General features: G+C 69.6%; 43 protein-coding genes and 2 pseudogenes (2 of these 45 only partly in view). 35 read left to right on the top strand and 10 right to left on the bottom strand.

Annotated elements, in window-relative coordinates; genetic code table 11:
- A protein-coding gene (locus Sri02f_RS01245) for an NUDIX domain-containing protein (protein WP_245970272.1) crosses the window boundary here: on the bottom strand, positions 1–147 show its 5' portion. It extends 246 nt beyond the left edge of the window; 147 of the gene's 393 nt are visible here — the first part of the coding sequence; it begins with the start codon at positions 145–147; its stop codon lies off the left edge, out of view.
- 512 nt (positions 148–659) lie between these two features.
- On the opposite strand from Sri02f_RS01245, the gene Sri02f_RS01240 reads away from it, so the two are divergent.
- The 10 genes from Sri02f_RS01240 (at position 660) to ileS (ending at position 13,586) form a co-directional block, all read left to right on the top strand.
- Entirely contained in the window at positions 660–1,451 is a 792-nt protein-coding gene (locus tag Sri02f_RS01240; RefSeq protein ID WP_159106637.1) for a TauD/TfdA family dioxygenase, read from the top strand.
- 196 nt (positions 1,452–1,647) lie between these two features.
- Positions 1,648–3,258, top strand: a complete 1,611-nt coding sequence (locus Sri02f_RS01235; RefSeq protein WP_108999178.1) for a pyridoxal phosphate-dependent aminotransferase — start codon at positions 1,648–1,650, stop codon at positions 3,256–3,258.
- The gene (locus Sri02f_RS01230; RefSeq protein WP_108999177.1) at positions 3,255–4,058 is read left to right on the top strand and encodes a BtpA/SgcQ family protein; all 804 of its coding nucleotides are present in this window, start codon (positions 3,255–3,257) and stop codon (positions 4,056–4,058) included. Before Sri02f_RS01235 ends, Sri02f_RS01230 begins: the two co-directional genes overlap by 4 nt.
- A 53-nt stretch (positions 4,059–4,111) precedes the next feature.
- Positions 4,112–5,200 carry an SIS domain-containing protein gene (locus tag Sri02f_RS01225; RefSeq protein ID WP_108999176.1) on the top strand — a complete coding sequence of 363 codons (1,089 nt, stop codon included), beginning with the start codon at positions 4,112–4,114 and terminating at the stop codon, positions 5,198–5,200.
- A 55-nt stretch (positions 5,201–5,255) separates the two neighbouring features.
- On the top strand, positions 5,256–5,966 hold the full coding sequence (locus Sri02f_RS01220; protein ID WP_108999175.1) for a cupin domain-containing protein: 711 nt from the start codon (positions 5,256–5,258) through the stop codon (positions 5,964–5,966).
- Between the two features lie 190 nt (positions 5,967–6,156).
- Positions 6,157–7,521: an aldehyde dehydrogenase family protein gene (locus Sri02f_RS01215; protein ID WP_108999174.1), complete on the top strand. Its 1,365-nt coding sequence runs from the start codon at positions 6,157–6,159 to the stop codon at positions 7,519–7,521.
- Positions 7,522–7,578: 57 nt separating this feature from the next.
- Positions 7,579–7,932, top strand: a complete 354-nt coding sequence (locus Sri02f_RS01210; protein WP_108999173.1) for a phosphopantetheine-binding protein — start codon at positions 7,579–7,581, stop codon at positions 7,930–7,932.
- Complete coding sequence (locus Sri02f_RS01205) at positions 7,919–8,866, top strand: LLM class flavin-dependent oxidoreductase (RefSeq protein WP_108999172.1); 948 nt, start codon at positions 7,919–7,921, stop codon at positions 8,864–8,866. Before Sri02f_RS01210 ends, Sri02f_RS01205 begins: the two co-directional genes overlap by 14 nt.
- A gap of 134 nt (positions 8,867–9,000) precedes the next feature.
- Positions 9,001–10,224 (top strand): MFS transporter, encoded by a 1,224-nt coding sequence (locus Sri02f_RS01200; RefSeq protein ID WP_159106636.1) that lies wholly within the window; start codon positions 9,001–9,003, stop codon positions 10,222–10,224.
- Between the two features lie 233 nt (positions 10,225–10,457).
- Complete coding sequence (gene ileS, locus Sri02f_RS01195; protein ID WP_108999170.1) at positions 10,458–13,586, top strand: isoleucine--tRNA ligase; 3,129 nt, start codon at positions 10,458–10,460, stop codon at positions 13,584–13,586.
- A gap of 356 nt (positions 13,587–13,942) precedes the next feature.
- Here the strand turns inward: ileS and Sri02f_RS01190 are convergent, their stop codons facing one another.
- A complete protein-coding gene (locus Sri02f_RS01190) occupies positions 13,943–15,577 on the bottom strand; it encodes a serine hydrolase domain-containing protein (RefSeq protein ID WP_218029821.1) in 1,635 nt (544 codons plus the stop codon).
- Complete coding sequence (locus Sri02f_RS01185; protein ID WP_108999169.1) at positions 15,570–17,438, bottom strand: alpha/beta fold hydrolase; 1,869 nt, start codon at positions 17,436–17,438, stop codon at positions 15,570–15,572. Before Sri02f_RS01185 ends, Sri02f_RS01190 begins: the two co-directional genes overlap by 8 nt.
- 156 nt (positions 17,439–17,594) lie before the next feature.
- Between Sri02f_RS01185 and Sri02f_RS01180 the strand changes: the two genes are divergently transcribed.
- The 6 genes from Sri02f_RS01180 (at position 17,595) to Sri02f_RS01150 (ending at position 22,185) form a co-directional block, all read left to right on the top strand.
- The gene (locus tag Sri02f_RS01180) at positions 17,595–17,771 is read left to right on the top strand and encodes a hypothetical protein (protein WP_373865056.1); all 177 of its coding nucleotides are present in this window, start codon (positions 17,595–17,597) and stop codon (positions 17,769–17,771) included.
- 3 nt (positions 17,772–17,774) lie between these two features.
- A complete protein-coding gene (locus tag Sri02f_RS01175; RefSeq protein WP_108999168.1) occupies positions 17,775–18,116 on the top strand; it encodes a PadR family transcriptional regulator in 342 nt (113 codons plus the stop codon).
- Positions 18,113–19,069 carry a hypothetical protein gene (locus Sri02f_RS01170; RefSeq protein ID WP_108999167.1) on the top strand — a complete coding sequence of 319 codons (957 nt, stop codon included), beginning with the start codon at positions 18,113–18,115 and terminating at the stop codon, positions 19,067–19,069. Before Sri02f_RS01175 ends, Sri02f_RS01170 begins: the two co-directional genes overlap by 4 nt.
- Before the next feature lie 94 nt (positions 19,070–19,163).
- The gene (locus Sri02f_RS01165; RefSeq protein ID WP_108999166.1) at positions 19,164–20,087 is read left to right on the top strand and encodes a phosphatase PAP2 family protein; all 924 of its coding nucleotides are present in this window, start codon (positions 19,164–19,166) and stop codon (positions 20,085–20,087) included.
- A gap of 622 nt (positions 20,088–20,709) precedes the next feature.
- On the top strand, positions 20,710–21,177 hold the full coding sequence (locus Sri02f_RS01155; RefSeq protein ID WP_159106635.1) for a hypothetical protein: 468 nt from the start codon (positions 20,710–20,712) through the stop codon (positions 21,175–21,177).
- Positions 21,178–21,462: 285 nt separating this feature from the next.
- Positions 21,463–22,185 (top strand): oxidoreductase, encoded by a 723-nt coding sequence (locus tag Sri02f_RS01150; protein ID WP_307721017.1) that lies wholly within the window; start codon positions 21,463–21,465, stop codon positions 22,183–22,185.
- Positions 22,186–22,571: 386 nt separating this feature from the next.
- On the opposite strand, the gene Sri02f_RS01145 is transcribed toward Sri02f_RS01150, so the two are convergent.
- Positions 22,572–24,215 (bottom strand): flavin monoamine oxidase family protein, encoded by a 1,644-nt coding sequence (locus Sri02f_RS01145; protein ID WP_108999163.1) that lies wholly within the window; start codon positions 24,213–24,215, stop codon positions 22,572–22,574.
- Between the two features lie 500 nt (positions 24,216–24,715).
- Between Sri02f_RS01145 and Sri02f_RS01140 the strand changes: the two genes are divergently transcribed.
- The 3 genes from Sri02f_RS01140 (at position 24,716) to Sri02f_RS01130 (ending at position 27,852) form a co-directional block, all read left to right on the top strand.
- Positions 24,716–25,765 (top strand): lytic polysaccharide monooxygenase auxiliary activity family 9 protein, encoded by a 1,050-nt coding sequence (locus tag Sri02f_RS01140; protein WP_108999162.1) that lies wholly within the window; start codon positions 24,716–24,718, stop codon positions 25,763–25,765.
- 277 nt (positions 25,766–26,042) lie between these two features.
- A complete protein-coding gene (locus Sri02f_RS43990; RefSeq protein WP_218029820.1) occupies positions 26,043–26,396 on the top strand; it encodes a helix-turn-helix domain-containing protein in 354 nt (117 codons plus the stop codon).
- A 568-nt stretch (positions 26,397–26,964) separates the two neighbouring features.
- Positions 26,965–27,852, top strand: coding sequence for a YceI family protein (locus Sri02f_RS01130; RefSeq protein ID WP_108999161.1), 888 nt, complete (start codon positions 26,965–26,967; stop codon positions 27,850–27,852).
- A 7-nt stretch (positions 27,853–27,859) separates the two neighbouring features.
- Here the strand turns inward: Sri02f_RS01130 and Sri02f_RS01125 are convergent.
- Both Sri02f_RS01125 and Sri02f_RS01120 read right to left on the bottom strand, forming a co-directional pair.
- Positions 27,860–28,050 (bottom strand): annotated as a pseudogene (locus tag Sri02f_RS01125) (deferrochelatase/peroxidase EfeB); the annotation flags it as partial.
- 136 nt (positions 28,051–28,186) lie between these two features.
- The gene (locus Sri02f_RS01120; RefSeq protein WP_108999160.1) at positions 28,187–28,714 is read right to left on the bottom strand and encodes a Pycsar system effector family protein; all 528 of its coding nucleotides are present in this window, start codon (positions 28,712–28,714) and stop codon (positions 28,187–28,189) included.
- 204 nt (positions 28,715–28,918) lie between these two features.
- Between Sri02f_RS01120 and Sri02f_RS01115 the strand changes: the two genes are divergently transcribed.
- Entirely contained in the window at positions 28,919–32,122 is a 3,204-nt protein-coding gene (locus tag Sri02f_RS01115; RefSeq protein ID WP_108999159.1) for a CHAT domain-containing protein, read from the top strand.
- Positions 32,123–32,137: 15 nt separating this feature from the next.
- Positions 32,138–34,942 (top strand): CHAT domain-containing tetratricopeptide repeat protein, encoded by a 2,805-nt coding sequence (locus tag Sri02f_RS01110; protein WP_108999158.1) that lies wholly within the window; start codon positions 32,138–32,140, stop codon positions 34,940–34,942.
- 353 nt (positions 34,943–35,295) lie between these two features.
- Here the strand turns inward: Sri02f_RS01110 and Sri02f_RS01100 are convergent, their stop codons facing one another.
- Both Sri02f_RS01100 and Sri02f_RS01095 read right to left on the bottom strand, forming a co-directional pair.
- Complete coding sequence (locus Sri02f_RS01100; RefSeq protein ID WP_108999157.1) at positions 35,296–37,071, bottom strand: CATRA conflict system CASPASE/TPR repeat-associated protein; 1,776 nt, start codon at positions 37,069–37,071, stop codon at positions 35,296–35,298.
- Positions 37,040–37,402 carry a CATRA system-associated protein gene (locus tag Sri02f_RS01095; RefSeq protein WP_108999156.1) on the bottom strand — a complete coding sequence of 121 codons (363 nt, stop codon included), beginning with the start codon at positions 37,400–37,402 and terminating at the stop codon, positions 37,040–37,042. The genes Sri02f_RS01100 and Sri02f_RS01095 overlap by 32 nt, the downstream gene beginning before the upstream one ends.
- A 176-nt stretch (positions 37,403–37,578) precedes the next feature.
- Here Sri02f_RS01095 and Sri02f_RS01090 point away from each other — a divergent pair, with 176 nt between their 5' ends.
- The 4 genes from Sri02f_RS01090 to Sri02f_RS41015 all read left to right on the top strand — a co-directional run bounded on the left by Sri02f_RS01090 (position 37,579) and on the right by Sri02f_RS41015 (position 42,935).
- Positions 37,579–37,875, top strand: a complete 297-nt coding sequence (locus tag Sri02f_RS01090) for an NUDIX hydrolase (protein WP_108999155.1) — start codon at positions 37,579–37,581, stop codon at positions 37,873–37,875.
- 114 nt (positions 37,876–37,989) lie between these two features.
- Positions 37,990–39,516, top strand: a complete 1,527-nt coding sequence (locus tag Sri02f_RS01085) for a carboxylesterase/lipase family protein (RefSeq protein ID WP_108999154.1) — start codon at positions 37,990–37,992, stop codon at positions 39,514–39,516.
- Positions 39,517–40,359: 843 nt separating this feature from the next.
- Positions 40,360–42,009 (top strand): hypothetical protein, encoded by a 1,650-nt coding sequence (locus Sri02f_RS01080; protein WP_159106634.1) that lies wholly within the window; start codon positions 40,360–40,362, stop codon positions 42,007–42,009.
- On the top strand, positions 42,006–42,935 hold the full coding sequence (locus Sri02f_RS41015) for a hypothetical protein (protein WP_159106633.1): 930 nt from the start codon (positions 42,006–42,008) through the stop codon (positions 42,933–42,935). The genes Sri02f_RS01080 and Sri02f_RS41015 overlap by 4 nt, the downstream gene beginning before the upstream one ends.
- Positions 42,936–43,415: 480 nt before the next feature.
- Here the strand turns inward: Sri02f_RS41015 and Sri02f_RS01070 are convergent.
- Both Sri02f_RS01070 and Sri02f_RS01065 read right to left on the bottom strand, forming a co-directional pair.
- Positions 43,416–44,260 (bottom strand): IS5 family transposase gene (locus Sri02f_RS01070; protein ID WP_373865055.1). Its coding sequence is split into 2 segments (ribosomal slippage): positions 43,416–43,918 and positions 43,918–44,260, totalling 846 coding nucleotides; the frame shifts between segments, so codons are not numbered across the junction.
- Positions 44,261–44,332: 72 nt separating this feature from the next.
- Positions 44,333–45,184: an NAD(P)H-binding protein gene (locus tag Sri02f_RS01065; RefSeq protein ID WP_174855561.1), complete on the bottom strand. Its 852-nt coding sequence runs from the start codon at positions 45,182–45,184 to the stop codon at positions 44,333–44,335.
- 455 nt (positions 45,185–45,639) lie between these two features.
- Between Sri02f_RS01065 and Sri02f_RS43985 the strand changes: the two are divergent.
- The 10 genes and pseudogenes from Sri02f_RS43985 to Sri02f_RS01010 form a co-directional block, all read left to right on the top strand.
- Positions 45,640–45,807 (top strand): annotated as a pseudogene (locus Sri02f_RS43985) (transposase domain-containing protein); the annotation flags it as partial.
- Positions 45,808–45,826: 19 nt separating this feature from the next.
- Positions 45,827–46,231 (top strand): hypothetical protein, encoded by a 405-nt coding sequence (locus tag Sri02f_RS42455; RefSeq protein WP_245970270.1) that lies wholly within the window; start codon positions 45,827–45,829, stop codon positions 46,229–46,231.
- A 421-nt stretch (positions 46,232–46,652) separates the two neighbouring features.
- The gene (locus Sri02f_RS01050; RefSeq protein WP_108999151.1) at positions 46,653–47,936 is read left to right on the top strand and encodes a glycosyltransferase; all 1,284 of its coding nucleotides are present in this window, start codon (positions 46,653–46,655) and stop codon (positions 47,934–47,936) included.
- Positions 47,937–47,974: 38 nt separating this feature from the next.
- Entirely contained in the window at positions 47,975–48,928 is a 954-nt protein-coding gene (locus tag Sri02f_RS01045) for a UDP-glucuronic acid decarboxylase family protein (protein ID WP_218029834.1), read from the top strand.
- Between the two features lie 10 nt (positions 48,929–48,938).
- Positions 48,939–49,127, top strand: coding sequence for a hypothetical protein (locus Sri02f_RS01040; RefSeq protein WP_108999149.1), 189 nt, complete (start codon positions 48,939–48,941; stop codon positions 49,125–49,127).
- 86 nt (positions 49,128–49,213) lie between these two features.
- Positions 49,214–50,962 carry an ABC transporter ATP-binding protein gene (locus tag Sri02f_RS01035; RefSeq protein ID WP_108999148.1) on the top strand — a complete coding sequence of 583 codons (1,749 nt, stop codon included), beginning with the start codon at positions 49,214–49,216 and terminating at the stop codon, positions 50,960–50,962.
- Positions 50,963–51,118: 156 nt separating this feature from the next.
- A complete protein-coding gene (locus Sri02f_RS01030) occupies positions 51,119–53,359 on the top strand; it encodes an MMPL family transporter (protein WP_108999147.1) in 2,241 nt (746 codons plus the stop codon).
- Between the two features lie 59 nt (positions 53,360–53,418).
- On the top strand, positions 53,419–54,714 hold the full coding sequence (locus tag Sri02f_RS43980) for an acyltransferase domain-containing protein (RefSeq protein ID WP_373865054.1): 1,296 nt from the start codon (positions 53,419–53,421) through the stop codon (positions 54,712–54,714).
- Positions 54,715–55,055: 341 nt separating this feature from the next.
- Positions 55,056–56,177 carry an SDR family oxidoreductase gene (locus tag Sri02f_RS01015; protein WP_108999146.1) on the top strand — a complete coding sequence of 374 codons (1,122 nt, stop codon included), beginning with the start codon at positions 55,056–55,058 and terminating at the stop codon, positions 56,175–56,177.
- Positions 56,178–56,351: 174 nt separating this feature from the next.
- Positions 56,352–57,671 carry the start of a type I polyketide synthase gene (locus Sri02f_RS01010; protein WP_108999145.1) on the top strand. Its footprint extends 6,201 nt past the window's final position, so only the first 1,320 of its 7,521 coding nucleotides appear in the window; it begins with the start codon at positions 56,352–56,354; its stop codon lies off the right edge, out of view.

Below are 57,671 nucleotides of genomic sequence, written 5' to 3'. Positions count from 1 at the left end.
GAATTCACGCACGGCCGCTTCCCGCCAGTTCTCCCCGGCCTCCAGATATCCGCCGGGCAGCGCCAGCCGGCCGCGTCCCGGGGGAAGGGAGCGGCGGATCACGACGATTCCGCGCGACCCGTCCTCCCGCGTCACCGGCTGCAGCACGACCGCAACGGGCAACGGGTTGCGCCATTGCGTCTCACCGCACGCACGGCACTCCAACGGCCACCTCGTGCTGTCCGGGTAGGCGGAGCCGCAGTACGGGCAGTGCGTGACACGGCGTCCGTGCGTGAATCCCATGAACGCCTCGTCTCCAGCGACGGTTCGGAAAGGGGGGCCCAGCCTAACGATCACCGGAGAACTCACGGATAACCGGCCGGCTATCGACCGTGGCCCACCACGGCTGTGCGCAATTCCCGGGATGTTCCGGACCCCTCCCTACAGTGTTCCGCGTGCTGAGCCGAAGCCGCAGGAGCAGAGGTCCGGGGGAGAGGATTCCTCGGCGGCGTGCACCGTCGGATTCTCCTGGCAGCTGATGCGTCCGAGCAAAGGAACCGAGCATGAGACAGCCCGCCGCCGCACCCTTCGAAACCCCACGCACGTCAGAACACGGCGCCACGTACGGATGTTTCCGGGCCTCGCCGTCCGATCCCCACATCGCTGCGAGAGAAGCGCTGTTGGGCAACGCGACGCGTCTGCACACCCCGACCGCGCGCGTCGTGGAGGGCGGGCAGACCGGTAGGGGCGCCCTGCAGCAGGAGATCACCGAACAACTGTGGAACCAGGGACTGGCCGTCGTACAGCTCGACGAGCCACTGCCGCACCACCGCTTCATCGAGCTCGGCGAGTTCCTGGGCACGGCGACACCGGAGACGGACCCCGCGGTACAACCGTTCGTACAGGAGCGCGTCATCCTCAACCTCCGCAGCCGGCACGCGCCCACCCTGGACGTGTCGCTGCAGCCCTTCGCCCGTAACTCCCTCAGTCTGCACTCCGAGAGCAGCGGCGCCGGTGTGGCGAAACAGCCCCGGTACATCGTGCTCATGTGCGTCACCCCCGGCGAAGACACGGGGCACGCCCGGACCGTGCTGGTGCCCATGCGGGAGGTGGCACGCCGGCTGTCGCCCAGCACGCTGGAACTGCTCTCCCGCACCCGCTACCGGGACAGCCCGGAGGCGCCGGCCATCGCGCGTCGCGTCGACGATCGCTGGGTGTTCTCCTACCGGGACTTCCTCGACCAGGAACTGCGGTGGACGCACAGCCGGCCGGACACCGACCCCGGGACGGTCGACGCGGCACTGCGCGAACTGCTGGCCGCCATGTACGCGCCCCAGGAGACGATCGGTGTGCGCTGGCGTCGGGGACTGCTCGTGGTGATCGACAACACGTACCACTTCCACGGCCGGACCGCCGGTGCCGCGGCACCGCCGCGACAGGAACGTCACCTGCAGCGCCTGCGCATCCGATAGGGGCCGACCGGGTCGTCCCGCCGGACCCGGCACACCCGCACCACCTGCGCCGGACGCCGGCCCCATCTCCGCCGTCCCCGGTGCCACGGCGTCCCCACGCCCCCGTGACGGGCGGCGCCACGCGCCACCGCCTGGCCCGACGCACCCGCCCGGACCAGCCCGGTCCCCTCCCTCCAGCCCCTCCTGCGAGAAGCCGATGACACTTTTCGACTCCCTTCCGACCCCGCGCCCCGCGCACGCCTCACCGGACGCCCTGGTGCTCTCCCAGCGCGCACCGCGGCCCGCTGGACTGTCCGACACGTTCACCACCCGTGTCGACGAGCGAATGCTCGACGTCTTCGCCCGAGCCCGTCGGCCCGACGACCCGCTCGAACTGCGCGACCTGTGGCTGGGCCGCGTGGAGCACGAACTGGGAACCCACGCACACCACCCCGCGCTCGCCGAGCTCTGGCGGGACAGCCGCCGCCTGCGCCTGGTCGAACCGGAACAGGTGCTGAGGTCCCGGGCGACCGTCCGGTTCGTCAAGGAACTGTTCAACTGGTACTTCCGCGACGACCTGTACGGCGGCCTCCGGGACGACGCGCGGTACATCCTCTCCGGGGGAGCGGTGGACGAGGAACGGTGGGGACTGCCGCAGAGCCTGAAGGAGTGCATCCGCTACGCCCTGGACCGCGACTGGTACGGCTACTCCGACTCGCGCGGGCGCTACCCGGCACGCGAGGCGATCGCCGCCTACGAGAGCGCCCGGCTCGACGGCGTGCACTACGGGCCCGAACACGTCGCCATGACCATGGGCGGGACCTTCGCCGTGAGCACGCTCGCGGACTTCGTGCTGCACGACATCTCCCCGTCCGCCGCACCGGCGCTGTGCGCGATACCCAACTACCCGCCTCTGGTCGAGACGATCGCCCGCCGCCACGACGTCCAGCTGGTCCCCCTGGACAGCGGGCACGGACAGACGTCGATCGAGCCGCTCATTGCGGCGCTCACCCCCGACACCCCCCTCGTGCTGCTGCAGACCGTGGGCAACCCCACCGGGGCGGCCGTCACGGAGGAAGGCCTCGCCCGGCTCGTCGAAGCGGCCTCCCCCTCCACCGTGATCGTCCTGGACGAGTGCCACGAGTGGCTGGGGGAGTACGAGAAGCGCTCGGCCGCGCGCGGCGCGCCCAACGTCGTCCGCGTCTCGAGCCTCTCCAAGACCTGGTCGGCTCCCGGCCTGAAGGCGGGCTGGTTCCTCGCCGACCCCGCCTTCATCGCCGAGTACTACGAGTACGCCTCCTCCTCCTTCGGAGGGCCGCCCTCGTTCTTCTACACGGTCGTCGAGGTCCTGGCCCGTATGGAGCGCTGGCTGATCACCGGCGTCGAGGAACCCGGACCGGACGAGCTCAAGGAGTTCGAGACGTCCTACGGACTCGACCTGGAGCGGCTGCGCCACGCCTACCGCACCTACCGGACGGACCGGCGGCGACGGGTCGAGGAACTGACCGTGCTGCGCGACGCGGCGACCGTTCGTCTGGCGCAGACCCCCGCACAGGTGCTGGCACCGCGCTTCTCCATCAACACAGCCGTGGAACTCCCCGGCTGGGACGACTCCTACCGGTGCTTCCGCGACGTCCTGCGGGAGACGGGCGTCTCCCTCTTCCCCGGCATCCTCACCTTCTGCTTCTCCGGCGCCGTCATGCGGATCACCACCGCCCGTCCCTGGGAGCAGCTCGCGCCCGCCCTGGACCGGCTGGGCGCCCATCTCGTGGCCGGGACGGCCCCGGCGGAGGTCTCCCTGCGCGGCGGACAGCGAGGCGTCGCATGAGTGCCTGGGCCGAACCGGGCGGCGGCCACAAGCTGATTCTCGGCATGGTGCACCTGGCGCCCCTGCCCGGCACCCCCTTCCACCGGCCCGACACCTTCCCCGAGATCCTCGACACGGCGGTGGCGTCCGCGCGGGCCCTGTACGAGGGCGGCGCGGACGGCTGCCTCATCCAGACGGTCGACCGTGTCTACAGCGTCGCCGACGAGTCCGATCCGGCCCGCACCACCGCGATGGGCCTGATCGTGCGCGCGGTCGTCGAGGCGACCGGCGAGGACTTCCGCGTCGGCGTCCAGCTGATGCGCAACGCCATCAAGTCGTCCCTGGCCGTGGCGAAGGTGGCCGGCGGCGACTACGTCCGTGCCGGCGCCCTGGTGGGACAGACCCTCACCGCCCACGGCATGGTGCGGGCCGACCCCCTGGAGGTGATGAGCTACCGCCGGTCGATCGACGCGGAGGCCGTCGGCATAGTGGCGGAGATCGACTCCATGCACTTCAAGTGGTTCGGGGGAGAGGCGACCACCGCGCAGGTGGCCCGCGCGGCCCGTACCGTCGGCGCGGACGCGGTGTCGCTGTCGCATCCCGACGAGCGCACGGCGCTGGACATGATCGCCGCCGTCCGCGACGCCGTTCCCCAGCTGCCCATCGTCCTGGCCGGACACACCGACCACGACAACGCGGCCCGCATGCTGGCCGCCGCGGACGGTGCGTTCGTGGGGACGTGCCTGGAGAGCGGCGGCTGGGGCGGCAGGGTCGACCTCGACCGCGTGCGCCGCTACGTCGACATCGTCAGGGGGGCCTGACGGTGTCGCCCACCCGCGGCGAACCGGCTTCCGCGCCGGCGGAACAGCCCACGATGCGACCGGAAGTGATGCTGCGTCAGGTGTCGCGTCTGGCCGACGACCTGCGGGCCCACACCGGTTCCTTCGACGAACAGGTGCGGGCGCTGCCGGGCACCGTAGGCCTGGCGGACATCGAGTCCGTGGTCGTCGTCGGCGACGGCGACAGCGACCACGCCGCCAGGGCGGTCGAGATGGCGTTCCGGTCCGTCGCCGGTGTGGACTGCCGGCCGGTGAGCGCGCTGCCCTTCACCCACTACCGGCAGCCGTCCGCCCTCCCCCCGCCCGCCCGCGTGCTCACCATCGCGGTCTCCGCCTCGGGCCGCACCCCGCTCGTCATCCGCGCGGCGGAACAGACACGAGCGGCCGGAGGCGTGACCGTCGCCCTCACCGGAGGAGCACGGAGCCCGCTCGCCCGGACCGCGGACGCCACCGTCCTGCTCGCGCTGCCCGACCAGGAACCGTCTCCGGGCGTCCGCACCTACCAGGCGAGTCTCCTGGGAGCCCTGCTGCTCGCGACAGCGCTGGGGCAGGCACGCGGACATCTGGACCGTACGGACGCCGACGCCGTGCGGGGCGAACTCGGCGCGCTGGCCGACGCGGTCGAAGCCACCGTGGACGACCTCGTCGTGCGGACCCGGCGGATCGCCGACCGCATCGCCGACGCGCCGGCGCTGGCCGTGCTCGGCAGCGGACCGTCCCACGGCACCGCCCTGTACAGCGCGGCCAAAGTGATCGAGACCTCCGCCGTCCTCGCCATCGGCCAGGACCTGGAGGAATGGTGCCACGTCGAACGGTTCGCCGGCCCTGCCGACCTGCCGACCTTCGTCCTCGCCCCGCCAGGCCGGTGCTCCGACCACGCCCGCGGCGTCGCGCGGCGCGCCACCGAGCTGGGACGGCGGGTCGTCACCGTCGCTCCTGTGGACCGCCTCGACGGTTCCGGGACCTGGGCCGCACTCCCTGTCCACGGGCAGGTGCGCGAGGAGTTCTCCCCGCTGCTCTACCACCTGTTCGCCGCCCCCCTCGCCTGCCACCTCGCCCAGCTCCTGGACCGGATCCCGTTCGCCGCCGGCCGGCCGGACACGACCCGCGGCACCGCTTTCTGACCTCCCTCCCCGAGCCCTTACCGAATACCCCCACGAGCACGAAGGAAGAAGAACCATGACCGAGACAACACACGCCCTGCCCGTCGACGAGACCCTCGAAGTCCTGAGCCGGGAGCTGCACAGCCTCGATCCGGCCGAACGCGAGGCCAAGGCGGTGCAGCTGCTGTCGGTCCTCGGCCGCGCGAAGGCCACGGAGACCGCCGCCCTGCGGCCGCGCGAAGAGCCCGGCGACACCCGCAGGGCGCCCCTGCTGATCTGCGACTGGGCCACCGATCTCGGCCTGGACGGTACGACCCAGCAGCTCGGCATCAACCTCGCCCCCGGCCCCACCCGGGTGTCGAAGACCGCCGACGCCACGGGGCACTCGCTGCTCTCCAGCGGCCACGTCGGCGCCGACATCCTGCACGTGCCCGCCGGCAGCGGCTTCGCCCCGCACACCCACCCAGGGGACCACCTGCTGTTCGTCCTGGCGGGCACCGGCACCATCTCCGTCGCCGGAGAGATCGTGCCGACGCGTCCCGGACAGGTCTACATGGTGGAAGGCGCCGTCACCCACGCGGTGGGTGCGGTGACCGATCACATGATCCTCTCCGTGGGCGCCCCGCACCGTCACCTGGACAGCCCCGAACGGCAGGAACTCACCGCCTACAGCGCGCTTCTGGGCGATCTCGGCCAGATCACCTGCCGTCTCTGCGACATCCAGGGCTCCAGTGGCGAGGAGCTCACGGCGAAGGGCTGCCCGCACTCCCCGCACCGGTTCGGGTGACCGCCACGTCCCGCTGACGGCCGGCCGGCAACACCACCGGGAGCCGTGGCACCCGACCGGCACCGTCGGGTGCCACGGCCCCGCCGGCCCCGCACACCCCTCGTGACGACCTCCCACGACTCAAGCTGCGCAGCGCGACAGTCGCCTGCCGTTTTCCTCCCGACCGCAACGACCAGAATCAGGGCCAACGATGTCGCAGAACGCACTCACCCAGCACCTGACCGACCCGCGCACCGGCCAGGAGCGGTTGTCTGTAACCGTCGGCCGCGCGGCCGACACCCGCGCGGCCGTGGCCGCCGCCCGCGGCGCCCAGCCCACCTGGGCCCGCCTCACCCCGCGGGAGCGGGCACGACGCCTCCTGAGGTTCGCCGACCTCATCGAGGAGCAATCCGCCTCGTACGTCCTGGCCGAGCAGGCCGGTACGGGGAAACCCACCGCCGAAGCACAGGGCGAGGTCGAGAACTGCGCCGACCTGCTCCGGTTCTACGCCGGCGCCCAGCGCGCCGACACCGCACCCGCGGCCGGCCGGCGCATCAGCGACCGGGAGAGCTGGGTGCGGTGGGAACCCATCGGCGTCGTCGCGGCGATCGTGCCCTGGAACTACCCGCTCATGATGGCCGCCTGGCGCATCGCCCCGGCACTGGCCGCCGGCAACACCGTCGTCCTCAAACCCGCCCTGACCACTCCGGACACCGCTCTGCTGCTCGCCCGGGACGCGGCCAGGACCCTCGGCCCCGACGTGCTGGTGACCGTGCCGGGTGACCGCGACACCGGGCGGCTGCTGGTCGCCGAGGACGTCGACGCGGTGGCCTTCACCGGCAGCGAGGCGGGCGGTCAGGACGTCGTCACCCGGGCGGCACTGCGCCGGGTCAGTCTGGAACTGGGCGGCAACTGCCCCGTCCTGGTCCTCCCGGACGCGCCCGCGGACACCTACGAGGCGCTGGTGCGGGCCGTCACGTACAACGCCGGTCAGAGCTGTGCCGCCCCGGCGCGGGTGATCACGCTGCGGGAGAACTACGACCGCGTCGTCGACGGCCTGGCCAAGGCGATGGGCGACCGCCGTGCCGGAGTGGACTTCGGACCGCTCAACAACGCCGACCAGGCGGCACGTCACGACCGCATCATCGCCAGCAGCGGGGCGGGCGTCGAGCACGTCGCCGGCATCGCGCCGCCGCCGGGCCAGGAGAACGGCTACTGGCGGCCCGGCCGCGTCCTCGCGGATCTGGCGCCCGACGACCCGGCCGTGCTGGAGGAGGTGTTCGGCCCCGTGCTGACGGTCCAGGCGGCGGACGACGTGGAGGAGGCGGTGGCACTGGCCAACTCCGTACGGCAGGCACTCGCCGCGAGCGTCTGGGGATCCGACACGGCCACCGTGCTGACCGTGGCCGACGGGCTGAACGCCGGCGAGGTCTGGGTCAACTGCCACCTGGACCAGAGTCCCGAACTGCCCCACGGCGGCCGGGGCAGCTCGGGGCACGGCACGGACATGAGCGTCCTCGCCCTCACCGAGTACCAGCGCCCCAAGACCGTCACCGTGCGTCTCGACACGCACTGACCGACCGACGGCACGCCGCCTCTCGCGGCGCCCGCGCCGACGAAGGAGAAGAGGAACATGAGCACTGCGCCGGCCGGCCGAACCGGTGACACCCTGAGCGCGACCGTACGTGATCTCGTCGCCCGGCAGCTGCCCGGCGCCGCCGGCGACGGGCTGAGTCCGGACCTCCCGCTGCGCGATGCCGGGCTCGACTCGCTGCGCACGGTCGCGACGCTGGTGGCGATCGAGGACGAGTTCGGGCTCCAGCTCCCGGACGAGCTGATCACCCCTGAGACCTTTCACAGCCTGCGGACCCTGACCGCCGCTCTCGCGTCGGTGACGGACACGGAGCCGGTGGCGGGCACGAAGTCGGTGACAGGCACGGAAGAGGGCACGGCACACGGTGCGGGGGCAGCCGATGCCGCCGCCTGAGCCGGCACTGAGGTTCGGCGTCCACTCCGGGCAGCAGTACGAGAGCTACGGCGAGATACTGGCGTTGTGGCGCCGCGCCGAGGAACTCGGCTACGACTGGTGCTCGGTCTTCGACCACCTGCGCCCGCCCATGGGCGGACCGGACGGACCGTGTTTCGAGGGCACCACCCTGCTCTCCGCGCTCGCCGCGCACACCACTCGGATCCGCAGCGCGCTGATGGTCGCGCCGGTGGCGTGGCGTCATCCGGCGATGTTGGCCGCGCTCGCCGCGACCATCGACCACGTCAGCGGCGGACGGGTGGAACTGGGCATCGGGGTCGGCGGCGCGGATCTGGCGCACGAGCAGTATGGCTTCGGGCTGCCTCCCCGCACCGAGCGACTGGACATGCTGGAGGAGACCGCCGCCGTCCTGCGGGGCCTGTGGTCGGGCGAGCGGTTCTCCTACACCGGCAAACACGTCCGGATCACGGACGGCTACCTCCGGCCCGCGCCGGTGCAGTCCCGGCTGCCGCTGGTCGTCGGCGGTGCCGGCGACCCCGTGCTGCGCGTGGCCGCACGGCACGGCGACGTGTGGAACAGCCTGCTCGCGGACCCGGTCCCGTACCGCGAGCGCATGGACCGACTGGACCGGGAGTGCGAACGGGCCGGGCGTGACCCGGCGGAGGTCCGCCGTTCGATGACCTTCCGTGCCCTGCTCGTCGACGACCCGGCGGACCTGCCCGGCAAACTCGACCGTCTGCGCGCCGTCTTTCCGCCCGACTCACCCGTCTGGCCGGAGTACCTCGTCTTCGGCACCCCGCAGCAGTGTGTCGAAGCGCTGCTGCCCTACCGTGAACTGGGTGTCACCGACTTCGTGCTGGGTGTGCGGCCCCCTGTGGACTGGGACAGTGTCACGCTCTTCGCCGAGTCGGTCGTCCCGCACCTGCGGCCATGAAGCTGGAGGAAGACCGCGTCGGGTCGCGGTTGATCGCTGAACCGGCCCTTTGTACCCGACCGGTTACTGCTATGCCTTCTCGGCATGCGCACCGATTCCTGGGCAGTTCCGCCACCTGCTCTACGGTGCCCCGTGTGCTGAAACAAATGATCCCCGAACCGGGACCGGGGCGCGTACTGGCCCTGGCGACAATGCTGTTGACGATGGGTCAGGGCGCGTTCATGACGTGCTCGGCCCTGTACTTCACCACGGTCGCGGGGCTGTCGGTCACCGAGTGGGGAACCGGCCTGACCATCGCCGCGGGAGTCGGTCTGTTCGCCGGAGTGCCCCTGGGACACCTGGCGGACCGCAAGGGAGCACGCGGTACGACCGCTCTCCTTCTCGCCCTCAACGGCGTTGCCGCCGCAGGCTACCTCCTGGTGGACTCCTTCACGCAGTTCGTTCTGGTCGCCAGCGCTTTCATCGTCATGGAACGGGGGAGCAGGTCAGCCCTCCAGGCGGCCGTGGCAGGGACGTTGGACGGTGACGAACTCGTGGCCACGCGGGCGTATCTGCGGTCCATCACGAACGCGGGAGTGGCCGTCGGCGCCGCACTCGCCAGTGTGTCCTTGCACTCGGGGTCCGCGCCGGCCCTGCGCGCCGTGGTGGTGCTGGACGCCTTGTCCTTCCTGGCGTCGGCGATGGTGCTGACCGCGCTGCCTCCCGTGCCGCCGACGCCTCCGGCCGGCGGCGGGCACAGACTCTCGGTGCTGAGAGACCGCCCCTTCGCGGTGGTGACCGCGCTCAGCGCGGTGCTGTCCGTCCACGCGGTGTTGCTGGAAGTGGTGCTCCCTTTGTGGATCGCACGTCATACGAGTGCGCCGCGCTGGATGGTGACCGTCCTGTTCCTGATCAACACCGCGTGCGTGGTGGTGTTCCAGGTGCGCATCGCCAAAGGCGTACCGGACGTGCCTCGCGCGGTGCGCGTCGTGAAACTGGCCGGATGGGCACTGGCTGCCTCGTGCCTCCTCTTCGCTGCGTCCTCCGCGCACGCCGTGCAGCTCTCGGTGATGTTCCTCGTGGGGGCCGCAGCGCTGCACGTCTATGGGGAGATGGTCTTCTCCGCCGCGGCGTGGACGATCGGCTTCAGCCTCGCCCCGCCTCATCGCCAGGGTCAGTACCAGGGATTCTTCTTCACCGGCTATGCACTGGCCGTCATGGTCGCGCCCGCCCTCCTGACCACCACCGTGATCGAGGGCGGTGTGATCGGCTGGCTGGTGCCGGCGGTCCTCTTCGCCGCGGCCGGCCTGGCCCTCGGGCCGGTGACCGCATGGGCCGCACGCAACCGTCCCGCAGACCTCCTGACCGTCCGCGGCTGACGCGTCCGGAGCGCAGGAGCGGGCACGGTCCCGCACGCCCCGAAGCGGTCACCACCGACCCGATCCACGAGCCGTGGTCGGACAAGGCGGCTGGGCGGTAACCGCAAGGCAATCGTCGGCTCGTGCAACGCCGTGGCGGGAGGGCCCCAAGCAATTACCAGGCACAAGCCGGGTGCTGCATAGAGTCCGGGACAGTCCGTGATGTTGACTGATATCTGCGAGGTTGACGACTGATGTCCTTTCCGATGGATGGAGCCGACGGCATACCTGCCAGGCCTCACTTCCCCGACATCGAGGCCGAAGTTCTCCGGTACTGGGAAGAGAACGGCATCTTCCACGAGGTGATGCAGTCGCGGGCGGACTCGGGCGAGGAGTTCGTCTTCTACGACGGGCCGCCGTTCGCCAACGGCCTGCCGCATTACGGACACCTGCTCGCCGGTTACGCCAAGGATGTCGTTCCCCGCTACCGCACCATGCGGGGGCAGCATGTCAAGCGGCGTTTCGGCTGGACCTCCCATGGCCTGCCCGCAGAACTCGACGCGGAGAAGAAACTCGGCATCACCACGAAGTCGGACATCGAAAGCATCGGCGTCGCCGAGTTCAACGAGGTGTGCCGCACGACAGTGATGCGGTACACGCAGGAATGGCGGAACTACGTCAACCGTCAGGCCCGATGGGTGGATTTCGACGACGCGGTGAAGACCCATGACGTGAACTACATGGAGAGCGTCCTTTGGGCGTTCAAGTCGTTGTGGGAGAAGGGGCTGATCTACCAGGGACATGCGGTGTCCTGGTACTGCACTCACTGTGAGACACCTCTGGCGCACACGGAAAGCACCGGCCGTCTGGACGGCACCGACACACACCGGAAGGTGCCGGGCACGTTGGCGCTGGTGAGCGTGCCGCTCAGCGACGGCGCCGTTCTGCTGCTGGAAACCGAGACACCGTGGGCGCTGCCCGCAGCGACTGCGGTAGCGGTACATCCGGACGCGGAATACGTGGTCGTCGCCGGCGCACCGGACATCCCCGGACTGGCCGGACGGCGTGTGGTGCTCGCGGCCGACCGGCTGGCCGCCTACGCGGACCTGACGGAGGCCCCCGTTGTCTCCACCCGCCGGGGCGCCGACCTGGCCGGCCTTGCCTACGCACCGCTGTTCGACGGTGTCGACGCCGCAGCACGAGGGACACGGCACGTCGTGCTGGCCGAACGGCATGTGCCGTGCGACACGGGCACCGGGGTCGTGGCCGTCACTCCTTGTTTCAACGAGCAGGACCATGCCGTCGCCGAGGCCGCGGGGATCGCCCGGCTGTACCCGGTCGACGCCCGCGGACGGTACACCGAAGAGGCGCCGGTGTGCGCGGGAACACCGGTCCTCGAGTCGACCGGTGCCGTTCTCGAGGTGCTGAGGGAGAGCGGCAGGCTGCTGCGCGAGGACTCACACGAGCTGCCGAGGCCGCACTGCTGGCGATGCGAGACCCCGCTGCTGGAGCATGCGATCCCGTCGTGGTTCGTCGCCGTGACACGTCTGCGTGAGCGGATGCTGGAGCTCAACGAGGACATCGCCTGGACCCCCGAGCACATACGTGACGGTCAGTTCGGCAACTGGCTTCGCAACGCGAAGGACTGGAACGTCTCACGCAACCGCTACTGGGGCGCCCCGATACCGGTCTGGATGTCCGACGACCCTGCCTTCCCCCGGATCGACGTGTACGGCTCACTCGACGAACTGGAACGGGACTTCGGTATCCGGCCGGACGACCTGCACCGCCCTCACATCGACGCGCTGACTCGCCCCAACCCCGACGATCCGTCCGGGCGGTCGCGGATGCGACGGGTGCCCGAAGTGCTGGACTGCTGGTTCGAAACCGGCTCCATGCCGTTCGCTCAATTGCACTACCCCTTTGAGAACGTCGACTGGTTCGACCAGAACTCTCCGGGCGACTTCGTGGTGGAGTACTACGCCCAGACCCGGGGCTGGTTCTACAACATGCACGTGCTCTCGACGGCACTGTTCGACCGTCCGGCGTTCACGCACGCCACCGTGCTGGGCGTCGTACTCGGCCTCGACGGGCAGGCGATGTCGAAAGCCAGCGGCAACTACCTGGACGTGAACGACGTCTTCGCCCGTGAGGGCTCGGACGCCATGCGGTGGTTCCTCATGAGTTCGCCCCTGTTGCGTGGCCGTGACCTCGAGATAAGCGATGACGGCAGCCGGGAGGCGCTGCGCAACGTGCTCCTGCCGCTGTGGAACGCCTGGCACTTCCTGGACCTGCACACGGCCGGTGTCGCGGAGCCGGGCGACACGCGAGCGTCGCACTTCCTCGACCGTTATCTGCTGGCACGCACGCGATCCCTGGTGAGCGCCGTGACCGAGGCCATGGACACCCACAACCTCTCGGATGCCTGCTCACTGCTGCGGGAACACCTGGACGCGCTGACCAACTGGTACATCCGGTGCTCCCGGACACGGTTCGCCCACGGTGACAAGGGGGCCGTCGGCACGCTGCGCCACGTCCTGGAGGTGCTGTGCCGGCTCCTGGCGCCGTTGCTGCCGCTGGTCACCGAGTACGTGTGGTGTGCCCTGACCGGTGGACGGTCGGTGCATCTGACCGACTGGCCGACACCCGACGAGCTCCCCGACGCCCCCGAGCTGGTGGCGAGGATCGACCGATTGCGGCAGATCACTTCTGCTGCCCTCAGCCATCGCCGGAGCAACGGCATACGGCTGCGTCAACCGCTGGCCCGCCTGGTGGTGGCCACTCCCGACGCACCGGACCTTTCACCTTTCGTGAGCGTGTTGCGTGACCAGGTCAATGTCAAGGACGTGGTCTTCACCACGGACGTCGCCGAACACGGGCAGATCCGCGTCACCGTGAACGCGCGCGCGGCCGGTCCCCGGCTCGGACGTGAAGTCCAGGAAGTGATCAAAGCGGCGAGCCGCGGGGAGTGGACCCGCACCGAGCGCGGAGAGATGGTGATCGCGGGCAAGCGGCTGGAACCGGGCGAGTACGAGGAACGGTTCGTGGCCGACGGCTCCGGTGCCGTCGCGCTGCCCGAGAATTCCGGCCTCATCGTGCTGGACACGCGCCTGGACGACGAACTGCTGGCCGAAGGGGCGGTCCGCGATGCAGCGCGTGTGGTGCAGCAAGCCCGCCAGGCGGCTGACCTGCTGGTCGGTGAGCGCATCGTCCTGACGATCGACGCCTCGGAGAAGCTGACGCCACGGCTGCGCCGGCATCTCGCACTACTGGCCGAGGAGACGCTGGCCGAAGAGGTGGTGTTCGGCGCCGTCGCGGAGGGTGGTTTCGTCGGTTCCGTGGGGGACGGCTCCACGGTCCGGGTCCAGGTATCCAGGACCTGACAGGCGATCAGGACATGTCGGTGCGACCGGACCCGCGCCGGCTGACGGCGAGGGCGGACGCCGCCCACGCAGCACGGCAGCAACGACCTCAGGAGCTGGTCAGAGGTGGTATACCGGTAGGGGGTACCTGTGCCCTCAGTCCTCGAACGCGGCCGTCCACTACTCCTCACCGGCCCCGTGATCGACTACCAGCACGCGGCGGTCCTGCGCGAGATGCGCATCGCGCACCTCCTGGCATGCCCGTCGTTCGCGCTCCCTCGTCCGTCCTGGGTTGCGGCCGCCATGCTCGCCTGCTCCGACGCGGCGGCACGCCCCCCGACGTCCCTGGAGGTCCCCCGGAGCCTCGTCCGCGCGTGTCACTGTGCCTGGTGGCGGTGCAGCCGTCCGTGGTTGCGCCACCACGCTACTTTCCCGTCGGGGCCGCGCACGAAGTCGGATCGGGTGCCGACCGGTCTGCCGTCGGGGGTGAGGTCCAGCGCGAAGTCCTTTCGGTAGAAGGCGACTCCGACCTCGCTGGTCTGGTCCTGGACCGCGTCCTCTTCGTCGGAGGGGACTCCGGCCTTGCCGGCCGGGCCCTGGACCGTTTGGGTACCGTGCAGCCGTCCGTCGTGCCGGGTCAGTTCGATGACGGCGTCCTCCACGGCGCCCTCGTCGTTGATCCGCTGGGCGATGTAACGGCCCTCGTGGGGTGCCAGCTCCTGACCGCTCATGGCGGTGGGCCTGGCCGGCAGGTTGGTCACCCCGGCGAACCGGCTGAGGGCCCAGTCGTCGGTGAACAGCTCGTCCCGGAGCCGCGTCCCGCCTTCCGAGTTGGTCAGCAAGGTCAGTGCGAAGCCTCGGCCGGGAACCATCAGGAAGCCCGAGATCTGACCGGGCCAGCTCCCGCCGTGCTGCACGATCCTTGGTCCCTGTGCGGTCGGACGCAGCATCCAGGTGACTCCCATGCCGTCGAGTTCCACCACCAGCGTGCCGCCGGGGCCGGGTCGGGAGCGCATCTGTTCCAGCGATGCCCTGCTCAGCAACCGTGTGCCGTCGGGAGCCGTACCGCCCCCGAGGTGGAAGCGGGCCCAGCTCAGCTGGTCGCGCACGCTCGAGATCAGGCCGCCGGTCGGCGCGAGGCTACGTGGTTGGGGCCAGAAGGACGGATCCAGCACGGCCTTTCCGTCGACGACGTCGTGTGACGCCGCGACGTTGAAGCCCACGATGTCATCACTGGAGAAGCGGGTGTGGTCGAGGCCGAGCGGATCGATGACCAGTTCGCGCACCGCCGCCTCGTAGGCCGTGCCGGTCACCACCTCGATGATCCGGCCGGCCACGCACAGCGCCGCGTTGTTGTAAGCGAACATCTCGCCGGGGGCGGTGAGTTGCGGCAATCTGGCCATGGACGCCACGAAGCGGGCCAGCGCGTCGTCGCCGGGGCCGAAGTCCTGGTAGTCGTCGCCCAGCCACCCGGCGCTGTGGTTGAGCAGCTGCCTCACGGTGACCTGCGCCGACGCGTACGGGTCGGCGACCGCGAATGCGGTGAGGTAGCGGCGCACCGGGGCATCCAGCTCGACGTCGCCCCGCTCGACCAGCCGCATCATCGTCGTGCCGGTGAAGGTCTTGGTGGTCGAGCCGATCCGGAAGACGGTGTCTCCGTCGACCGGGACGGGATGGTCGACGTTGGTGACCCCGTACCCCTTGACGTACTCCTGGCCGTCCAGGAGCACGCCCACCGCCGCTCCGGGGATCGAGTAGGCCCACATGGCCTCCTCGATCTTGGAGTCCAGGGCGCTGAACGGTGAGTGCCCCGTGTCGCCGGTGCCACCGTCGTGGACAGTGGATCTCGGGGCGGCGGCCGCCGTCGCTGCCGTCCCCAGCGAGACGCTCGCGCAGCCCACCGCTGCCGCAGCACTCAGAAGGCCGCGGCGAGACCACCGCGCGAGGCCGGGAGGTCCGGACGGCGTGGAGCGCACGGTGTCGGAGCCGGCCGGCAGCAGATCGTCATTCACGGGTTCCGGCTCCCTCGCCGTCGGTGACGAACGGCGCCGGCTTCACGGAGCTCACGCACCGGGTGTCCGGGCTCTCGGGGTCGTCGAAGAAGGAGGTGATCACCTTTGCCCCGCACGGCGTGTCGAACGTCCCGTGGGCGACACCGGCCAGGGTGACCACCGTGGAGCGGGAAAGCGTCCGGGCCACGTAGAGCCCCCACTGAGCCCCCGTCTGGGCGTCGAAACTTCCGGAGATGGCAAGGGTGGGGATGCTGCTCCGAGTGACGGCGCGAACGGAGTCGGGTGCCTTCGGGACGTCCCAGGCCCGGCATGCCTGACGGAGGAACGGCAGCTGCGGCGCCTGGGCCAGGACCGAGCGGGGGAGTTCGGGGAAGGCTCGCCGCCCCTTGGCGAGTTGTTCGGCGGGGGTCTCGAACGGAACCCATTCGCTGCACCACACGCTCAGCGAGAACCCGTGGGCGAACATCCCCTGCGAGCCGGGGAGCCAGGCGGCCGCCCACTGCTCGGCGATGCGCTCGGGGCGGCCGTGGGCCAACTCGTCCACGCCCACCGGGAAGGTGTCGGGGGCGTGACTGGCGCGAACCAGCCAGTTCAGCAGCGCCCCGCCGTCGAGGACCACCTTCACCGTCCCGACCTGCGGCACCGTCACGTGTGTGGTGACCGGATGAGCCTCCAGTTGACGCACCATGCGCAGGAAGGTGGCACCGATGTCCGGGTGGCGCTGCCGGCACGCGCGCTGGGTCGCGCAGGCTCTCACGATGTTGTCGAACGACTCCCTCATGCTGCTCCACGTCCAGCCGGGCGTCGCCACGGACGGCGGTACGACGCCGTCGACGGTCACGGAACGGACCCCTTCGGGGAACATGCGCATATAGGTCAGCGCCAGCTGCGTCCCGTAGGAGTGCGACAGGACGTTCCACTGGCGGATTCCCAGGGCCCTGCGCAGGTCCGCCACGTCGGCGGCGTTCTCGCTGGTGTCGTAGGCGGCCGGATCGACTCCCTGGGCTGTCAGGCGCTCGCGGCACCGGGCCGCCGCCTGAACGTATCGGTCTCCGGTGGAGGGCGCGTCGTAGAGGAGGCTGACGCGCTCCCCGTAGAACCGGTCGATCTCGGGACAGGTCAGCGGCCGCTGGGACGAGTACGTTCCGCGCTGGGACAGGACGACCAGATCACGGTCGCGGTTCAGCCCGGCCTCGGTGAGTTCCGATATGTTCCCGAGGGCGTCCGCGCCGGGCCCGCCGGTGAAGAACACGATCGGATCGGGGCGCGGCCTCGGTGATGCCGAGCGGACGAGCGCAACGGCCAGGCGAAGGGTCCGCGCAGAGGGATGAGCCCGGTTCTCCGGTACGACGAGGAAGCCGCAGCGGGTGTCCTTCAGCTCTCCGTAAGTGGTGGGGCAGGGGGCGGGCTCGAAGCGCGACGACGGCTGCGTCCGTGCCGCCGGTGTCTGAGGCAGGGCGAGCACGGTGCCCGGAAAGATCCAGTGGCCCCGGTCACTGGAGGCGAACCCGTGCCGACGGGCCTCGTCCTCGATGCTCTGCTGATTGAGGGAGTAGACGCTGTCCCATCGCAGTGCGTTGCCGAGGGCTTGCCGGGCGATGTCTGACAACGTGTCCCCGGAGGCGACGGTGTGCGTGCCGGCCGTCGAGCGTGCAGGCAGCGACTCACCGGCCGTCCGTCCTGGCGACAGGCCGGACTGTGGGCGGCTGATGAACGAGGGGCGGCCCGCCCTCGCCGGGGCCTTGTGGCGGGTGGCGGCCACGCCGGACATGCCGTGGGCCGCCGGAGGCGCGCTCAGCACCGTCAGGCCGGCCAGGAACATGGCGGCTGCGGCAGCCGTGCCGCGGTTGCGTATGGGCATGTCGTCCTTCCGTATCGGTGCCGATGACAGCCCACCGGCGCCCACCGAACTCGTCACCGTCCGGCTGGGGATCCTCAGACGCCATGCTGCGAAGACCACCCGCGCCCCGCACTCCGGCAGACCCAATGGGGTCACACACGCGCCCACCGGCAGCGCATGGAAGCTTTCGACGGCGCTGCGGAGATCGCTGAGGCCCGTGACCTGGCCAGATCGTTCCTGACAGATGTCCAGGCGGTGCACGGGCTTCCGGTGTCGGCCCGCGCGATGGCCATGGAGGCGCTGTCGATGATCACCAGACTGGCAGATATATATCGTCGCTCGATATATGCTTGATCCATGACCAGACGGAACCCGCCCTTGACGGAACCGCAGTACTTCATCCTTGCCGCGCTCATGGATGGCCCGTTGCACGGTTACGGCATCATCAAGGCTGCCGAGCGGGCCACCGACGGGCGGCTCCGGATCGCTGTCGCCACGCTCTACGGCGCGCTGGAGCGGATGGAGCGGGCCGGGCTGGTGGCCGCCGGCCATGAGGAGATCGTGGACGGGCGGGCGCGGCGCTACTACCGGCTCACCGAGGACGGCACCGAGGCGCTCGGCCGGGAGGCGCTGCGGATGCAGCAGGCGGCGGCCGTCGTCATCGGACGCGCGCGGGATGCCGGAGCGGCCCCGGCATGAACCGTCTGCTGCTTGCGGCCTATCCCAAGTCCTACCGTTCCCGGCAGGGCAAGGAGTTGCTGACCTGCCTGACCGAGGCATATCCCGGCCGCTCCTGGCCCCCGCCGCGGGAAGTCGCCGCCTTGGTGCGCGGCGGCGTGCAGGCCCGCGCCCGTGCCACCGTCGACGACACCACTCGGCCGTGGTGGCTGGACGGCATCCACCTGGCCGCCCTGGCCCTCGCTGCGCTGGCGCTGGTTCCGTACTTGCAGGACGTGTGGCACTGGGCGCTGCACATCGACCCCCGACAGCACGCCATCGCCTTCCACTTCTCCGGCTGGTATCCGTGGGCCGGAGGTCCCACGCGGATACGGCTGCTGCCCTACGGGCTGCTCCCGCTGGGCTGCCTGATCGCTCTGCTGCGTGGCAGAGCGTGGATCGCGCTGCCGGCCGCGGCGGCCATGATCTGGGCCGGCGCCACGACCCAGGGCCGCACCCTCTTCGGCAGCGAGGGCAAGGCGGGCTTGAGCTACTACGGTCTTGGAGCCCCGATAACGGCCCGTGACCTGGTGCTCTCGGGGGCGCTGTGCGTCGGGTGCGCCGTGCTGGCGCTCTGCCGACCCAGCCGCCTGCGACGCCGCTCCTACCGTTGGCTGGCCCCCGTCGTGCTTGCCATGTTCATGGCCGGTGGCCTGCACATCATCTCCGTCAGTCCGGCCTTCCAGCGTGGCTTGTTCGTCCTCGAAGTCACCGCGCTGCTCGGCGCGTGGGCGGCGACGGCAGCCACCGGCGACCACCGGTGGCTCATCCCCGTCGCGGCGGTCGCGATCGTTCGCACGCAGGCGATCGTCGTCCAGCCGGACGCGTTCATGCAGTCCCTGCCGGACCTGGTCGTTCTCCTTCTCCTGATCGCACCCCTCCCCGCCCTGGCGATCACCGCCCAGCGCCGACAGGGACAGGAACTCCCCGAATAGGAGCGGACCCGCGGTGGGCCGACCGAGCCCGGCGGCCCACGTCGTGCCCACAAGACGTGTGTGGCCTAACCCCCTCAACGGAAGAAACAGAGCGATGACCCAGCACGATTCTCCGACCCTGCCCGAGCACCCTCCGGGGGCCTCAAGGCAGGCCCCCGAGGCCCCCGACGTCCCCAGCCTGTCGCGTATGACACGGCCGTGGATGCCGGCTCTGCTCTACACCCTGGGGTTCCTGACGGTCTACCTGCTCGCCATCTGCACCCCGTGGGGGCAACGAGCTGAGAACGCCCTGTTCGGTCTCGGTAAACAGGGCGGCGAAGAAGCATGGATCTACCCCCTGTCAGGATCGGCCTACGGCTCGACACCCCTGCCGCCGTTGGAATTGAGCGCCAAGCCCACCGTGATGGTGGGCCTGGCCGTCATCGTGATCCTCACTCTGGTGCGGCGGTGCTGGCGGCAGGGGTGCGCGGCGCTCGGGGTCGTCATTCTCACGACCGTAGGCAAGGAGGTGCTCAAATCGACCATCCTCCCCCGCCCCGATCTGGTGGGCGCGCCGGAGAATCTCCTGGATCAGGGTTTCCCCAGCGGGCACACGGCCATCCCCGCCGCGCTGACCCTCGCCGCCGTCCTCGTGGTTTCCCCTCGCATCCGCCCCTACCTCGCCACGGTTGGTGTGCTGTGGCTCGCCTGCATCGCCGCCGCCAGCGCGACCATGGGCGGCCACCGGCCCAGCGAAGTGCTGGGAGCCACACTGTTGGCCTGTGCCTTTTACGGCCTCGCAACCTGGCTGCTGCCGCCGACCGCCGCGCCAGGGACCACGCGGAGCCCCCGTGCGCTGCCCGTCATCACCCTGACGCTGGCGCTGGCCGTCGCCCTCGTTTCCGGCGCACGGAACGACACCCTCACCAGGTCACTGGTCTCCGCGGCGACGGCCTTCATATGCGCGGCCCTGGTCTGGCACGCCGCAGCCGGGCGGCCCGCACACACCGCGCGCCGCACAGGCCCCGCACTGGACTGACCACCCGGCCGACTCCGGGAACCGGCGCATCTTGGCAAAGCGGCGGCCCGCACTGCACCCCACGCAGCTGGAGCAGCCGTTCCTCGGCGCTCTCGATTGCCCGGGTGATCGGTGTGCGCTGTTCGGCGGGCGCCACCGCCCGCCACATCCTCCTTGAGCCGGGCGCTGTCCTCTCCTTGCCCAGCACCTTCAGCTGCCCGGCGACGGTCGCGCTCTGGTGCTCCTGACGCAGCCACCAGGAACCGTCGTCGTGCTCAGGGGTCCGCCTGCGCCGCGGCGCAGGCGGATGCTGCCCCTCCACGAGGTCAGCGGGCCGCCGTAGTCGGTCGCGGCCAGCGGCCCCAGCCACGGCCGGCCGACCCGCTCGCCGAGCCTGCGGCGGAACATCCCGTCGGCGGGCAGCGCCCGCAGGCTGTCCGGTGCCGCTGTCGGCCCACGCCGGCTCGGCCATGGCGGGGTCCAGCAGCGCGTCGGCCGCCACTTCGGGAGGGCGGCCGCGTTCCGGTCCAGGATCCGTCATCGCTGCGGCTCTGTCCCGGTGTTGCCGGCGGCGGCCTGGTGCGGGCGGCGCGGCCAGATGACTTCGCGTTCCCGGGCGACGGTCTGCTCCTGCCGTCGGGCCATGACCGCGTGTGCCGGCGTGAACACTGTCTCCGGTTCTGCTCCGGCCCGTGCTGCCCGCCGCGCCACCCCCGCACCGTTGCTGCGCCACCGCGACCTGCTCGGCCGGGTGCACGCCCACGCGACCTGGCCGCCCCCGGTCCCCCGCGGCCGGGGGCCGGCCGTCAGCCTGGCCTCGCTGCAGGCCGACCTGCCGTCGGCCGACGCCCGCACGGCCCGCTTCGCCGCCCGCGTCCGCCGCCTCGAAGCCCGCCTCAGCGAGGTCCTCGGCGAGCAGGTCTGGCGCGAGGCGGGCATCGGCGGCCCCGACGACACCGAACAGCTCCAGGCCCGGATCACCACCCTCGAACAACTGGTCGTCAACCTGGAGCTCAAGCTCCAGGACCAAGCCGACCACCCGGCCGCCGCGCGCGCGGCCAACCGAGAGCTCATGTCCCAGCTCAACCGCGATCCGACCCGCCGGGACTGAGAGCGCAGGTCAGATGCCTCCTCGGGCACTCCTTGATGCCGGCGAACTCTGGGGGGCAGGGAGGTATGGGCGTGAAGCCGCAGGCTCCCGGCCGGCCGGTCGTCGCCGGGGCATCCTTGCTATTCGCTCCGCCCGCAATGGCATGATGAACGTAAGTCATGCGATCGTCATTCAATGGGACGGAGTCTGTGATGGCGACTCATCGGCCGGTAGCACTCGTGACGGGGGGCGTCATCGGGGATCGGCGACACCACCGCTCGCGCCTTCGCCGCAGCCGGGTTCGAGGTGGTCGGAACCGGACGGAACACCTCGAAACTCACTCCGCCCGCCGACGTGACCTTCCTCGACCTCGACGTGACCAGTGACGAATCCGTCACCGCCGCCGTCCAGGAAGTGATCGAACGGTTCGGACGGATCGACGTCCTCGTCAACAACGCCGGTCTGGGCTCGGCCGGCGCCGTCGAGGAGAACTCCGTCACCCAGGCCCAGAACCTGTTCAACCTCAACTTCTTCGGTATCGTCCGCATGACGAAGGCCGTCCTGCCGCACATGCGCGCCCAGGGTCGTGGACGCATCGTCAACCTCTCGTCAGTCCTCGGCGTCATCCCGCAGCCCTACATGGCCCTCTACGTCGCCGCGAAGCACGCCGTCGAGGGCTACTCCGAGTCCCTCGACCACGAGGTACGCGAGCACGGCATCCGCGTCCTGCTCATCGAGCCCGGCTACACCCGCACCGCCTTCGATGCCAAGGCCGTACAGCCCGACACCCCGCTGCCGCTGTACGCGGAGCGGCGGCGTGTCTTCGACGAGGTGGTCGCTGCGGCTATGAAGGCCGGCGACGACCCTGCCGTCGTCGCCAAGGAGATCGTCAAGGCGGCCACCGCCCCGAGGCCGAAGCTGCGCTACACCGCCGGACCGCTCGCCTCACGCATCACCACCGCGCGACGCCTCGTCCCCGCCGGGATCTTCGACAAGCAGATCCGCAGGTTCAACCGGATGCCCGGCTGACGACGCACCCGTCCCGTCGACCCGCAGCGCGCGCGAGAGGCGCGTTCAGCTCTGACGCGTAAATTGACGGCGAGCGTGGCAAGTTGGATCAGACGGCGTCAGGTAACCCCGAAGGAGCGAAGGCCCGGCGAGTACGCCACCCTTCAGGTCCGCAACGGCCAAGCAAACAGGGCTTGCCGCCGAAGCGCGATAGTGTGCTGACCGCCCGGCAGCGGACACCCGACCCCCTTGGTGAGTAGATCAGCGAGGTGCTGCCCGGGATGGTGCACGTCTCTGGGCGGCCCGCTGGTCGTCCGAACGGGGACCTCGGGTCGGACTCCACGGAAATGACCTGGCTGTCAGGGGGCGGCGGGGCCCGGCTGCTGTGGACCGGGCCCCGACCGTGTTCAGAGTCCTTGCGTCAGGAAGACGGCGTCCGGGACCTGGACGGTCTCGGGGGCGGTGCGGGGGAGGAGGCCGAGGATCTGAGCGACGACGTACTGTGCCGACATCATGGCTCCCTCCTGCCAACCGGGCAGCGGTGATGCCTGGTCGCCGACGACGTAGAAGCGGCCGCCGCCCTCAGGCTGCAGAAGCTGCTTGTAGGCCACCTGGTGGTCGGGGTCGGCCGGGTCCCAGTCGGCCCAGCCTCCGAGCTGGTGGGGCACCTTGTGCCAGGCGATGGTCACTCCCAGGTCCTGAGGCACGGTGGTCTTCTCCTGGAACTCGCGGTGCATCTGTGCGGCGCCGTCCCGGGCCAGGCGCAGTCGGTCGGCCGGCGCGAGTTTGCCCATGTCCTGGGCGTGGTCGCCGAAGTTGTACGCCCCGGTGAGGGTGCCCGCCTTGGAGAAGTAGTCGTTGGACGGGTACCAGAACTGGGTGATGGGGTGGTCGGTCCAGCTGATGCCTCCGTAGATCTGGTGGTGGTCGTCCTCCCAGAACCGCCGGTTGGCCTGCCAGCCGACCTTGCATGTCGGCGCGAAACCCACCGCTGTCATGGCGTTGCGGAACCCCGTGGAGAAGCCGGTCAGCGTGAGCTGCTTCAGAACCGGCAGCGGGATGTTGCTCACGCAGTAGTCGGCCGCCGTCGTCAGTTCCTGTCCGCCTGCGCGGTAGGTGACGCCGACCTTGTCGCCTGTCAGGTCGACCGAGGTGACCTCGGCCTCGAGTTCGACGCTCACGTCGTACTCGGAGGTGATCCGCTCGGTGAGGGCGTGGACGATCTTGTCCATGCCGCCGACGGGCTGGAACATCGTGGCCTGCCACAAGTAGTCCACCGGCTGGTAGAACCTGTACTTCCAGAACTCCGACTGAATCAGTTCGGCGAGGGGCAGCGGGGGCGCGGGCCGGGGGAATTCGTGGACGTCGAGGGGCTCGTCGTAGCCGGAGCGGGTGGAGCCGTGGTACTCGCCTTCCTCGTCCAGGTCGCCGAACTTGCGCAGCAGGTCTCGCAGCAGTCCGGTGAACTCGTCGCTCTCGGTCAGGGTGGCGGACAGGAGCGCGGCGAGGTGGCCGCGAGTGTCGTTGGCGATCCGCCGGTTGCGCCAGGGCTGGCCGGGCGGGTTGTGTCCCGCGCTGTGCAGGACGTTCGCCGTCGTCTCCATGATGTACGGCTCCAGAGACACTCCGAGGTCGGTGCAGTAGTTGAGGACTCGGCGGTGGTGGTACGGGATGCGGCCGGGGCCGAGGTTGAGGTACAGGCCCTTGTCGAACGAGCAGGTGTGGGTCAGCACCGGGCTGTTGCCCTCGCCGTCGAGTTCGTACAGCTTGTCGCCCTTGCGGGCGGTGCGGTTGCGGCCGCCGGTGCGGGGCTGGGGCTCCAGGACCGTGCACCGGTAACCCAGCTTGCCCAGTTCGTAGGCAGTGGTGAGTCCGCCGACGCCTGCGCCGAGGATGAGTACCGACGGCTCCTCGCCGGCCGCCGCGCGTGGTGCGGCGGCGAAGTCCGGCGCGGCGCCTTCGCCGGAGCTCAGCGGGCCGGCGAGGCCGGACATGGCGCGGTAGAGCGACTGCGCGGCGTCGGAGGGGGTGGCGGACGTGCGTGTACTCATGGCTCACCTCTCGGGTCGGACGGGAAGGTGCCGCTCCCGGTTCGTCTGGCTCCTGTGGGATGTGCGGTGAAGAAGCCCGTGGGACCGGCCGCGGGATGGCTCCGAAGGAGACGAGACCTGGCCATGAAGTGCCACGCGAAGTACGAGTTCGGCCTGCGCAAGGGTCCTTCCCGGTCCGTCGCAGGCGGACGCCCACCGTCCGGGTGAGCACACGGAACGGAAGTCGGCGCACGCCGGCGTGCGCCCGCGACTGCCGGCGCGCGCCGGACGACTTTCGAGGAGCCGTGTGCGGCCGGGAGGAGGTGACTGCGGTGCCGGCACGGTCAGGAGCGGTCCGGAACCCCGGACCGAGCTTCAGAGAGCCCCTGCATGCCACCTGTGGCTCACCGCACTTGCGGCATATGCCGTCGTAAATATTCTGATTAGTGGCCATAAGGGTGGTTCAGCGTGTGGTTTCGCGCTGGACCACCCGATTCTGTGCGACTGGAGGAGTTCCCAAGATGCAGCAGCCTCACCCGGCGGACCTGCGCGCGGTGGCGACCTACCGCGATGACGGTGATGTCAAGCTTGAAGGCATCTCACTCACCTGGCGGATCGGCGCGAACACCCCCGACCAGGGCACCACGGAGCCGTCCGACTGGAACAACGGGCGCCCCGACTACCCCCACCACTACGAGGTGTGGCTGGACGGGCGTCCCGCGCAGACGGTGGACCTGTACTGGGCGACCTGGTACCCGCACTGGCAGTCGGCCAACCGGCACTGGGTGTCCCTCGGAGAGACCCCCGCCCGCGAGTACCGGGTGAAGATCCGGGCCCGACACGCCGACGGCGCCTGGGGGCCGTTCACGGATGAGGTCACCGTCGACACGTCCACGTCCACGCCCTACAACGCGCACATCCCCGCGCGCGCCGAGGAGCGCGGAGAGGGACGCCGGGAGCGGCACGGGAGCCTGGAGTTCCCGGCCAGCCGGGCGATCCGGGCGATCCGTGACGAGGACGACGCGCCGATCTGCCAGAAGGCGCGCGAGTTGAACACCTCGACCACCTGGCAGGAAGTGGTGCCTCCCGGCACAGCCGGCAACCCGCCGTGGAACGAGGCCCGCGGGTACCTGGAATACCGCAAGTTCTTCCAGGGCGCCAACGTGGCATCAGCGGCGAATCCAGCCTTCCAGGGTCTGGACCTGGCGGGCGGGGACGGCCTGGGCGACTGGCCGACCAGCACGCTGGAGGCCGTCGACGGTCGGCACACCTTCACCTACAACTACCGGCAGAACCACATGGGCCCGAAGTGGACACACCAGTGGTTCATCACCACAGAGGACTGGGACCCGGCCCAGGGAATCTCGTGGGACGTGCTGGAGCCGACGCCCTTCATGGTCGAGTACCACGGCGGCGGCACACACGCCGACCAGCAACTGCACTACACCACCGAGGCATTGGCCTCCCGGCGGGGACGACACGCCATCGTCAACATCTGGGGCGGCGGCGACGCCGGACACGACTTCAAGGGCGAGTTCTTCGTCAGCGTCTCCGACGTCGAATTCCGTTAGGTCCGCGCTGCGCGCCCACCAGTCTCGCGGACCAGCAAGTCGTGCTGCCCGGTGGTTGTCCACCATCGCCGGCAAACGATCCAGGTTCGGTGTCAGAGGACCACCTGCCTGACGATCACGGCTCGGCGATGGCACCCAGTGGAGTGTCACACCGTCGACTTCCGCCACACCTCTAGTGTCCTGCGCCAGTAGTTGATCATCAGAAGTTGTATGACTTCCGTGGCTGGTGCGTCAGTCCCTCGTCGGGGCTGGAAGCTGGAGCCGTTGCTGCTGTCTGATGACGAGCGGGCGGTGTTGGAGCGGTGGACGCGTCGAGCGACATCGGCAGGGCCTGGCCCTGCGGGCGCGGCTTGTGCTGGCGTGTGCCGGACCGGAAGCGCCGCCGATCGTCGCGGTCGCCCGAGAGTTGCGGGTGACCGCGGACACGGTCCGCAAGTGGCGGCGGCGCTTCCTCGCCGAGCGGCTGGACGGGCTGGCCGACGAGCCGAGGCCGGGCCGGCCGCCCACATCGGCGTCGATCAGGTCGAAGCGATCGTGGTCGCCACGCTGGAACAGCTGCCGAAGAACGCCACCCACTGGTCGAGGACATCGATGGCCGAGCACAGTGGTATGGCCTGACGAGCACTCTTGATCAACTGTACGACAGGAGCCCGCGAACAACGCCAGCGACTGAGAGCCACCGGAAGGCAGGCCGCTGGCAACCGCAGAACCCCTGCATGGGCCAGTAAAACCATTGAGATAGTGATCGTGTGTCACGAACAGCTTCCTTTGACGTAGCGCAGCGGAGCTGATGAGACAGGCAGTCACTGAGACAGCTGAACTGTTCCGAAGCTGCGTTTCACGGGCGCCCACCACGCCGTGGACGCCGTGTCCGTACGGTGCAGCTGACGCGACGCGAGTGAACATCGCCCGGAGATTGTGTGAGCAAAGGCGCGCGCCGACGAGGCCGCGGCGTGCCCGTGCAGCCGGGCATCGACCGTGGTCGCAGGGGGTCGGGGCACCCCTGGCCCCGCTGAAGCACCAGGTGGGGGCTCGATTGCCTGTGCGAAGTTACTTCCTCGAACCGATCTATGCTGGCGCCGAGCTGCGCAGGGTGTCGGCCGATTGCCTTTCCTTCTAGCAGTTTTGACAGGAGCGGGGCGCGCCACCGCTCGTAGAAACGTTCGTACAGGGACACGCGAAAATTGATCAGGCACTTGTTGGGCAGACGAAAAATCGCGAACCAGAAGAAGGGCGCGCTCGCCGGCCTCTCGGTGCCGCAGAGTGCGGGCCTCCTCAGCTTCCGCGTCATCGACCCGGTGGGTGAGCCCGTGGTGCAGGCGCAGTACGCGCTGAACGACAGCCAGGGGCGCAAGGTCGTCGCAGGGGAGACGGACCCGTACGGCTGGGGCGTCGTCGTGGTCCCCGTCGGCGAGTACCGCATGTCGGTCTCGGCGGACGGTTTCGCCGCGCACCTGGGACACGCGTCCGTGCGAGAGGGGGGTGCGCCCGTTGCGCTCGGCGACCTCACCCTGCATGTCGCGCCCACGCTGCCCCTACCCGAACCGGGCGAGTGGGAGATCGAGGCCGCGCACACCCGCATAGGCTTCACCGCGCGCCACATCGGTCTCGGCCACGTGTACGGCGGCTTCGGCAACTTTGCCGGGGCCATCAGGGTCGGCAGCGACATGGAGCACACCGCGATGCACGTCGTCATCGACGCGGCATCGATCGACACCAACGTCAAGATGCGTGACAACCACCTGCGGTCCGGGGACTTCCTCGACGTGGAGAACTTCCCGACCCTGGAGTTCTACAGCGACCGCTTCGTGCACCGCGGCGGCCAGAACTGGGTGATCACGGGCGGTCTCACCCTCCACGGGGTGACCCGCACGGTGACCCTCGACGCGCAGTACAACGGCGTGCGGGTGGGCATGGAGGGCGAGACCCGCGCCGCCATCCACGCCACGACCGAACTGCACCGCGAGGACTACGACATCAACTGGCAGACCATGCTGGCGCGCAACATCGCCGTGGTCGGATCGAACATCAAGGTCGACCTGGACATCCAGCTCGTCCCCAAGGGCACCGAGCTGGAATTCAAGTGACGCAGAGGCGAACTCCGGCGAGGCGGATGTGGGCGTCGGGGGAATCGCGCTGCCATGCGGATTCTTGGCGTAGTTGGGGACGTCGGTCTCCTTGGCGCCGTCCAGCGGGGCACCGGTGTCCTTGCTGCGGCCGAACATTCTCTCCTCCTTGGAGGAGGAGCCCCGGTCCCAGAACTCGACGAGCATGCGGATGATCCGTCAGCGCGCACAGCGCCGCAGCGGGGGCGTGCACCCTGGCTTCCCATCCCCAAAAGTGCACCCGAGTTCGCCACCGGAACCGGATCGAGGCGGCGCGGAAGCGGGGCGCGCATCCGGATCACGACGGTGTCGGTCCTCACGTGTGAGTCGCCCTCAGCGTCGCGGCGACGGCGATGGCCGCCAGGGCGATCAGCAGAAGCGCGACACTGCGGCTCACCCAGCTGTACTTGCGGCGCGCCACGAGCGCGTTGGCCCAGATCTGGTCGGCGATCGCGGTGACGAGCGCTTCCTCGTCCCGCAGCAGTCCCGTCAGCCGCGCGCGGTAGGCGGCATGGGCCCCTGCGTACCGCCGCGCTATGTGATCGTAGTGCAGTGGGCTGTCGGGTGCGCCGGAGCCGCGTAGTCGCGACCGGGGCCACAGGGCCATTCCCGCGGTCAGCCCGGCCGCCAGGGTGCACAGCGCGCCCAACGACGCAGCGGCGTCGAACCAGGCGGAGCGATCACCGGCGCCGGTCACCAGGGTGTAGAGGACACCACCGAGAGCAGCGGCTGCCGCCAGGGTTGTCGCCGCCTTGGCCTCGGCGTGCTTGGTCCACTCCCGGACGTTCTCCAGGATGCGCCATACGTGGTCGGCGCCCTGCTGCCGGCACCGCGAGGGCGTCACCCTCGTACTCGTGACCGTCGTCCGTGCTTGTGTCATCGTTCCCCCTCCGCTCCCGGATACGGGCCCGCGCCTCGCCTATCGTTTCCAGCACATGCCTGGTTCATGCCCATGTGACCACTGACAAATCGGATGCTCCGGTCATAGAGTGGCTCCTGCTTGAGCTTCCAGGGGGGAAGCGGAGCTGAGGCCACTCGGGAGACCGCGTTGCGCGATCGTCTGCTGCACTCTCTCGGCGACCGGCTGCGGAAGGCGGACCGAGGTGACGTGATGCGCGTCCTGGAGCCGGAGGCGCTGCTCGACGCCGTCCAGCTCTTGGCCATGGCCGTCGACGAGACGGGCACCGCCGCGAACCACTGTTGCGACATCGAAATCGCCCACACCCTCGGCCGGTTGCACTGGTACCGCTGGCGCCTGCTGCCGACCGCACTGGGGCACACCGATCGGGAGCGGGCCCTGGCGCTCTTCGCCGGGCTCCAGCGCATAGCACCCACGCTCGTACCGGCCGTTTTGCGCGATGAGATCGCCACCTACGCGGGGCCGGTCGTGCCGATCGTGGCGGACCATGTCCATCCGGCGCGCCGGGCCGCCAGGATCCAGGACACGGAAGGTGACTTCGCCGAGGCCGTTGACCTACTGCGTGCGGCAGCGGCGGCAGCCCCCGCTGAAAGCCGGGACCAAGGGCTCCTCCTGTTCAAGCTGTGCGGGATGCTGCACAAGGTATTCGCCCGCAACGGGTCGCTGCCGGACCTGGAGTCCGCTGTCGCCGCGGGGCGCCGGGCCCTCGACGTCCTTGCATCCGACGAGAAGGCGTGGATGATCCGCTCCGACCTGGCCCTGGCTCTCCTGTCCCGCTTCCACGCCACGCAGAACCCGGCCGACCTGAGTGAAGCGGTCACTCTGCTCCGGCAGAGCCAGTCCGCCGCCCCGGGAGCCGACTCCCGGTCCGCCTGGTTGTTGGCTCTGCTGTGCTCCTGTCTGTTCCGTCAGTACACCGTCTGCGGGGACCCGGCCGTGCTGGAGGAGGCGATAGAGGTCGGCCTCAGGGCACTGGCCCTGACGGGCAAGCGTGACGAGCACCTCGGGTTCCTGCTGGACGACCTGATCGGGGCCTCCCAGGAGAGGTACGCCAGGCTCGGTGACCTGGCCGACATCAACGCCGCGTTGAAGCTGGCCCGCGAGGCGCTCGGCCTGGCAGAGCCCGGGAGTCGACACCATGGCCGGCTCGGGGTGCGGGTGGCCGTCCTGGCGCGGAGCCGGTTCGTGGGATTCGGCCAGGTGAACGACCTCGAAACGTCGGTCACCATGCTGCGGAGCGGCGGGAGCCCGTCGGAGAGCGAGGACGAGCGCGCCGACCGCCTTTCGGAATTCAGCGCCTCACTGATGGTGATGCACAGACACCTGCGCGGCGACGGAACTGAAGTTCTCGACGAGGCCGTCGATGCCGGGCGCGAGGCCGTCAAGGCCGCGACAGAAGCCAACCCCATGCGGTGGGACCACTTCGCGAACCTGGCCGCTCCCCTGGCCCTGCGCGGCGAGATCGTCCGTGACAGCGCCCTGCTGCACGAGGCGGCGCAGTTGTTGACCCTCGCCCTCGAACTGTGCCAGGACACCCCACAGCGTTGCCGGTTGCAGCTCAACCTGGCCGGTGCGCTGGAGCGCCAATGGGACCTGCGCGGCGACGAAGCCGACCGTACCTCTGCGATCGAGGCGCTCCGGAAGGCCGCCATGGTCGTGGACGCCCCGCCCCACGAGCGCATCGAGGCCGCGCAGAGGTGGGGAAGGCTCGCCACCGATGCCGGGCGGGTCGAGTCCGGTCAGGAGGGCTACGCGAGTGCGCTGGACCTGCTGCCCCTGCTCTCCTGGCCGGGACTGGACCAGGTCAGCCAGGAGCAGCGGTTGATGCGACATCAGGGCCTGGCGTCCGACGCGGCCGCCGCCGTCCTCGTCGCTGGAGACAGGGAACGCGCGCTCACCATCCTCGAACACGGCCGGGGCATGCTCTGGACGAGACTGATGCAGATCAGGGCAGATCTGACCGCCCTGGAGGAGTTCCATCCCGAGGTGCGGGCGCGGCTGGCCGCGCTGGGCGCAGACCTCGACCCGTCGACGGATCGGGAGATCCGCGCCACGGGCGTAAGGTTCCGGTCGGTGGCCGACCGCGAGCGCATCCTTGCGACACGCCGTCAACAGCGCACGGGAAAGCGCATGGCCACGGCGCGGGCGTGGGAGGCCACGCTGGACTCCTTACGCGCGTCACCGGGCTGGGAGCACTTCCTCCACCCTTCGGACACAGCACGGCTCCGGGCCGGTCTGCGGCACGGACCGGTCGCGTTGATCAATACGAGCGTGCACCGGTGTGACGCCCTGATCGTCCACGCCGACCGCATCGATCTCGTACCACTGCCGGACCTCTCCTTGTCCGACGCGATCACACGGACCGACCGGTTCATCGCCGCGTTGACGGAGTGGGAGAACGGTGACGCCGGGGCCGACACCGTCGATCCGGTGATCGGCGCGACGTTGCAATGGCTGTGGGACACCATCGCCGAACCGGTGCTCGCCCGCCTCGGCCACCTCTCGACGCGCGGCGGCCCGGACAGCCTCCCACGTCTGTGGTGGTGTCCCACCGGGCCCCTCACCGTCCTCCCGCTGCATGCGGCCGGCTCTCACCGCGGCGGTGGCCATGGGTCCGGCGGTTCCGTGCTGGACCGGGTCGTCTCCTCCTACACACCCACGTTGAACGCCCTCAGCCGGGCGGCCGCCCCTTCCCCCGCCACACCGGAGAGCAGGCGACTGCTCGTGGTAGCCGTACCCCACGCTCCCGGCAAGCCGTCCCTGCCACGGGCGGTGCGGGAGGCCGAATTCCTCGAGTCGTGTTTCGTCGAGCGGCACACCTCCCTCCTCGGCTCGCAGGCCACTCGTGTCAATGTCCGGCAGGCCGTCACGCGGCATGCGTGGGTGCACTTCGCCTGCCACGGGGAGCAGAACGCCTCCCTGCCGATCCTGGTCCGCCATGAGGGGCCGCACGCCTCCGGTCCGCTGAACAGCGGTCTCGGACTCCACGACGGACTGCTGACGGTCGCCGACATCGCTGATCTGCGGCCCGAAGACGCCGAGTTCGCGTTCCTGTCGGCCTGCAAGACCGCCCTCGGCGGAGGCGATGAGGGCATCAACCTCGTCAACGCGATGCACCTGGCCGGGTACCGTCACGTGATCGGCACGCTGTGGTCCGTCCCCGACCCCGTGATGGGCAGGCTGGTCAAGGACTTCCACCACCGCTCCTCTTCCGACGGACGATTCCGGCCGGACACCTCCGCCAGAGCACTGCACGCAGCCGTCCAGAACCTGCGGCAGCGATACCCGGAGCACCCCAGCCGATGGGCCCCCTTCGTGCACACCGGTCCCTGAGGCGGCACCACAGGAATGGATACGACAACGGACCCGGACGGAGCGCGGGCGACGACTGTCCGAGCGCTGGCCGTACAGGGCGACCAACACCTCCGCGAAGGCCGCCCGGAAGAAGCGATCGCCCTGTTCCTGGCCGCGTTGGAGATGTACGACGGTCTCGGCCCGGCAGGCAGGGCGGCGCTGTGCCCTCCGGCGGGTGAGCGAGGCGGCATCACGGCGGCCCGGCTGCATGCCGGTCTCGGCGTGGCTGCCTTCCAGGCGGGCGAATACGCCGAGGCCAAGGCCCGCTTCCTGCAGGCCCTGGCGGAGGACGAGGCCGCCGGGGACGAGCCGGCCGTGGCCCGCGATCTCGGAAACCTGGGCGTGGTCAGCCGCCAGACCGGCGACCTCGACGGTGCGCTGGCGGCCTACGAGCGCGCTCACCGGATCGAGACCCGGTCCGGCGTTGCACCTGCGGACCTGGCCGTCACGATCAACAACATCGGCATGGTGCTGCGCGGCCGTGGCGAGACAGCGGCCGGTCTCGCCCGCTTCCGGGAAGCCCTCACCCTGCTGCCACCCGGCGACGAATCCCTGGCCCCGCGCCGGGCCAGCGTGCTCAGCAACATCGCGGGATGCGACCTGGACAGCGGGCACCTGGCGGACGCGGTGGATCACTACCGCCAGGCTCTCGACACGATCGAACGCCTGGCGGGAGAATCGGCGGACGCGGCCAGGTACCACAACAATCTGGGGTTCGCCTACCACGTGCTGGGTGAATCGCAGCGGGCACTCGCCGAGTATGAGCACGCGCTGCGCATCGACAGCCGGATCAGTCCCCGTTCCGCAGACGTGGCACGGGACCTCATCAACATCGCGGGCGTCCACCGCGATGCCGGAACCCTGGACAGCGCCCTGCGCTACTACCGGCGGGCACGCCGGCTGCTGGCCAAGGTCGCCCCGCGCTCGCCGGAGATGGCGGCGTGCCTGACCAATCTCGGGGGAGTGCTCCATCTTCGCGGCGACTCGGCCGGAGCCCTGCGCTGGTACCGCAGAGCGCTCGAACTGGAGCGGGCGATCGCACCGGGATCCGCCGGTGTCGCCCTCGACCTGGGCAACATCGGTTCGATCCTCCTCGCACAGGGGGAGCTCGACGAGGCGTACGACCACCTGCTGCAGGCCCTCACCCTTGAGCGGAAGTCCGGTGAGGACTCCCTCAACATGGCATTGGCCTCCCACAGCCTCGCCCAGGTACTCCACGCCCAAGGCCGGCGCGACGCAGCCGTGGAGGAACTGACCAGGGCCATGGAGGTGGCCGAGTCACTGCGCTCCCGGGCCGGCCTGGACCGGGCGAGAGAGCTCGTGCTGGCACAACACGAGGTCGTGTTCACGGACTTGGTCGACTGGCTGTACGACCGGGCGGCACCCGGTGACCATGAACGGGCCTTCCTCGTCGCCGAGCGCTTCCGTGCGCGTGTGCTGCTCGACCTCTTCGCCGAACGCCTTCTCGAACTGCATCCGTCGGAAGACCACCAGAGCGAAGTCCTGCGCCGCGAGCAGGAGGCTGCCGATCGCCTGGCCGCCACCTTCGCCCATCGCTCCCGGGCCGAGCTGGAGCGCGACGAGGAGGCCAGGCAGCGACTGGCCGCCATCGAACACACTCAGGCGGAGGAACTCGACCGCCTGCGAGCCGAGGCCCGCACTCTGATCCCCGCCTACGCCAGGCTGCGTGCACCGACCCCGGACGCACTCGAGACGGTGCAGGCGCAGCTGCGACCGAACGAACTCATGCTGACCTACCTGCTCACCGCAACACGCGCCTTCGTGTGGGCGGTACGACGAGACGCCGTCACACTGCACGAGTTGCCCGAGCACCCCGAGCGCATCGCGACGCTCGTCCAGGCGGCGGTCGGGGACTACCGGCAGGGAGGCCGCGGGGGACCAGATGCACAGGCCGCCCAACGGTGGCTCGCCCGGCGGCTCCTGGAACCGGTGCCCCACGAGTCGTGGAAGGACGTGGGCCGTCTGTTCGTCGTACCCGGCGGGCAACTCGCCTACCTGCCGTTCGAGCTGCTCCCACTGTCTTCGGGACGACTCGTCGTGGACGAGTACGTGGTCAGCTACTGTCCGTCCGCCACGGTCTTCACCGAACTGCGGCGACAGACGCGACGGGAGCCCTCCTCCTGGGGCGAGAGCCAGTTCGTCGGCTTCGCCGATCCGGCCACGGCTTATGCCGATCGCTCGCTGTCCTCCAGGCTTCCGGCGGCACAGACCGAGGTGCACCGGGTGGCCGCCTCCTTCGGAGCCGCGGGATCGAGCTGGACGGGCTCTGCCGTCACCAAGAGCCGCATCGCGGCGACCGTCCCCGGTCACCGTTACGTCCACTTCGCCACGCACGCCTTCCTGAACGACGACGAGCCGCTGTACTCAGGGCTCCTCGTCGCGCCCGACGCCCCGCCGGCTGCGCGGGGCGCATCACCGGAAGGTGAGGCCGAGACGCTTCTGCAGGTCTACGAGATGTTCAGGCTCCGCCTGTCGGCCGAGGTCGTGGTGTGCTCCGCCTGCCAGAGCGGCCTCGGGCCCATCCGCGCGGGTGAGGGCCTCGTCGGCATGAGCCGGGCGCTCCTGGTCGCGGGAGCGGAGACGGTGGTGCTGACATCCTGGCCGGTCGTCGACACACCCACGAGTCGTGTGGTGCGCCGGTTCTACGATTTCCTCAGAACCGGCCACGGCCCCGCCGACGCCCTCACCCGAGCCAAGCGATCGGTCCGGCACACGCACCCCGCCGTGTACGCCACCCCAGCGACCTGGGCAGGACTCGTCATCGTCGGGGCCAAGTAACCCGGGCGTCCCCTTCCTGGGCAGATCACGGTGTGAAACGGTACCTCGGACGCAGGATCCAGTTGGGTCGCCTCCTGCGGATCCGGTGATCGTGCTCCCACCCGCGACCAGGTAGCGGATCGCGTCCAATAAGGGCGGTGGCAGTAACCCTCGGGCCGTCCACCCGCCCTTGAAACCAGGCCGGCACCGGCAGCCACGGCCCGACGGCCGCCCACTCCGCGTCCGGCACGTCCGACGGACACCGCCACACCCGGTCCGGATGGCCGGACGCGTGGCCGCACGCGCGCGAGGCAATCGCACGAGACGGCGGGCGAGTTGAGGCGTCCCTTCGTGCCTCGGTGATACTTCCGACGTCAGGCGGGAAGCCACAGCCACGCGTGCGCCTCGTACTCCTTCGACTCGACCAGCACACGCCGGAACCCTTGCGGATCCAGCCCCGGGTGGCCTTCCCCGACGACGTACTCGTGGAGAGGTTCGGAGACCAAGGCGGCGTAGTCGACGTGCGGATTGTCCCGAAGAGCAGTGCGCAGCACCGTGCTGTCGAGCATCCGGCTGACCTTGACGATGGTGCTGCCCGAGTAGCCAAGGGCGGCGATTCCGACCGGTCCTACGACGGTGGCGAGGCGCAGGCGCATCCGGTCGCGGAAGCGGCGGTTGTCGGCTTCGAGGTGGTCCCGCCAGGAACGAAGTACGTGGGGCAGCGCCCGGTGTAGTTCCACTTCGGCCGGGAGGAAGACGTTCATCCCGTCTCCCGTCCCTTGGTGGTCGGTCTCCTCCAGGGAGATGCCCAGCCCTCCGAGGGCCTGCTGGACGAGACGGCCGAGACGGACTTGAAGATCACTCTGTTCCGGGGAGGTACGGCGACTGTATCCCTCGATGTCCACGGCGAACCCCATGCGGAGTTTGACGGCCCCTGGGGCGTCGCCGACAGAGGGGCGGGCAGAGCGGAATGCGTTCGGCACCGCCGACGAGCGGACTGAACCGTGGTCTGGTTCAGACGGCTCGGGTCGGGTGCCGCCGTCGGGCGGAGGGCCGGCCGCATCGGTTGCTGGGCCGAGCAGGCGGCGCAGGTCTTCGGCGCGTAGCCGGGCGCTCGTCAGGTAGTCGGCGTCGTCGCCGAGTTGGCGGGGCAGCCAGTCGGCGAGTTCCCGGTCGGCGGGGAAGAAGGCGGGCTGGGCCTTGGTCATGTTGTCGACAGCTATGCGTACGGTCTGCAGCATGTCCCGCACGTTGGCTTGGACCAGAGAAAGACGAGCCTCGTCGTCGCCCAGCAGACCGAGTTCGGCGAGGGCGTCGGCCGGGCGTCTGCGAGATGACTCAAGCAGCTGATCGGCGCGTTCGACGACCTGCCGGATCAGCGTGCCGATCACATCTCCGTCGTCTCGCACCCGCGCCTGGTAGCGCAGCTTCGCCGCATGCATGGAGTAGCGACACAAGGGTGGCATGTCGGGCTGCCCCTGGCTCCACGTCCAGGCGCTGAGCTGTGCGTCCTGATTCTCGGAGGCCAGTACGACGATGCGTCGTCGGGCCCCGCTGTCGTCCGGTGACAGCTCCCACACGGCGAAGCCCTGCTCGGTGGTCCAGCCCCGCTGCCACCAGTACGGAGAGTTGTCGCCGTCGGGAAGGGCCCGGCGGACCTGGGCTGCCGCGAAGTCCAGCGGCGGGACGTCCGTGCCTACGAACTTCGCCTGGTACACACGAGTCTCGCCCAGCGCCGCTTCGGTGCCGTCTGCCGTCAGCCCGGCCCACCACCGGTCGAACTCCACCCAACCGGGGGGCGACGCCGAGCCGATGCGCAGGCCCCTGGAGGCGGCCCCTGGTGGCGCGGCCAGCGCGACCGACAGGTTGACCACGTCGTGCTCGCGCCGCACGACTGCCTGGAAGTCTGCGGTGGGGTGCTCCTGGGCCGCCGCGGGCCTCCCCGGAACGAGGGACTTGGGGTCCGACGGCAGCGTGGCCGGCAGGCCCGTGTCGGCGATTGGCTGGTCCATGCCGAGCTCGTCCCGGCAGCGCTCCCAGATGCGGCGAATCTGTTCGTAGCCTTGCACGGCCTGCGATCCGTCAAGCGCTGTGTAGAGGTGGACGATGAGTTCCTGATCAATGGGATTGCTCACCAGGTCCGGCGTCATCGTCACCTCCCGGGGTGACGATGACGCCCCCGTGATTCGCATCCTGGGGCGGCGGGACGCCGAGCGAGTGGATCAAATGATTTGCCTGGTCCCGGGTGCGCGGCGGGGCCGGGATCACCGGGGTGGCGCCGATCCTGGTGATCCGCACCGGCCCGGACAGCTCGAGTTCGGCGGTGACGGCGCGCACGCCGTCGCCGTCACCGGCCGCCAGAGCGTCGGCGAGTGCGTCGACAAGGGGCTGCACGCGGTCCCAACGCCGGGGCGAGAGCTGCCATTCGAGGAGGTCGCGGAGAACCTCCACCGCGTCGGTCCGCGTCTCGTCGTCGATCATCTGCCGACCGGTCACCGATCCCCCTCGACCCCGTACGCTTCACTTAGCGTATCCGTCACGACACAGATCTATACGTCGGGGCAGCGGCCCCGGTTCCCGTGCCTGCATCCGAACAACGGAACGACGGCGATCGCCGACCTGGGGGAGGGGCCTGTGAATCACCGGCCTGAGCCGAGGTGGAGAAGTACTTCCTGACCCGGGTCTCCGCAGCCGACGTCGACCCGGCCCGGGCATCGCAGCCCGACAACATTCGCGAACACCGCTGGTGGACCCTCGCCGAACTGCGCGCCTCGACCGGGACCATCTACCCGCTCGGGCTCCCCGACCTGCTCACCGGCGTACTCGCGCACGGTGCACCCACGCACCCCGTCGTCCTGGCCGAGCTCTGCGCCGTTGTCCTCTGGCATCGAAGTTGGATTTCTGCCAGCGAAGTTGAACCGGTCAGGCGCTGCTGGTGTGTTTGGTCGAGATAGTCGTCACCTGGTCGTGGTAACTGTCCTCGGTGCCTCCGAGGACCTGTCGATCCCTTGCCGGCGGATCCAAACTCACTCGCTGGGCAGCCTGTTGACAGGTGAGACTGGCGCGCAATGAATGAGCAATCGGGTGCTGAGGTGGTCTTTGGGACAGCGAGGGGCCGTGTGCAGGGCAGAGGGCCCACTAACGGCGTCACTGCGGTGCTCGGCATCCCGTACGCAGCCGCGCCGTTCGGCGCCCGTCGATTCAGGGAGCCGCAGCCAGCGCCGGCCTGGGGTGGGATCCGGGACAGCACGGCCTTCGGACCCATCTCGCCGCAGTCAGCTGAGCTGCCCGGGGCGCCCGTGTGGCGCCCCGGGGACGAAAACGTTCTCACCGTCAACGTGTGGCTGCCGGAGCACATGCATGACGGCGCGCTGCCGGTGTTCTTCTGGATCCACGGCGGTGCCTACACCTTCGGCTCCTCGGCTCAGCCCGACTTCGACGGCGCGGCCCTGGCCCGCGCCGGGCTGGTAGTGGTCAGCTGCAACTACCGGGTGGGCTTCGAGGGCTTCGGCCACGTGCCCGGCTTCTCCGACAACCGCGGTCTTCTGGACCAGGCCGCCGCCCTGCGCTGGGTTCAGGAGAACATCGAGGCCTTTGGCGGCGACCCAGCTAACGTCACCGTCGCCGGGCACTCCTCCGGGGCGGGCTCGGTCGCCTGCCTCATGGCGATGCAGCAGATCAAGGGGCTGTTCCGGCGGGCCATTGCCCACAGCGTGCCCAATGCCTTCTACACGGTCGAGCTCGCAGCGGCGGTCGCCGAGCGGATCGCCGCGGAGGCCGGCGTCGCACCGACGGCGGAGGGGCTGCTGTCCGTACCGCCCCAGGCTCTGGTGGCCGCCTCCGACAAGGTCGCCGCCCAGTGCAGGGCCGCCCCCGTGGCGACGATCCATGCCTATGACCCGGTGATTTTTCAACCCGTCGTCGATGGCCAGGTCCTGCCCGCGGAGCCGCTCCGCCTGATCGCCTCCGGGGCGGCACGGGACGTGGACCTACTCGCATGCCACACGTTGGAGGAATGCTGGTTCCTCCACGCGGTCGGAGCCGTCCGGGAAGTCGCCAGCGAGGCAGAACTGGAAGCATTCGCCGAAGCCCTGCGCCTGCCGGTCAACTTGGTCAACGACTACCGGACGTCCATGCCCGACGCACCGGTGCTCGACCGCTACCTCTCGATGTTCGGCGACGCGAAGTTCGGCGAGTACACCACCCGCCTCGCCGAGCACCACGCGAAGGCCGGCGGCCGGTCCTACCTGGCCCGCTTCGCCCGCAGGCGCGCAGACGCCCGGCCCTGGCACAACGCGGACATCCCCTTCGCGTTCGGCAACCTGGACGCTCTCGGCGCCGAATTCCTCACCGGCGGCCCGCCCGATGAGCTCGACCACGCCCTCTCCCAGCGCATGCTCTGCTCCTGGGCCGACTTCGCCGCCACCGGCGACCCGGGCTGGCCGGCCGTCACTGCCACAACCACGCCGGTCAAGTCTTGGGCGCTTCCCCAGGACGACCTGACCGATGACGACACGTCCCCCTTCCGCACCCCATGGCGGAACGTCAGGTTCGACCTGTTGCACCCAGGGCGAGCGGCAACCGGGCATCGATAGGCAAGGGGGTACCCGAGCCCAGCCAGCGGCCACAAAATGCCGGCCGGTGACAGCAATAGACCTTGTTGGTGGGGCCGGAGATGAGCGGCGCCTCACAGGCCTGGCAGTTCTTGGCCCGGATCTGCGGCGGGCTGACGTGGCTGCCGGTGAGAGGAGAGCCCGTTGCCCTGCAGCCTTGAAAGTTGGTGATCCGTGTGAGTGTCAGCGGCTTGGGGTGCCGCTCGGTGACCCTTCTGACGACAAGCCTCGGAGCATCGCCGCCGCTTCGTGAGGCGGTCCCCGATCGGCAGGGGCTTGCCGCACTCGACGCACTGCCTCCGTTCGAGGACCTCCTGTAGGCGAACCGGGTCGCGGCCGGTGACCCGGGCCAGGCGCTCCCAGGACGGGGCGGCCTTCCTGGAGTCGGGGGCCGCGTAGGTAGGCGCGCAGGTAGCTGGGTCTGAGGAAGTTCGCGGTGGCCAGACGCTCGATGAACGCGGTGCGTCCCTCGCCCGCTCGGGGGCGGGGCTGGATGGGGAGCTGTCTGATCGGGGTAGGGCTGCGAGGCGTCGCGGTCACCATGTGTGCCTCGCGTCGGTCAGCAGCCGGGGGAACCCATGTCGCGCAGAGGCCCCGCCCAGTACGGCGGAGGATTCTTTCGCGGACCCATCGTCCCTCTGACCCGCTGTCACCTCTCCCTGCGTCTCGGGGACACCGGGTCGGCGGCACACCCCGAGCGGGCCAGCCCTAACGGCCGGCAGTAACCTCACGCGCCATCCGACCCAGCGTCCTGCTCAGAGAACTCCCCTGGTGATGGCCGTGCCTACGCGCCATCACCCGTCAGTGACCGTAATATGCGAGGAGATGGACGAAAATGCACCAAGTGGTACAAATAACACCCAAGGCGGCACAAAGATCTGGGTGGTGGCGGCCGGTATCAGCTTGGCACTGGCGGCATCCCTCACTCTGGCCAACGCCTTGGGCGCAAAGCCCGGCCGGGCAGCGACCCTCATCGGTGTCCTGGTTGGCCTGACCGGTTTCCTGGGGTCCGTCACCCAGCTTCTGCGGGACAAACTGGCCGAGGTGCCGCGGTGGCAGCGCGCCACGTACGCAGCCGTGATCGGTTGTGTCTTTGCCGGCGGGGTCGTGGTACTCCTGCGCTTCCAGGCCCCACCGCCCCCGCTGCGCCGGCTGACCGGTCCTCAGGACGTGGCCGTGGTCGGCTTCAAGGACCGTGGCTCCGGGCAGGACCAGCAGCTTTTGGACGATGTCTCCTCGACCTTTGCCCAGGACCTGAGCAAGGCCCTTCCCAAGGGCACAGTCGTACACGACTACGCCAGAGAGTGCGATCTTCCGCTGGCCGAACTGCTCCACGGCGATCACCGCCGACTCGACAGCCGCACCCGGAAGTTTGTTGGCCAGTCCAACGCCGCCATCATCGTCGGCGGCATCGTCACCCCCGGTTCCGGCGGGCAGATCAACGTGCGCCCGGCGGTGTATGTCCGCGCCGACCAGGTGCCCGACGCCCCCGAAATCGCCGGCTGGTACACCAGCGAACCGGTCCCCGCGGATCAGAGCCTCGGCCTTGCCCACAGCCGGGGCGCCCTGGTGGCCGAGCTGGTCCGGCAAGCCAGCGGTCTTGCCCAGTTCACCTCTGCCCTAGACGCCTGGCACTCAGGCCGTACCACCGAAGCCGTAGCCGGATTCGCCCGGCTGCTGCCCGGCAAAGGGACGTCGGAACTGGACTCCGGCACCGGATTCGTCACCTCGGACCTTGTCCACCTGTTCCGGGGCCACGCCCTGGAACAGAGCACAGTCAACGGGCAGGCGGCTTCGCCTTCCACACTGGAGGCCGCCGGCGCCGACTACCGGGCCATCCCGGCGGACTCTCCCATCCGGCGCCGGGCACAGCTCAGCCTGGCAAGCAACATTTATCTGCGTGCAGAGACAGCGACGGAATGCGCTCCCGGAGCCCTGCGTGACTCGGACATCGCCGGCGTCACCTCCACCCTCCGGCGGCTGATGTCCGACGCGAACTTCACCACGTTGGGCCGCCTCAAAGCCGCGGTCAACCTGGCCCAGGTGGAGTATTGCCGGATCAATGCGGGCCTCACCAGCGACGACGGCACTATCGATGCCGTTGTGCGGCGGGTCCGCGCCGCACGGCCCGGCGTAGGCGTTCGCGAACTGAAGGCGCTGGCCGCCTCCATCGCCGCCCAGCGCGAGTGGGACCGAGGGCACCCGGAGGCCGCGATCTCCGGCATCCGGCAGGCACTCGCGCTGGAGAGCCATTTCGTCGTGCGCGCCCAGTGGCTGGGATGGCTGGCCGCCTGGGCCTTCGCACGGTGCGACCTGGTCACCGGAGACCAGGCCGCGCGGGATTCTCTCGACCAACTGCGTAGCGCCGTCCGCACCGGTGCCGCGAACCGAAAGGACTACGAGGCGAACCGCAAGTACCTCGACCAGCAAAGGAACCAGGCCCGCGCGCAGTGCAGGTCTGGGAGCCCACGGTGAGCACACGAAAGGAAGCCCTGATGAAGCGTCGACAACTAGCCGGATGGCTGGTGCTGCTTTCCATCGCCGCCGCTGGATGCGGCTCGGCGACCCAGGACGCCACACGTCGAACGAACGCGACGACACCAAGCGCAGCGGAGAGCCAGCAAGCCGCAGACGCACGCAAACCCAAGCCGCACAAGAGCCCCAAACTGCAGGGGAAGTTCAGAAACCTCGCGGTAGGTGACGGCGCCGCCCCCGGATGTAAGGGGGATCTGTCCTCTCTGCCTGCGGGGTTCGCCACCTCGCCCGCCGTATGGATGAGCACAATCAAGGGCCCCCGCAACCTCGTGTTCACTCGCGAGAACGCGCTGTGCCTGCACGGCTTCACGGCCGAACGAGCGGTCACCGTCACCGTCTCTGACGGCCGCCACGCCTACACCACCACCGCGCAGCCCACCGCCGGCAAGCTCGCCTTCTCCCAGTACGAGCCTCCGGAGTCGCTTTTCAACGGTGCGCGGCTGCGGGTGTACGACATCGGCGGCGGCGTGATGCAAAGTAGAACCTGGGACTTCGTCCCGCAATCCGCCGCCCGTGAAAGCCTGGCGGCAGCGGGCCACTTCACCATCAGCGCCACCCAGGGCAGCACCACCGCCTCGTACAGGCAGTCGCTTGCCGTACCGACGAACCCGGAACGGGCACGGCTGCGCGGTGAGAGCAAGCGCCGACTGGTCGTCGACGGTTTCGAGCAGGGATACACGATTCCCATCGGGCTCTACCGCATGGCTGCCGGGGCGAGCGACCAGGCGACCCTCGTCCGACAGCTCGGCAGCGTCGTGATGCCCGCCTCACGCACCGCCGTTTTCGCCGTTCCACAATCGGCGGCGGGCAGTACATACTGCGTCACGGTACCCCTGGCTGTGCAGGAAAACTGCCCGTCCTTCTGATCCGCTGTCGGGGTGTAGGCGATCTCGACGTTGTTCAGGTGCCGGACCCCGTGCGGTCGGGTGTAGGTCGCCCGTCGGCCGGACCTGGTGTGCAACAACCCGCGAGTTCGCCATGAGCACGGGGTCTGATCAGGCGGTTGGCGCTCCTTGGCCCACGCCTGTATATGTGGATCATGATGGTTCTTCGGCAATCCCGAAGAACCGTCATGATCTGTGCGGGCCCTCCGTGTGCCGCTTGTCGGACTGGCCTGCGGCAACGAGCGACGGCAGCCGGAACGAACCCATGGGACGTAGCGCGCTTGCCCGAGGCCCCGGGGCCGACCTCGATCAGCAGCGTGCCGGGGCCAGGGTCGAGCGGCGGGGCGACCAGGAAGCCCGCGGACGTCGCCGTCCCTGCCCTCCGGTCAGCCGCTCCACGGCGGCGACGAGTTCACCGCGCTCGGCGGCTTCGTCCGCCTCGGCCAGGCGGTTTCGTTTGGATCAACGGGCAGACCAGAGGAAGATGCCCGCGATGTGAAGTCCGGCGAGGTAGATGGTCGCGGTCTCCTCGTAGCGGGCGGCGATGCCCCGCCACTGCTTCAGGCGATTGATGCACCGCTCGACGGTGTTGCGCTGCTTGTATGCCTCGCGGTCGAAGGCCGGCGGTCTGCCGCCCGTCTGTCCGCGCGGCCGCCGGTTGGCCTGCTGGTCGGCGCGTTGCGGAATCACCGCGCGGATGCCGCGTCTGCGCAGGTGGTCGCGGATCGCGCGAGAGGAGCACGCCTTGTCACCCAGGACCAGGGCCGGCCTGGTGCGGGGCCGCCCCAAAGGGCGGGGAACGCGCAGGCGGGCCATGACGTCCGTGAAAGCGGGTGCGTCGCCGGCCTGACCGGCGGTGAGGACGAACGCCAGTGGCCGGCACCGGCCGTCGGCCGCGAGGTGGACCTTCGTGGTCGGTCCGCCGCGGGACCGGCCGATGGCGTGATCGTCCGGCTCGCCGGCCGGATCCCCTTTTTTCGGGCTCCGGCCGCGTGCTGGTGTGCGCGCACGATGGTCGAGTCGACCGAGACCGCCCAGTTGAGGTCTTCGTCGGCGTCCGCCTGTGCGACCAGCGCGGTGAACACCCGCTCCCAGGTGCCGTCGACGGCCCACATCCGCAGTCGGTTGTAGACGCCCCGCCAGTTGCCGTATTTCTCCGGCAGGTGCACCCACTGAGTACCGGTCTGGAACTTGAAGGCGATCGCGTCGATCACCTCACGATGATCCCGCCAGCGGCCACCTCGCTTCGGCTCCCGGTCCGGGACCAATGGCTCGATCCGCACCCACTGCGCATCAGTCAACGGCACACCCGGAACAACGACCGTTCGATCCAAACGAAATGGTCCAGTTCAGTTGCCAGCACCTTCAACGGCGCGCGCTCACTCCAGGGCAGAGCCGGCGGCCGATGGGGCGGGTTGGGTGAGGATTGCGGTGACAGCCTGGTCGAGGGTCGTGGCTGGTTGACCGAGGACGTGCTGAAGATCGTCGGTCTGCTGCTCCAGGGCGCCGGTACGGACCTGCTCCTCGAGCCAACCCTGGGCGCCGGGCGCGCGGTCGTGCCGGTCTCGGCGGGCGACGGGCTTGCCGGAGATGCGGCTGAGCGCGTGGGCGAGCTGGTTGTACGTCCACAGGCTGCCGGTGAAGTTGTAGGCGCGGCCCATGTGGCAGTCCTCGGTGAGGACGCGGGCGGCGGCCGCGGCAAGATCGCTACGGAAGGCGGTGTTGATACCGCGCCCGCCGGTACCGTCAGCCAGTTCACCCGAGGCGACGGCGGCGTGCAAGCCCGAGTTGAGGAACGCCTCGCTGTAAAAGGGGTGACGCAACAGCGTGTGGGGCAGTCCGCTGGCGAGCAGGGCGCGCTCGGTGGAGTGGTGAGCAGCAGTAACACCGCCGGCCTGGGTATCGGCACCCAGGAAACTGGTGTAGGCGATCGAGCCGACTCCGGCCGCGCGGGCCGCGTCGATGGCTGCCTGGTGCTGGCCGACGCGGCGGGAGGGTTCCAGTTCCGGAGACGAGATCAACAGCAGTTGGTCGGCTCCCTCGAACGCGGTGCGCAGCGACGGCGGATCATCGTAGTCACCGAGGCGGACATGGACACCGCGAGCGGCGAGATCCACAGCTCCGTTGGGATTGCGCACCGCGGCTACGATGCGATCGGCTGGCCTCCGGGCCAGTAACTGGTCGATGACCAGCCGGCCAAAAGCCCCCGAAGCGGCCGACACAACAATCATGCACAACTCCCTCGCCGCGATGTCGCCGCCGACGCGGCGGTTCGGACCCGCTCGGTCCGAACGTCCGCTCACCATCGACGAACAGCGAACCACGCGTCAAAGCCTTTTCCAAGGACCCCGGATCGTGGGCTCGACAACGACAACCATTCCGGCAGAGAACCTGCGTTGCGCATTCATGGAGCATCAACAGGACTGGTGACTGCTGCGGTTGGAGGCGCGGTGACATCCGATACGGCCCACACGCCACGACGCCAGTCTTTACAAGGAGCGGAACAACCGTCGAGCGGTGCATCGCCTGAAGCAGTGGCGGGGCATCGCCGCCCGCTACGAGAAGACCGCGACCATCTACCTCGCCGGACTTCACATCGCGGGCATCTTCCTCTGGTCTGCCCGTTGATCCAAACGAAACCGCCTAGGGCCAATGCCGTTGCAATAGCTCGCGGGCGTAGGCTGTCGTGTGCTCCCCGGGGGTGGTGCGGGTGTCTGCGGACGTCGGTGGATTATCGGGCTTGGGGTGGCTGACCTGGGTGTATCCGTCCGGGTTAGTCGATCGTGGGGTGGCCGCTTGCGGTCGTGCGGAGCAGCGCAGGCGTCTGTTGCCGTCCCGGTTGGTGGTGTACTTCGTGCTGGGACTACCGGCTGGTGACCAGCCTGCTCGATGCCCGCCGTTATCCTGCCCGCCAGCCGGCCGCGCTCTATCACGAACGCTACGAGGCAGAAGCCGTCTTCGCCGAGCTCAAGACCCATCAACGCGGCGCCCGCACCGTGCTCAGCAGCAAGACGCCCGACGGAGTCCTGCAGCAGATCTGGGCGCATCTGCTGGTCCACCACGCCCTGCGCGAACTGATGGGCAGAACCGCCGCCACCCGGGGCCTGGATGCCGAGCGGGGACCGGCGTCCCACCGCGGTGAGCACGACGGCCCGCAGCTCCGCATCGGCGGCCACCAGCCGGGGCGTGGCCGCGCCGAGTCGGGCGACCCAGCCGCGGAGCGCGGTCACTTCGCGCTGGTGGAAGCGGTCGTTCTGGCCGGACAGCTGCTGAGCTGAGCGAAGAAGTACCTGAACCTCACCCCCCGTCGGGCACGGGCTGGTCGTGCTCGTCGAGGAGGAAGTCAGCCCGGCACCTGCACCTCGCCGGCATCGGTCTGGCCGCCATAGGCGGAGTCCGCCCAGACGATGGTGGTCTCCGGGTGCATCGGCCGCAGCCTGAAAGGTACTTCCTTCCTTGACGAACAGCGGCAGGCCCTCGGTCTCCACGACCAGGCGCCGCTTGCTGCCATTGTCTTCTTCGCCACGTCGTAGCCGCAGCTGCCGTGCTTTCACTCGGTCCAGTGAATTCGACCTTCGCTTTTCCTCCCGCCCTATCCGTTGAGGCCGCGAGCGGTGCTCGAAGGTCGCGGGCCAGGCCGTAGCCTGAAACGGGCCGTGTTGTCCGGGCAGGGTCTGCCGGTTCAGAGAAAGCGAATTGATGTCGAAAAAAATTACCATCGTTTCGGTAGGGCTTCGCGGAGACATTCAGCCGCTTGCCGCGCTAGGTGTGGCCCTGAAAGGCCGGGGTTTCGACGTGCAGATGATCGGAGCCGCCCGTTATGCGGATACGGTCCTCGGCACCGGAGTCGAATACAGCGCTGTGCAACCGGACCCCGAGTCGCTGCTCATCACGCCTGACGGGCAGCGACTGCTGGAATGCGGGGACAACCCCATGGCGTTCGCTCGCTGGATGCGGCAGATCGGCGGGCCCGCCGCGGACCAGCTGTTCCAGGCAATCTCCACGGTCGCGCGACCGAGTGACTGCGTCATCTACTCACCCTTTGCGGTGCCTGCGGAAAGCCTCGCGGAGTGTTGGGGTGCCAGCTCTTTCATGGCCTCGTTCGTACCGGTCCGCCCCACCCGCTTCTTCTCTCCGAGCGGCCTCGGCCGTTCCCTGGGATCGGTGGGGAACGTGTGGGGTGCCAGGCTCGCCGAGCAGGCGATCTGGCAGGTGTTCCGCAAACGCGTCAACGCGTGGCGCACGGACACCCTGCACCTTCCCCCGTGGCCGTTGCGAGGCCCGTTCGGTCAATGGCGCCGGCAACTGCGGCCCACGCTGTACTGCTACAGCCCTTCGGTGCTGCCGGCGCCCCCTGACTGGCCGCAGAGCGAACACGTCACGGGGTACTGGTTGTTCGACACGCCTTCTGGCTGGGAGCCTCCCCAGGACCTGGCGGCGTTCCTTGAAGTCCAGGGTCCACCAGTCGTCTACGTCGGATTCGGCAGCATGATCACCGACGACCTGCGGCGTCGTCACCAGCTGGTGCGTAGTGCCCTTCGCATGGCTGGTGTGCGGGGCGTCCTGCTCGGGAAACCCGACGTGACACCTTCCGACGACCTCGTCCACGTTGTCCCCGGCGTTCCGCACGCCTGGCTCTTTCCCCGGATGGCCGCGGTCGTTCACCACGGAGGAGCCAGCACCGTCGGCGCCGGCCTGACCGCGGGGATTCCCACGGTCACATGCCCCCACTTCTTCGACCAGCCGTTCTGGGGGTCCCTCGTCCACGCGCTGGGCGCGGGACCTCGCCCGGTCCCGGCTCCTGACCTGACCGCCCAGAACCTGGCGGAAGCCATCAAGCAGGCTGTGAACGACCCGGACATGCGCCGCCGGGCCGAACGGCTCGGTCACCGCCTGCGAGCCGAGTCCGGTATCGAGTCGGCCTGCGACATCGTGGAGCGCTCCCTCGACCAAGCGCCGAGCCCGGTCTCGCTGACCAGCTGACGAAGGACGAACCAGTGAAAAATTCCGGAACCGTCGTCGTGGCCGGCGGGGCGGGCTTCCTCGGCTCCCACCTGTGCCGCCGCCTCCTCGCCGACGGGCACGGGGTCGTGTGCGTGGACAACATGAGCACCGGCAGACTGAGCAACGTCGAGGACCTGACTGCAAGCCGCGATTTCCGGTTGCTCCATGGGGATGTGGTCGAACCCATCGACCTTCACGGCGATGTCGAAGCGGTGTGCCATCTGGCGTCCCCCGCCTCCCCGCAGGCGTACCTCGCCCATCCCGTGGAGACGCTCCTGGCGGGATCGGCCGGCACGCGTCATTCACTCGAGCTCGCCCGGAAGAAACAGGCACGTTACCTCCTGGCCTCGACGAGCGAGGTGTACGGCGACCCGCAGATCCACCCGCAGCCGGAACACTATTGGGGACACGTGAACCCGATCGGGCCACGCAGTGTGTACGACGAGGCCAAGCGCTTCGCGGAAGCCCTCACCACCGCCTACCTCCACACCCATGGTGTGGACACGAAAATCGCACGCATCTTCAACACCTACGGTCCGGGCATGAGGGCCGACGACGGCCGGATCGTCTCCACGTTCATCCGGCAGGCCATGGAAGGTGAACCCATCACCGTCCACGGAGACGGCCGTCAGACCCGGTCCCTGTGCTACGTGGAGGACACCGTGGAGGGATTGGTCCGCCTGCTCCGCTCCCCCCACCACGGTCCGGTAAACATCGGGAACCCGCGGGAGCTGAGCGTGCGGCGCATCGCCGAGATGATCCGGGAGGTGACCGGGTCCCGATCCTCGATCGTCTCGCTGCCCAGGATGGTTGACGACCCCGAAGTCCGGTGCCCCGACATCGGACTCGCCTTCGACATCCTCGGTTGGGCGCCTTCCACCACACTGGAGCAGGGACTGCAAATCACTGCGGACCACCTGGCCAGGGAACCCGGACCGCAGTTCGCGGCCGCCGCGACGTCTCAGTCGTAAGGCCCCACGCATGCGCGCAAACCGCTCGGGTCGCGGCGTTCACCCGATCAACGACCTGGACGGCCTGATGCTCTACGACGTTGAAATGGCGGTCGAACTGTGGAAACCCGGTCTTCCCGAGCAACTGCTCCAAGGACTGCTGGACGCCTACGCGCAGTCCGTCGAGTACCCGCCCGAACACGTTGACGAGCCGCTGTAGCCGAGGAGGAGGGCACCGCCCATGACGACCGCCTACCGGTTCGTCCGAGACCGACCGCGGCGGGGAAGCGCCGGCCGGTTCCGTCGATGAGTGCTCGTAGCGCGCCGAGCAGCCTGCGGCCGGTCACAGCGCCCGAAGCCACGCCGATCCTGAGCCCGGTAGGCCTCGCGCGAGGCAGCCGCGCCTCGCTGACCCTCGCCGCTGTGCTCGCTTGGTGCTCGACTGGGATCTTCCTGGCCCTGCCCTGGGCGCTCAGTGGCACGGGGGCCGCGCTCGTCCGCGGGGAACCGGTCGTCGGCCCCGTTGCCGCACTGACCGCGCTGACACTGGCCGCATACGCCGCCCAGACCGGCTGCGGGCGACTGCTGGCCCGGGCCGGGGAACGCGTCGTACTGGACCTGCGCGGGCGGCTCACCCACCACGTGCTGCGCCTGCCACTCCACGACGTCCGCGCGCGGGGAGCAGGTGACCTCAGCGCACAGGTCATTTACGACACGGCACAGGTGCGTGCGGCAATGGAGTCCGGTCTGGTCCACCTTCCGGCGGCGTCGTTCGGGGTCCTCGCCATCCTCACGGCCATGACGCGCCTGGACCCGCAGCTCACTCTCATGACCATCGGCTCGTTCACCCTGGTCGGCGGACCACTGGCTGGTGTGCTGGCCCGCACCCGGCGCGTGGCAGCCGCCCAGTTCCAAGCGCTTGGCCGTCTGAACCAGCGCCTCCTCAATTGTCTGCAGACGCTGGTGACCATCAAAAGCTACGGCTACGAGACCGCGTCCGCAGCAACCCTGGAGCGCGCTGCAGCGGACTACGGCGCCATGTCGACCTCGGCCACTCGGTTGCAGGCGGTCGTGGGCCCACTCGTCGGGCTGGCCCAGCAACTGGCGCTGACGCTGGTCACGGTGACCGCTGCGCACCGAGTCGGCAGCGGAACTCTCTCCCTGGAGGCATCCAGCACGTTCTTCTTCCTCCTGCTCTGCCTCGCCTCTCCCGTGACCGTCATCGCACTGGGCGCGGGGCAGTTGCGTACCGGGCAGGCCGCCCGCCTCCGGCTCGCGGCCTTGCTCGCCTCCCCAGTCGAGGCAGACGCGCCGTCACCACCCGGACCCGCGCGCCGGCCTCCCGCCCCGACCGGCGGGGCGGTGACCTTCCACGACGTCACCTTCGCCCATCCCGACTCCGCTCCGGTACTCAGGAACCTGTCCTTCACCGTCCCGGCCACCGGTCTGACGCTCCTCGTCGGCCCGTCGGGTGCGGGCAAATCCACAGCGCTCGAATTGATCACCCGCCTACTGCGCACCGAGCAGGGGAAGATCCACGTCCTAGGGCAGGAGGTCGGCTCATGGCGACTCTCACAGCTACGCCGTCGCGTCACCTACGTGGAGCAGAATGCCACCGTGTGCGAGGGCACCGTCAGGGACAACCTGCACATCGGATGCGGCCCGCAAACAGACGATGACGTGCTGTGGAGCACGCTCGACGCGGTCGGGCTGGCCGAGACCGTCGAACGACTCCCGGAAGGCCTCGGCACTGTGCTGGGCGGCGGCCGTGCGCTGTCCGGTGGGCAGTGCCAACGGCTGTCGCTGGCACGCGCCCTGCTCACCGACGCCGATCTTCTCGTGCTGGACGAGCCGACCTCGCAGGTGGACATCGCCGGCGAACAGCACGTGTTCAGGATCCTGAGCCGCTTGGCCGCCACGCGGCCGGTACTTATGGCCACCCACCGTCCTCACTCGGTGCCGGGAGCAACCCACGTCATCACCATCGCGCCTCCAGCACCCGTCCAGGCCAATCGACGCCGCTCCGCATGGTCGCGTGAGCCGACCTCGTCGTGACCTCGAGCAGTCGGCCGCTGCTTCTCGCCCGCGGAGTGGGACCGGGCGCCGTACTCAAGGGCCGTATCCCTTACGTCGGTCAGGCGTTGGAAAGGGCCGGAGCCGTCGACCGTGTGCCGACAACCCCCCTGGCCTGCAAGAGGAGTGGTTCAGTCAATGACCGACAAGAGAACCGAGAAGGGAACGGATGTGCTCGGCGCAGTCGCGCGGTGGTCGTTCCGGCACTGCCGACTGGTACTCGGCTCGGCGGCCTGCCTGTTCGTGCTCTGCGCCCTCGTGGCGAGCCTGGACACCCAGTGGTCCAACGGCGGTGTCATCGCCGACGGCACGGCCGCGCAACGAGCCGAGAGGGCTGCTCAGCGTTTCGGGGCGGGCACGCCGGATCTGGTCCTATACGCCCGCTCCGGCCGTCCCGTCGACTCACGCGAGGTGGCGGAGCAGGGTCGTCTGCTGACTGAGCTGGCCGCCCGGTCTCCGGGGGTCGCGTCCGCATTGTCGTACTGGAACACCGGGGCGGATCCGCTCCGTTCCACAGACGGCCGGGGCGCGCTGCTGCGTATCGATCTCAAGGGGGGCGAGTCCGAGACGGCCCGCACCGCGCGAACCCTGGTACCAGTCCTGCGGGCCGCCGCTCCCGGACTCGAACTGTCGGTGAGTGGTCCCGCATGGATCAACGTCTCCGCTACCGACCAGGCGGAGCGCGATCTGTTGCATTCGGAACTGTTCACCCTGCCGGCAGCATTCCTTGTCTTGACGCTGGCCTTCGGTTCGCTGAGCGCGACGCTCGTACCCCTGGGGATTGGTCTGATCGCGGCTTCGGGGGCGCTGGCTCTGCTGGCGCTGGTGACCCGCCTGATGCCGGTCTCGGTCTTCGCCGTCAACCTCAGCTGCGCCCTCGGCTTCGGCCTGGCCGTCGACTACGCGCTGTTCACCCTCTCCCGGTACCGGGAGGAACGGGCCCGAGGTCTGGATTCGGAGGCAGCCATCGGGCAGTCGATGTCCACCACCGGTCGTGCCGTGATCTTCTGTGCCCTGACGATGGCATGGTGCATGGCGTCACTCCTCGTCTTCCCACTGGGGTTGATCCGCTCGCTGGCGATCGCCTCGCTCGTCGTCGTGGGGTTCTGCACGATGGGCACCCTGCTCCTGGTTCCCGCCCTGGTGGCAGCCCTGAGCGGCCGACTCGACGGCGCAAAACCGTCCCTCCGTCTGCCCTGGCGCCCCCGTGCCACCCATCTGTCCGGCAGTCCCTTCTGGCGACATGTCGCGGTCGCAGTGACCAGGCGGCCCTTGCTGTGGGCGCTGGCCGGGTCCGCTGTGCTGCTGGGGCTGGCGCTGCCTGTCATCGGACTGCGGCCCGCCCTGATGGATGAGTCCATCCTGCCTCCTCACGCCGAAGCTCGGACCGCTGCGGAAGCCATCCGCACGGACTTCGCCCACTCGCCCGACCGGCAGTTGACGGTGGTCTTGCCACGGACGGACCCAGTGACCGAGGCGACCCAGCTGGACTCCTACGCCCGGCACCTGGCGGCGTTGCCCGGCGCGGCTCGGGTGAGCACGGAGGCCGGTGACTATGCCGACGGGCGGCTCACCGCCACACGGCACATCGACACGGGCGGGGGCCGACGGCGCGCGACACTGGTCGTGGTGTTCGCGGAGGACTCCGCCCAGTCACCGCGCACCACCGCTCTGGTCGAGGCGGTGCGCGCCACCGCCCCACCAGGACCGGCGCAGGTCGCCGGTGCCGCCGTCCATCTCGCCGACACGAGGCAGGCTGTGACGCGAGCCCTCGGCTGGTGGTCGGCGCTGATGCTCAGCGGTGTGTTCGTCGTACTCTTGACCTTCACCCGAAGCCTGCTGGTCGCGGTGAAAGCCGCGGTCCTGGGCGGCCTCAGCATCGGGGCGGCGGTTGGGCTGATGGTGCTGCTGTTCCAGCGGATGCATGTCCTGGGGCCTCCGGCCGGCGGAGGCGAGAGCACGCTGGAGATCACTATGCCGCTGCTGGCAGCCGCCCTGGCATTCGGTCTCTGCGTGGACTACGAAGTCTTCCTCGTCTCGCGCATGGCAGAGGAGTGGCGACGTACACGGCAGAACACCGCTTCCATCGTGACCGGTATCGAGCACACCGGCCGGTTGTTCACCGCCTCTGCCCTGGTGGTCGCCGTGAGTATGGGTGCACTGATGCTGGCTCAGATCAGTCTCCTGGTCGTCTTGGGTGCGACGATCGCCGCGATCGTCCTCCTGGACGCCAGCATCGTGCGAGGCCTGCTCGTCCCAGCAGTGATGCAGTTGGCGGGCCAGGCGAATTGGTGGGCACCGGCCCTTCGTCGGCGAACGCCGCCCGCACATCGTCCCGTCATGACCGAAACCCGAGGACAACCAAGCGCTGGTGAATGAGGGGGCGAGCCGGAGAGTGATCGCGCGGCCGGGAGGTCACCCATCCGTTCGGGACGGAGGTGCGGTGCCCGATCATCTACACCCCTGACGGGCAGGTGTCCGCCCATGTCGCTGGCGCGGACGGCTATTTCGGCTACGCCGGTACCTTCGAGTGGCTGGGTGACCGTGTGGTCCACCGGACGTTGGTCGGCGGCGAGCCCGGTGGACTGGGGCGCACCTGCTCCGCAGCGCCCATCTGGCGGCCGGCCGCCTCACTCTCCGCTCACTTCCTGACGACAACGGACAGATTCTTGGCACCGTCTGGCAGCGGATGCCCCTCCGTCCGGCCACAGAGGCGGAACGTTGATGCCCGGCACGGGGCACCTGCCCCACGACGGCCGTGGCAGCGCGGTCTTCCTCTTCCCGGGTCAGGGCGGCGATCCGCGCGCTGCCCTGCACCACTGGTACCACCGCCACAACGGGGGCTCGGCTGCCGCCCAGGCCGTGTTCCGCGATGTGACCGACCGCGTTCTCGACACGATCGATCGGGTGGCGGCGCGTACGGGTACGGGCCGGTCCGCCCGGCCCTGCTGGAGCATTCCCAGCCGGACCCGCTCCCGTACGGAGCGGTGCCGCTGGCCCACTTCGCGGTCTCTGTCGCCCTCACCAGGGTCCTCGCCGCCTCCGAGATCGTCCCACGACTGATCGTGGGGCACAGCCTCGGCGAGTACGCGGCCCTGGTCTGCGCAGGCGCGTTCACTCTGGCCGAAGGGGCGCGGCTAGTATGCGCGCTCAACGACGCCTACCGTGATGTGGTCGGGCGTGGCGGCTTGGTCCTTGTCGACGCGGGCGAGTCCGACACCGAGGCGCTGCTGGTCGGCGCCGGCCGCACCAACGTGGCGGTGGCATGCGTCAATTCGCCCCGGCAGGCCATGGTCAGTGGCCCAACCGAGGCTCTTGACGCCCGCTCTCCCTCACAGGCCCCGCCGTTCCCCGGATGTGGCGCCTCCCCGTTCCCTACGCGGCCCACCACTCCGCGCTCCAGCCCGTTCACGACCACTTCCGGCGTGGGGTGGCAGATCTGCGCCCGCGGCACCTGCGCATCCCGGTCCACCCGTCCAGGGGCGCGCCCGCACCGACAGCGACGACCTGACTACGGCCCTCGCCGTCTGCTTCACCAAGCCGTCCGCTTCACCGACGCCCTCGGTCGGCTCACCCCGCTCGACGAGCGGCTGTTGGTCGAGGCCGGGGTGGGCGACAGTCTCAGTGCCTGCGTTCGCGCCGCACTCCCCGGCGCTCGCACCGTCGCCCCCTCGTTGACGGCACTTGGCTCGCCCGACACCTGCTCACCGGCCCTGATAACTGCGGCCAGGTAGGGGTCCCGGTAGTACACGCCGAGAAAACAACGGAGTAGTGCCTGACCTGGGGCAACGGGGACGGGGGCGGTCGGACGGTGCTACCGGACTCCACCGCGGCGGCTTGCTCGTCGGCGGCGAAGGCCTCTCACCCCGCACGAAGCACAGCGCCTCACGGCGCAACTCGAAGACGATGTAGGCCTTGAGCGCCGCCGCGGCGTTCGCGTGGACGTCTCGTACGCGCGTGGTGCGCGTCAGCGGACAGACCTTCGGCGGCTCACCGGGAAAAGCATTCACCCATGCGTGTTTGATTGATTACTCTGCGTTTTGTCTTTATGGGACAGGTGGGTCATTGTGGCAGCGTGACTGTTCTGATCACTGGTGCGTCAGGGTTTGTGGGTTCTCGTCTTGCATACGCGCTACTCGTGGAACGGGGGGAGCGGGTGGTGTGTCTGGTGCGGGGGAGTCTGGCTTCCGCGTATCGGCGTGTGAGGGAGACAGTCGGCGCGCACGGCGACCTCTCGCCGGAGGAACGCCGGCGTCTGGTGTGTGTGAGCGGTGATGTGACCCGGAAGTGGCTGGGCATGTCGGCGGCGGAGCACACCCGTCTGGCCGGTGAGGTCACCGGGGTGTGGCACTGCGCGGGTGACATCGCGCTGGCGGGGGAGCGGGAGCGGCTCTTCCGGGTGAATACGCACGGCACGGCGAATGTGCTGCAGTTCGCGGAGCTGACCTCTTCGCACTGCCGGGTGGTGCACGTCAGCACGATGGCCGTCGCCGGCGGCCGGCGCGACGGCATCGTGCTGGAGGATGACCTGAGTGACGCCTACGGCTTCGAGACGCATTACGACGCCTCGAAGTATGAGGCCGAACTGCTGGTGCGGGGCTGGGCGCAGCGCATGCGACGGCCGGTCGTGGTGCTGCGGCCCAGCATCGTCGCCAGCGACGCCATAGCCCCGGGGGCTGCGGCGGGTCATCCGGTGGCGGTGTTTGGGCAGATGATCGACGTGGTGGCGCGCGAGGGCGCAACGGGCATCCCCGGTCCGGCGCAACGGACGCATTCCCTCCAGCTGCGGCTGCGAGTGTCGCCGGACGCGACGTTCAACATCGTCCCCGACCAGTACGCCACCCGGGCCATGCTCCGCATCGGCCAGGACGCCCTCCTAGAGGGTCCGGGCGCGCGTACCTTCCACGTCGTGCATGGGAAGCCCACACCGATCAGAGACATCATCGGCGTCATCGAGGCGCAACATCCGCTCCTGCGCGTGGAGTGCGTCGACGACCTGCTCGATCCGACGCCAGCGGAGTCCTTCATCGCTGAGCACTTGACCGGGTTCTTCGCCTACTGCCGGCACCGGCGTACCTACGACCGCACCCACGCTCTGGCCGCCACCCCGGGACTACCCGAGCCCGTTGCTGTCGATGTCCCGTACCTGCGGCGTGCGCTGGGCTTCCAGGACGCACCGCTGGCCACCACCTCCTGAGACGCCGGTGCCTGCGCAGCCCCTTGCACGCCCGAGAATTCCCCGGCTGCCTGCCCTGAGTCGAGCGCAGGGTGCCACCCCCTGCTCTTGAAGAGCCCTAGGTAGGGCTCCTTCGCTCGCACCCGCTCCTCTCCTCTCCTGTCTGCCTGATCACACATGCCCGGAGCGCTCTCTATGTCTTTCCGTGAGTCCCTGCTGCCCGATGACGCGATCGCCGTGGTCGGCACCGCCTGCCGTCTTCCCGGCGGCATCAACGATCTGGACGATCTGTGGGCGGTTCTCACAGCCGGGCGCGACATGGTCACCGAGGTGCCCGCCGACCGGTTCGCTGCCGCTGACTTCGTCGACCCCGACCGGCGCCGGCCAGGCCACTCCTACACCGCAGCCGGTGGCTTCCTGGACGATGTGGCGGGCTTCGACGGGTCCTTCTTCACCGGTATCTCCGCCCGGGAGGCGTCCCGGATGGATCCGCAGCAGCGGTTGCTGCTGGAGATGGCGGTGGAGATGCTCGATGACGCCGGCGTGGACCCGGCCGGCCTGGAGGGGTCGGACACGGCAGTGTTCGTCGGCTGCTCCAGCCGCGACTACGGCGAGCTGCAGGCCGCCGGGACGGACACAAGTAACCCCTACACCATGTCGGGGATGGCCGGGGCGATCGTCGCCAACCGGCTCTCGCACTACTTCGACTGGCACGGCCAGAGCATTGCGGTCGACACCGCCTGCTCCTCGGCGCTGACGGCCCTGCACCAGGCGTGCGAGCACCTGCGGGCGGCCCGGTCGCGCGCGGTGGTGGCCGGGGGTGTCAATGTGCTCCTCAGCCCGCAGCTGTTCGCCGGGTTCTCCAGTGCGTCGATGCTCTCGCCCACCGGACGGTGCCGGCCGTTCTCGGCCCAAGCCGACGGTTTCGTACGGGCCGAGGGCGGCGGACTGGTCCTGCTCAAGCGTCTGGCCGACGCGCGCGGGGACGGCGACCGCATCCACGGCGTGATCGTGGCCAGCGGCGCGAACAACGACGGCCGCACCCCTGGCCTCGCCCTGCCGAGCAGTACCGCCCAGCAGGCCCTGCTACGCGACGTCTACGAGAGGGCCGGGCTTGTTCCCGACGACGTCGCCTATCTGGAGGCCCACGGCACGGGCACACAGGCCGGGGATCCGCTGGAGGCACAGGCCATCGGCCGTGCGCTGGGCCGGGGGCGCAACCGGGGCGCGCTGCCGATCGGGTCGATCAAGAGCAACCTGGGCCACATGGAGGCCGCCTCCGGCATGGGCGGGCTGTTCAAGGCAATGCTGGTGCTGCGCCACCGGCAGGTGCCGGCGACCCTGCACGCGGAGGACCTCAGCCAGCAAATCGACTTCGACGAACTCAACGTGCGGCCCGTCACCCGCCTGGAGCCCCTCGAGCACCCCGGGATGGCGTTGGCGGGGGTGAACTCCTTCGGGTTCGGCGGCGCCAACGCCCACGTGGTGTTGGCCGACCCCGAACCTGTCGGCGCC

The organism is Streptomyces rishiriensis, from assembly GCF_003112535.1.
GTDB lineage: Bacteria > Actinomycetota > Actinomycetes > Streptomycetales > Streptomycetaceae > Streptomyces > Streptomyces rishiriensis.
The sequence above is the reverse complement of the archived record's forward strand: the minus strand, read 5'-3'. Positions and strand labels throughout refer to the sequence as shown.

Excerpts from the sequence above, each read along its gene's own strand:
- Sri02f_RS01235 (WP_108999178.1), top strand. The coding sequence starts at position 1,648 with ATGACACTTTTCGACTCCCTTCCGACCCCGCGCCCCGCGCACGCCTCA.
- Sri02f_RS01230 (WP_108999177.1), top strand. The coding sequence starts at position 3,255 with ATGAGTGCCTGGGCCGAACCGGGCGGCGGCCACAAGCTGATTCTCGGC.
- Sri02f_RS01225 (WP_108999176.1), top strand. The coding sequence starts at position 4,112 with ATGCGACCGGAAGTGATGCTGCGTCAGGTGTCGCGTCTGGCCGACGAC.
- Sri02f_RS01220 (WP_108999175.1), top strand. The coding sequence starts at position 5,256 with ATGACCGAGACAACACACGCCCTGCCCGTCGACGAGACCCTCGAAGTC.
- Sri02f_RS01215 (WP_108999174.1), top strand. The coding sequence starts at position 6,157 with ATGTCGCAGAACGCACTCACCCAGCACCTGACCGACCCGCGCACCGGC.
- Sri02f_RS01210 (WP_108999173.1), top strand. The coding sequence starts at position 7,579 with ATGAGCACTGCGCCGGCCGGCCGAACCGGTGACACCCTGAGCGCGACC.
- Sri02f_RS01205 (WP_108999172.1), top strand. The coding sequence starts at position 7,919 with ATGCCGCCGCCTGAGCCGGCACTGAGGTTCGGCGTCCACTCCGGGCAG.
- ileS (WP_108999170.1), top strand. The coding sequence starts at position 10,458 with ATGTCCTTTCCGATGGATGGAGCCGACGGCATACCTGCCAGGCCTCAC.
- Sri02f_RS01185 (WP_108999169.1), bottom strand. The coding sequence starts at position 17,438 with ATGCCCATACGCAACCGCGGCACGGCTGCCGCAGCCGCCATGTTCCTG.
- Sri02f_RS01180 (WP_373865056.1), top strand. The coding sequence starts at position 17,595 with ATGGAAGCTTTCGACGGCGCTGCGGAGATCGCTGAGGCCCGTGACCTG.
- Sri02f_RS01175 (WP_108999168.1), top strand. The coding sequence starts at position 17,775 with ATGACCAGACGGAACCCGCCCTTGACGGAACCGCAGTACTTCATCCTT.
- Sri02f_RS01170 (WP_108999167.1), top strand. The coding sequence starts at position 18,113 with ATGAACCGTCTGCTGCTTGCGGCCTATCCCAAGTCCTACCGTTCCCGG.
- Sri02f_RS01165 (WP_108999166.1), top strand. The coding sequence starts at position 19,164 with ATGACCCAGCACGATTCTCCGACCCTGCCCGAGCACCCTCCGGGGGCC.
- Sri02f_RS01155 (WP_159106635.1), top strand. The coding sequence starts at position 20,710 with ATGACCGCGTGTGCCGGCGTGAACACTGTCTCCGGTTCTGCTCCGGCC.
- Sri02f_RS01145 (WP_108999163.1), bottom strand. The coding sequence starts at position 24,215 with ATGAGTACACGCACGTCCGCCACCCCCTCCGACGCCGCGCAGTCGCTC.
- Sri02f_RS01140 (WP_108999162.1), top strand. The coding sequence starts at position 24,716 with ATGCAGCAGCCTCACCCGGCGGACCTGCGCGCGGTGGCGACCTACCGC.
- Sri02f_RS43990 (WP_218029820.1), top strand. The coding sequence starts at position 26,043 with ATGACGAGCGGGCGGTGTTGGAGCGGTGGACGCGTCGAGCGACATCGG.
- Sri02f_RS01110 (WP_108999158.1), top strand. The coding sequence starts at position 32,138 with ATGGATACGACAACGGACCCGGACGGAGCGCGGGCGACGACTGTCCGA.
- Sri02f_RS01100 (WP_108999157.1), bottom strand. The coding sequence starts at position 37,071 with ATGACGCCGGACCTGGTGAGCAATCCCATTGATCAGGAACTCATCGTC.
- Sri02f_RS01095 (WP_108999156.1), bottom strand. The coding sequence starts at position 37,402 with ATGATCGACGACGAGACGCGGACCGACGCGGTGGAGGTTCTCCGCGAC.
- Sri02f_RS01085 (WP_108999154.1), top strand. The coding sequence starts at position 37,990 with ATGAATGAGCAATCGGGTGCTGAGGTGGTCTTTGGGACAGCGAGGGGC.
- Sri02f_RS01080 (WP_159106634.1), top strand. The coding sequence starts at position 40,360 with ATGGACGAAAATGCACCAAGTGGTACAAATAACACCCAAGGCGGCACA.
- Sri02f_RS01065 (WP_174855561.1), bottom strand. The coding sequence starts at position 45,184 with ATGATTGTTGTGTCGGCCGCTTCGGGGGCTTTTGGCCGGCTGGTCATC.
- Sri02f_RS01050 (WP_108999151.1), top strand. The coding sequence starts at position 46,653 with ATGTCGAAAAAAATTACCATCGTTTCGGTAGGGCTTCGCGGAGACATT.
- Sri02f_RS01040 (WP_108999149.1), top strand. The coding sequence starts at position 48,939 with ATGCGCGCAAACCGCTCGGGTCGCGGCGTTCACCCGATCAACGACCTG.
- Sri02f_RS01035 (WP_108999148.1), top strand. The coding sequence starts at position 49,214 with ATGAGTGCTCGTAGCGCGCCGAGCAGCCTGCGGCCGGTCACAGCGCCC.
- Sri02f_RS01030 (WP_108999147.1), top strand. The coding sequence starts at position 51,119 with ATGACCGACAAGAGAACCGAGAAGGGAACGGATGTGCTCGGCGCAGTC.